Annotated in this window: 57 protein-coding genes, 3 tRNA genes and 1 riboswitch (2 of these 61 cut by a window edge); of the genes, 48 read left to right on the top strand and 12 right to left on the bottom strand. The window is 37.0% G+C overall.

Going from position 1 to position 57,671, the window contains the following annotated elements:
• A protein-coding gene (locus FGL89_RS04590; protein WP_147000486.1) for a mucin-binding protein crosses the window boundary here: on the bottom strand, positions 1–2,140 show its 5' portion. Its footprint begins 1,595 nt before the window's first position; the window shows 2,140 of its 3,735 coding nt (coding positions 1–2,140); it begins with the start codon at positions 2,138–2,140; its stop codon lies off the left edge, out of view.
• A gap of 143 nt (positions 2,141–2,283) precedes the next feature.
• Here FGL89_RS04590 and FGL89_RS04585 point away from each other — a divergent pair, with 143 nt between their 5' ends.
• Entirely contained in the window at positions 2,284–3,363 is a 1,080-nt protein-coding gene (locus FGL89_RS04585; protein WP_014973594.1) for a helix-turn-helix domain-containing protein, read from the top strand.
• A gap of 189 nt (positions 3,364–3,552) precedes the next feature.
• Here FGL89_RS04585 and uhpT read toward each other — a convergent pair whose 3' ends face one another.
• Positions 3,553–4,959, bottom strand: a complete 1,407-nt coding sequence (gene uhpT, locus FGL89_RS04580) for a hexose-6-phosphate:phosphate antiporter UhpT (protein ID WP_014973595.1) — start codon at positions 4,957–4,959, stop codon at positions 3,553–3,555.
• Between the two features lie 344 nt (positions 4,960–5,303).
• Between uhpT and FGL89_RS04575 the strand changes: the two genes are divergently transcribed.
• Positions 5,304–6,122 (top strand): VanW family protein, encoded by an 819-nt coding sequence (locus FGL89_RS04575; RefSeq protein ID WP_014973596.1) that lies wholly within the window; start codon positions 5,304–5,306, stop codon positions 6,120–6,122.
• Between the two features lie 290 nt (positions 6,123–6,412).
• On the opposite strand, the gene FGL89_RS04570 is transcribed toward FGL89_RS04575, so the two are convergent.
• Together FGL89_RS04570 and FGL89_RS04565 are read right to left on the bottom strand one after the other, a co-directional pair.
• Positions 6,413–7,234 carry a Cof-type HAD-IIB family hydrolase gene (locus FGL89_RS04570; RefSeq protein WP_014973597.1) on the bottom strand — a complete coding sequence of 274 codons (822 nt, stop codon included), beginning with the start codon at positions 7,232–7,234 and terminating at the stop codon, positions 6,413–6,415.
• Positions 7,224–8,735, bottom strand: a complete 1,512-nt coding sequence (locus FGL89_RS04565) for a BglG family transcription antiterminator (RefSeq protein ID WP_014973598.1) — start codon at positions 8,733–8,735, stop codon at positions 7,224–7,226. Before FGL89_RS04565 ends, FGL89_RS04570 begins: the two co-directional genes overlap by 11 nt.
• Positions 8,736–8,950: 215 nt before the next feature.
• Between FGL89_RS04565 and ulaG the strand changes: the two genes are divergently transcribed.
• From ulaG to FGL89_RS04530, 7 genes are read left to right on the top strand one after another with little or no spacing between them, the layout of a single operon-like run.
• The gene (ulaG, locus tag FGL89_RS04560) at positions 8,951–10,024 is read left to right on the top strand and encodes an L-ascorbate 6-phosphate lactonase (RefSeq protein ID WP_014973599.1); all 1,074 of its coding nucleotides are present in this window, start codon (positions 8,951–8,953) and stop codon (positions 10,022–10,024) included.
• Positions 10,025–10,035: 11 nt separating this feature from the next.
• Positions 10,036–10,512: a PTS sugar transporter subunit IIA gene (locus tag FGL89_RS04555; RefSeq protein ID WP_014973600.1), complete on the top strand. Its 477-nt coding sequence runs from the start codon at positions 10,036–10,038 to the stop codon at positions 10,510–10,512.
• A gap of 13 nt (positions 10,513–10,525) precedes the next feature.
• Positions 10,526–12,037 (top strand): PTS ascorbate transporter subunit IIC, encoded by a 1,512-nt coding sequence (locus FGL89_RS04550; protein WP_014973601.1) that lies wholly within the window; start codon positions 10,526–10,528, stop codon positions 12,035–12,037.
• A gap of 45 nt (positions 12,038–12,082) precedes the next feature.
• Positions 12,083–12,388, top strand: a complete 306-nt coding sequence (locus tag FGL89_RS04545) for a PTS sugar transporter subunit IIB (RefSeq protein ID WP_014973602.1) — start codon at positions 12,083–12,085, stop codon at positions 12,386–12,388.
• Positions 12,389–12,398: 10 nt separating this feature from the next.
• Positions 12,399–13,037: a 3-keto-L-gulonate-6-phosphate decarboxylase UlaD gene (locus FGL89_RS04540; protein WP_014973603.1), complete on the top strand. Its 639-nt coding sequence runs from the start codon at positions 12,399–12,401 to the stop codon at positions 13,035–13,037.
• 2 nt (positions 13,038–13,039) lie between these two features.
• Complete coding sequence (locus tag FGL89_RS04535) at positions 13,040–13,903, top strand: L-ribulose-5-phosphate 3-epimerase (protein WP_041773112.1); 864 nt, start codon at positions 13,040–13,042, stop codon at positions 13,901–13,903.
• A 2-nt stretch (positions 13,904–13,905) separates the two neighbouring features.
• A complete protein-coding gene (locus tag FGL89_RS04530; RefSeq protein ID WP_014973605.1) occupies positions 13,906–14,634 on the top strand; it encodes an L-ribulose-5-phosphate 4-epimerase in 729 nt (242 codons plus the stop codon).
• A 189-nt stretch (positions 14,635–14,823) separates the two neighbouring features.
• On the opposite strand, the gene FGL89_RS04525 is transcribed toward FGL89_RS04530, so the two are convergent.
• The gene (locus FGL89_RS04525) at positions 14,824–15,009 is read right to left on the bottom strand and encodes a hypothetical protein (protein ID WP_014973606.1); all 186 of its coding nucleotides are present in this window, start codon (positions 15,007–15,009) and stop codon (positions 14,824–14,826) included.
• A gap of 728 nt (positions 15,010–15,737) precedes the next feature.
• Between FGL89_RS04525 and FGL89_RS04520 the strand changes: the two genes are divergently transcribed.
• From FGL89_RS04520 to FGL89_RS04390, 26 genes are all read left to right on the top strand, one after another.
• Positions 15,738–16,178, top strand: coding sequence for a DUF536 domain-containing protein (locus FGL89_RS04520; protein WP_014973607.1), 441 nt, complete (start codon positions 15,738–15,740; stop codon positions 16,176–16,178).
• 162 nt (positions 16,179–16,340) lie between these two features.
• Entirely contained in the window at positions 16,341–16,739 is a 399-nt protein-coding gene (locus FGL89_RS04515) for a helix-turn-helix domain-containing protein (RefSeq protein WP_014973608.1), read from the top strand.
• A gap of 171 nt (positions 16,740–16,910) precedes the next feature.
• A complete protein-coding gene (locus tag FGL89_RS04510) occupies positions 16,911–17,666 on the top strand; it encodes a helix-turn-helix domain-containing protein (protein WP_014973609.1) in 756 nt (251 codons plus the stop codon).
• Positions 17,667–17,798: 132 nt separating this feature from the next.
• Complete coding sequence (locus tag FGL89_RS04505) at positions 17,799–18,341, top strand: biotin transporter BioY (RefSeq protein WP_014973610.1); 543 nt, start codon at positions 17,799–17,801, stop codon at positions 18,339–18,341.
• Positions 18,342–18,653: 312 nt separating this feature from the next.
• Positions 18,654–19,634 carry a biotin--[acetyl-CoA-carboxylase] ligase gene (locus FGL89_RS04495; protein WP_014973612.1) on the top strand — a complete coding sequence of 327 codons (981 nt, stop codon included), beginning with the start codon at positions 18,654–18,656 and terminating at the stop codon, positions 19,632–19,634.
• Between the two features lie 35 nt (positions 19,635–19,669).
• Positions 19,670–20,206 carry a biotin transporter BioY gene (locus FGL89_RS04490; RefSeq protein WP_014973613.1) on the top strand — a complete coding sequence of 179 codons (537 nt, stop codon included), beginning with the start codon at positions 19,670–19,672 and terminating at the stop codon, positions 20,204–20,206.
• 93 nt (positions 20,207–20,299) lie between these two features.
• Complete coding sequence (locus FGL89_RS04485; RefSeq protein WP_243129486.1) at positions 20,300–20,791, top strand: 2'-5' RNA ligase family protein; 492 nt, start codon at positions 20,300–20,302, stop codon at positions 20,789–20,791.
• Entirely contained in the window at positions 20,781–21,263 is a 483-nt protein-coding gene (locus FGL89_RS04480; protein ID WP_014973615.1) for a P-loop NTPase family protein, read from the top strand. The genes FGL89_RS04485 and FGL89_RS04480 overlap by 11 nt, the downstream gene beginning before the upstream one ends.
• 19 nt (positions 21,264–21,282) lie before the next feature.
• A riboswitch (Lysine riboswitch) is annotated at positions 21,283–21,450 on the top strand.
• Positions 21,451–21,528: 78 nt separating this feature from the next.
• Positions 21,529–22,641, top strand: a complete 1,113-nt coding sequence (gene alr / locus FGL89_RS04475; RefSeq protein WP_147000436.1) for an alanine racemase — start codon at positions 21,529–21,531, stop codon at positions 22,639–22,641.
• 29 nt (positions 22,642–22,670) lie between these two features.
• On the top strand, positions 22,671–23,768 hold the full coding sequence (locus FGL89_RS04470) for an aspartate-semialdehyde dehydrogenase (protein WP_014973617.1): 1,098 nt from the start codon (positions 22,671–22,673) through the stop codon (positions 23,766–23,768).
• 13 nt (positions 23,769–23,781) lie between these two features.
• A complete protein-coding gene (locus tag FGL89_RS04465) occupies positions 23,782–24,735 on the top strand; it encodes a YdcF family protein (RefSeq protein WP_014973618.1) in 954 nt (317 codons plus the stop codon).
• Positions 24,736–24,791: 56 nt separating this feature from the next.
• Positions 24,792–26,561 (top strand): ABC transporter ATP-binding protein, encoded by a 1,770-nt coding sequence (locus tag FGL89_RS04460; protein ID WP_014973619.1) that lies wholly within the window; start codon positions 24,792–24,794, stop codon positions 26,559–26,561.
• Positions 26,562–26,563: 2 nt separating this feature from the next.
• Positions 26,564–28,366, top strand: a complete 1,803-nt coding sequence (locus FGL89_RS04455; RefSeq protein ID WP_014973620.1) for an ABC transporter ATP-binding protein — start codon at positions 26,564–26,566, stop codon at positions 28,364–28,366.
• A gap of 180 nt (positions 28,367–28,546) precedes the next feature.
• Entirely contained in the window at positions 28,547–29,284 is a 738-nt protein-coding gene (locus FGL89_RS04450) for an amino acid ABC transporter ATP-binding protein (RefSeq protein WP_041773116.1), read from the top strand.
• Positions 29,285–29,403: 119 nt separating this feature from the next.
• The gene (locus FGL89_RS04445) at positions 29,404–30,270 is read left to right on the top strand and encodes a transporter substrate-binding domain-containing protein (protein WP_014973622.1); all 867 of its coding nucleotides are present in this window, start codon (positions 29,404–29,406) and stop codon (positions 30,268–30,270) included.
• Positions 30,270–30,911: an amino acid ABC transporter permease gene (locus FGL89_RS04440; protein WP_014973623.1), complete on the top strand. Its 642-nt coding sequence runs from the start codon at positions 30,270–30,272 to the stop codon at positions 30,909–30,911. Before FGL89_RS04445 ends, FGL89_RS04440 begins: the two co-directional genes overlap by 1 nt.
• Positions 30,912–30,920: 9 nt before the next feature.
• Positions 30,921–31,580: an amino acid ABC transporter permease gene (locus FGL89_RS04435; RefSeq protein WP_014973624.1), complete on the top strand. Its 660-nt coding sequence runs from the start codon at positions 30,921–30,923 to the stop codon at positions 31,578–31,580.
• Between the two features lie 180 nt (positions 31,581–31,760).
• On the top strand, positions 31,761–33,398 hold the full coding sequence (locus tag FGL89_RS04430; protein WP_014973625.1) for a peptide ABC transporter substrate-binding protein: 1,638 nt from the start codon (positions 31,761–31,763) through the stop codon (positions 33,396–33,398).
• Positions 33,399–33,482: 84 nt separating this feature from the next.
• Positions 33,483–34,400, top strand: a complete 918-nt coding sequence (locus FGL89_RS04425; RefSeq protein WP_014973626.1) for an ABC transporter permease — start codon at positions 33,483–33,485, stop codon at positions 34,398–34,400.
• A gap of 11 nt (positions 34,401–34,411) precedes the next feature.
• Positions 34,412–35,443: an ABC transporter permease gene (locus FGL89_RS04420; protein WP_014973627.1), complete on the top strand. Its 1,032-nt coding sequence runs from the start codon at positions 34,412–34,414 to the stop codon at positions 35,441–35,443.
• A 14-nt stretch (positions 35,444–35,457) separates the two neighbouring features.
• On the top strand, positions 35,458–36,513 hold the full coding sequence (locus FGL89_RS04415) for an ABC transporter ATP-binding protein (RefSeq protein ID WP_014973628.1): 1,056 nt from the start codon (positions 35,458–35,460) through the stop codon (positions 36,511–36,513).
• Positions 36,513–37,445: an ABC transporter ATP-binding protein gene (locus tag FGL89_RS04410; RefSeq protein ID WP_014973629.1), complete on the top strand. Its 933-nt coding sequence runs from the start codon at positions 36,513–36,515 to the stop codon at positions 37,443–37,445. The genes FGL89_RS04415 and FGL89_RS04410 overlap by 1 nt, the downstream gene beginning before the upstream one ends.
• Before the next feature lie 97 nt (positions 37,446–37,542).
• Positions 37,543–39,438 carry a M13-type metalloendopeptidase gene (locus FGL89_RS04405; protein ID WP_014973630.1) on the top strand — a complete coding sequence of 632 codons (1,896 nt, stop codon included), beginning with the start codon at positions 37,543–37,545 and terminating at the stop codon, positions 39,436–39,438.
• A gap of 178 nt (positions 39,439–39,616) precedes the next feature.
• Positions 39,617–40,510, top strand: a complete 894-nt coding sequence (locus tag FGL89_RS04400; RefSeq protein WP_014973631.1) for a sodium:solute symporter — start codon at positions 39,617–39,619, stop codon at positions 40,508–40,510.
• Positions 40,511–40,564: 54 nt separating this feature from the next.
• Positions 40,565–40,647: transfer RNA gene (locus FGL89_RS04395), tRNA-Tyr, on the top strand.
• Between the two features lie 39 nt (positions 40,648–40,686).
• Positions 40,687–40,758, top strand: a tRNA-Gln gene (locus FGL89_RS04390).
• Between the two features lie 109 nt (positions 40,759–40,867).
• Here the strand turns inward: FGL89_RS04390 and FGL89_RS04385 are convergent.
• From FGL89_RS04385 to FGL89_RS04375, 3 genes are all read right to left on the bottom strand, one after another.
• Entirely contained in the window at positions 40,868–42,292 is a 1,425-nt protein-coding gene (locus tag FGL89_RS04385; protein ID WP_014973632.1) for an aspartate ammonia-lyase, read from the bottom strand.
• 209 nt (positions 42,293–42,501) lie between these two features.
• Entirely contained in the window at positions 42,502–43,185 is a 684-nt protein-coding gene (gene rpiA / locus FGL89_RS04380) for a ribose-5-phosphate isomerase RpiA (RefSeq protein ID WP_135197997.1), read from the bottom strand.
• Positions 43,182–43,466 (bottom strand): GNAT family N-acetyltransferase, encoded by a 285-nt coding sequence (locus FGL89_RS04375; protein WP_135197998.1) that lies wholly within the window; start codon positions 43,464–43,466, stop codon positions 43,182–43,184. The genes rpiA and FGL89_RS04375 overlap by 4 nt, the downstream gene beginning before the upstream one ends.
• Before the next feature lie 240 nt (positions 43,467–43,706).
• On the opposite strand from FGL89_RS04375, the gene FGL89_RS04370 reads away from it, so the two are divergent.
• The 7 genes from FGL89_RS04370 (at position 43,707) to FGL89_RS04340 (ending at position 49,008) form a co-directional block, all read left to right on the top strand.
• Positions 43,707–44,255 carry a dCTP deaminase/dUTPase family protein gene (locus FGL89_RS04370; RefSeq protein ID WP_014973635.1) on the top strand — a complete coding sequence of 183 codons (549 nt, stop codon included), beginning with the start codon at positions 43,707–43,709 and terminating at the stop codon, positions 44,253–44,255.
• The gene (locus tag FGL89_RS04365; protein WP_014973636.1) at positions 44,255–44,716 is read left to right on the top strand and encodes an NUDIX hydrolase; all 462 of its coding nucleotides are present in this window, start codon (positions 44,255–44,257) and stop codon (positions 44,714–44,716) included. Before FGL89_RS04370 ends, FGL89_RS04365 begins: the two co-directional genes overlap by 1 nt.
• Before the next feature lie 17 nt (positions 44,717–44,733).
• Positions 44,734–46,101 carry a DNA repair protein RadA gene (gene radA / locus FGL89_RS04360; RefSeq protein ID WP_081579526.1) on the top strand — a complete coding sequence of 456 codons (1,368 nt, stop codon included), beginning with the start codon at positions 44,734–44,736 and terminating at the stop codon, positions 46,099–46,101.
• A 17-nt stretch (positions 46,102–46,118) separates the two neighbouring features.
• Positions 46,119–46,535: a hypothetical protein gene (locus FGL89_RS04355; RefSeq protein ID WP_014973638.1), complete on the top strand. Its 417-nt coding sequence runs from the start codon at positions 46,119–46,121 to the stop codon at positions 46,533–46,535.
• Between the two features lie 173 nt (positions 46,536–46,708).
• Positions 46,709–47,305 (top strand): helix-turn-helix domain-containing protein, encoded by a 597-nt coding sequence (locus FGL89_RS04350; protein ID WP_014973639.1) that lies wholly within the window; start codon positions 46,709–46,711, stop codon positions 47,303–47,305.
• Positions 47,306–47,357: 52 nt separating this feature from the next.
• Positions 47,358–48,077, top strand: a complete 720-nt coding sequence (locus FGL89_RS04345; RefSeq protein ID WP_014973640.1) for an SDR family NAD(P)-dependent oxidoreductase — start codon at positions 47,358–47,360, stop codon at positions 48,075–48,077.
• A gap of 109 nt (positions 48,078–48,186) precedes the next feature.
• Positions 48,187–49,008, top strand: a complete 822-nt coding sequence (locus FGL89_RS04340) for an oxidoreductase (protein ID WP_135198000.1) — start codon at positions 48,187–48,189, stop codon at positions 49,006–49,008.
• Positions 49,009–49,141: 133 nt separating this feature from the next.
• Here the strand turns inward: FGL89_RS04340 and FGL89_RS04335 are convergent, their stop codons facing one another.
• The gene (locus FGL89_RS04335; protein WP_014973642.1) at positions 49,142–49,753 is read right to left on the bottom strand and encodes a helix-turn-helix domain-containing protein; all 612 of its coding nucleotides are present in this window, start codon (positions 49,751–49,753) and stop codon (positions 49,142–49,144) included.
• A gap of 172 nt (positions 49,754–49,925) precedes the next feature.
• Positions 49,926–50,174, bottom strand: a complete 249-nt coding sequence (locus FGL89_RS04330; protein WP_014973643.1) for a hypothetical protein — start codon at positions 50,172–50,174, stop codon at positions 49,926–49,928.
• Between the two features lie 238 nt (positions 50,175–50,412).
• Between FGL89_RS04330 and FGL89_RS04325 the strand changes: the two genes are divergently transcribed.
• Both FGL89_RS04325 and trhA read left to right on the top strand, forming a co-directional pair.
• Complete coding sequence (locus FGL89_RS04325; protein ID WP_014973644.1) at positions 50,413–51,294, top strand: DegV family protein; 882 nt, start codon at positions 50,413–50,415, stop codon at positions 51,292–51,294.
• A 144-nt stretch (positions 51,295–51,438) separates the two neighbouring features.
• Positions 51,439–52,077, top strand: a complete 639-nt coding sequence (gene trhA, locus FGL89_RS04320) for a PAQR family membrane homeostasis protein TrhA (protein WP_014973645.1) — start codon at positions 51,439–51,441, stop codon at positions 52,075–52,077.
• Positions 52,078–52,155: 78 nt separating this feature from the next.
• On the opposite strand, the gene FGL89_RS04315 is transcribed toward trhA, so the two are convergent.
• Positions 52,156–52,228 (bottom strand) — tRNA-Lys (locus FGL89_RS04315).
• 183 nt (positions 52,229–52,411) lie between these two features.
• On the opposite strand from FGL89_RS04315, the gene FGL89_RS04310 reads away from it, so the two are divergent.
• The 3 genes from FGL89_RS04310 to nrdG all read left to right on the top strand — a co-directional run bounded on the left by FGL89_RS04310 (position 52,412) and on the right by nrdG (position 56,263).
• Positions 52,412–53,263: an undecaprenyl-diphosphate phosphatase gene (locus tag FGL89_RS04310; RefSeq protein ID WP_014973646.1), complete on the top strand. Its 852-nt coding sequence runs from the start codon at positions 52,412–52,414 to the stop codon at positions 53,261–53,263.
• Positions 53,264–53,538: 275 nt separating this feature from the next.
• Entirely contained in the window at positions 53,539–55,746 is a 2,208-nt protein-coding gene (nrdD, locus tag FGL89_RS04305) for an anaerobic ribonucleoside-triphosphate reductase (protein ID WP_014973647.1), read from the top strand.
• Positions 55,682–56,263: an anaerobic ribonucleoside-triphosphate reductase activating protein gene (gene nrdG / locus FGL89_RS04300; RefSeq protein ID WP_014973648.1), complete on the top strand. Its 582-nt coding sequence runs from the start codon at positions 55,682–55,684 to the stop codon at positions 56,261–56,263. The genes nrdD and nrdG overlap by 65 nt, the downstream gene beginning before the upstream one ends.
• Positions 56,264–56,320: 57 nt before the next feature.
• Here nrdG and FGL89_RS04295 read toward each other — a convergent pair whose 3' ends face one another.
• Positions 56,321–56,992, bottom strand: a complete 672-nt coding sequence (locus FGL89_RS04295; protein ID WP_014973649.1) for an NAD(P)H-hydrate epimerase — start codon at positions 56,990–56,992, stop codon at positions 56,321–56,323.
• A gap of 135 nt (positions 56,993–57,127) precedes the next feature.
• Here FGL89_RS04295 and FGL89_RS04290 point away from each other — a divergent pair, with 135 nt between their 5' ends.
• Positions 57,128–57,671 carry the 5' portion of a carbonic anhydrase family protein gene (locus FGL89_RS04290; protein WP_014973650.1) on the top strand. It continues 77 nt past the right edge of the window, so only the first 544 of its 621 coding nucleotides appear in the window; it begins with the start codon at positions 57,128–57,130; its stop codon lies beyond the right edge, outside the window.

The raw sequence follows: 57,671 nt of genomic DNA, 5'->3' as shown, positions 1-57,671 counted from the left end.
CACCAGTGGGAACACCGTTGTTGTCTAATGTTGGCTTTGTCGCTGTTGTTGAATAATAAGTGGTGGTTGACCCATCAACAGGATTGGTCACTGTCACAAAGTTAACTGGTGTCGCCTTTGCGTCGTTTGCGACAGTCTTACCAGTTTGGTCAACATAATGAACCGTCTCATTAACGGTCTTAGTATCAGAAATAGTGTAAGCAGGGGCATAAACGACTGTGTAGGTTATGTCACCAGAATTTGGGTCAACTGTCTTAGCAGTGGTTTGAGTCAAATCATTAGCTGGATCATCCGTTGAGATAACACTATAGTTAGGTACATCAGGATTGGCAATAGTCGCAAAAGTAGAGCTGTCACCCTTAGTCCAATCGCCGTCAGTAATTTCCTGAGTAGTAGTCTCTTTACCTGTTTCAGGATCTATTTTCGTTATAGCAACTATTGTGGGCGTTGTAGAAACGTCACCCTTCGAAGTCCAAGTAATTGGCGTTCCATCTTTATCTGTTGCAATAATAAATTTTATATTATCGGTATCAGTAGTTGAGTAATCAATACTCTTACCATCTTTATCTCTTATAATACTACCATCTTGATGAACGTAGTGAATTGTTTCGTTTACTATTTTGATTGGTACTTGCGTGTAAGAAATACTATTTTTATGATATGATGCTTTTGGTTTTTGCACAAAAGCTAATTCATCAGAATTCATATTTTTATTACTATGCCACCACCGTGCAGTCTTATTAATTGGTACAGCACCTAAATAAAGTGTTGGCTTATCAGTAGTGAAGTCGGTAAATGATACACCCTCTTTCAGAGCATATACATCTGGGTCATCATCATTGGCGTCATGGTAAACACCACTAATATTAGTATATGCTTGACCTTCTGGGGCATTATTTGCGACATCAGATCCAGAAATGTTTCCTAAACCGATAGTTGATCCAGCTGCAATTACAGCTGTTTTGGCATCATTTGTTTGAACATACTCGCGTCTATTTATGTCCCAATTATCCCATTGCGTAGGACTATCAGGCCCAGTGTATGGAGATGAACTTAAAGAACCGCTTAAGAAGTAGACCTTCGGATCGTCATTAGTCCCTGTCATTTTAGAAATTGGTACTATCTGTCCTGAATCACTATAGGTAAACCAAAAAGTAGTTTGCCAATTGACATTAAACATTTCGACGTTGTCGATAGCATTACTGCTGATTCTTACCTTAGGTGTACCCTGTTCTTTATAATTTGACGTATCAGTCCAATTCCCGTTTTGACGTTGAAAATCATGGAATGTTTCAGTCAAATCAACAGTTCTCTCTACAAGTTTGCCATCATTATTTCTAACGGTAATGGTACCTGCTTTGGTCCACTTTTTTGTAATTGTCGCCCCAATGACTTGATCTCCTGAGTATTCCCAGATTTTTGTACTGGTTTTTGTGTTATTATCACCTTTTTTGGGATCATTTCCAGAATAAGTATCTGTTGGTTTGATAGTGCCTGTAGGTGCAGTTTCATCAGCTGGTTTACTCTGATCTAAGGCCAATGCCTGTGCATTTCCAGATGTTGCAATTTGGGTTTTGCCATCTGCATTTTGATGCTTACCAGCATTTAACGCTTTTTCATAATCTGCTTGTTGTTTTTTAGCATCAGTTAAATCGGCGATTTGTTTATCATAATCAATACTATCTGACTTTTGTGCATCTTTAACTTGAGTATTGGTATCAGCATTTCCCATGCCTTGAATATCTGTTTTTTGAGCAGATTTGGTATCTTCTGTAACTGTAACACCGGCATCTTTAGTTTCTTGTACAGCTTTATCCAAATTTTGATTAGGCACAGATTTATCAATAGTTGTAGAACTAGTTTGATTATCAATTTTACCCCCCTGAGACGAGACGCTTAGATCAGATGGTTTATCAGAAGGACTCACTGCCTTAGTTTCTGATGGTTTATCAGACTTCGCGCTGTCAACCTTTGTACTTGACGATGGTATGCTACTAGTGGTCGATACCTTCTCATCAGCATTAACTTTATCTATAGTAAAAAAGTTACTACCAATAAATACAGTAGCTAAAGTGAGACCGGCAACAACCCACTGTTTACCATCTTTATACATTTTAAAATGTGATCTTCGTTCTTGCATTGACACTATTCCCCGTTTTCATGTTAGTTACATTTCGTTTACATTTTAAGGATAGCATTGTATAATTTCTTTGTCATTCCAAAAAAGGTATATTTATATCAAAAAAGGCATAATTTAATAAAATAGAACGGTGGGGGATAGTAATGGATGTGAATAGTACATTGGTAGATATTGTGAATATGCTTGGGGTGGAGTGTTATATAGCGACGCTGGATACACGCCGAGTAATCAAAATTTCTGATTCGGGTTGTCGTGGTACGACAGAAATTAACAAACTAGTAGATTTTTCTTTAAAACATCAATACTCATTAATTAACGTCAAAAATCATTATGCTGTTTTAGTTCAACTTAATATCAACGAAATGTGCGTCTTAATACCAGATTGTGACAGTAATCGTAATCTTGAAATGGATATGAATGTTACATCTATCATTTTTAATATTAAACGTATTTGCCGTATTATCTTTGAAGTTTATAATCAAACGCCTGCACCCAGTGCAGAACTTCACATTGAAACCCCGGCTATTACCAAAAACTTTTTGACGCATGATCAAGCTGTTCAAGAAATTAATGAAATCAAACAACTAAATGACCAACTTCTTAAAACATTTTTAAATCATGATGAGGTAGCGTATAAGATAGTATGTGCAGAAATTATCAGTAACTCATACATTGTATCCGAACTTCAAAACGTGGATAAAGCTCGAATGTTGATGCATGAATATGTATTTTTACTTATCCGTGGTGCTGTGTGTCAGGGGTATCCAGCTACAGAATTAGGAGTTATTAAAAAAAGATTATATTCGTTGATTACTAAATTGGATGATACCATTAATTTACGATACATGTTGAATCAATTATTTTTAAATATATATACTATTATATTTGGCATCAGAAAAACAGTTAATAAGACCACAATGATTAAAAAGTATATCGATTATAATATTAGTGGGAGTGTTAAGTTGGCTGATATCAGTTTAGCTACAGGTATACATATTAAAAAGCTTAATATTATTTTTAAAAAAGCTTTTGCAACAACGATACATCAGTATGTGAGAGATAAAAAATTAAGTATTGCAAAGAATTTATTGATAGAAACTGAGTTATCAATACAAGACATTGTTGATATAGTAGGATTTAGTGATAAAAGTCATTTTATCACTAGTTTTAAGAAAAGTGCTGGTATGACACCACAAAAGTTTCGTCAAGAAATTCATTTTTAATTGAGTGCATCGCTATAGTGTAGTGGGTGATTTAGGTGAAGTAGAGTACAAGATTCTTTATTTTATTGATGTTAAATCAACAGTAAAAACCCCAAGTTGTATGTTAATTAAACTTGGGGCTTTTACTGTTATGATTAAATATACAATAAATCTCATGTGAGTAACTGAATAAGAAGTAACGATTATTTTTTATTTATTGCTTGCTAATTGAACCTCTTTAGCAGCGTGCCTAATTCTATGTTCTTCGGCAATGGCCACAAAGATTAACAAAATAGCAGCTACAACAAGTGCGGCATACATGACGATAAATGTTGATTGCCAGCCATGCAAAACAGTGCCAAATACGTGTAATCCTTTTGCTGTTGGATCAGCAATATAACCCAAACCAACTTTAGCCAACGAGTCACCGAACAAATAAGCGAATGTGCCTGTTAGTCCATTAGAAACTGACAGTGCTTGCTTTGGTACAAACCCAACAACGGATACACCAATTAATAATTGTGGACCAAATACTAACCAACCCATAATAAACAATGCTATAAACAGTGCTGTTTCAGTATGCGCGACTGTGTACATATGGAGAACAAAGAATTGTAAAAAGATTGAAATCAGAGCCACCATGATACGACGTCCCTTTAACAAATCAGAAATCCAGCCCCAAGACAATGATCCCACCAGTGCACCCATTTCAAAATAGAAGATGGTTGCCACGGCAGCGCCATTATTCATATGTAATGCTTGGACGGAATAAAGAGGTGCCCAGTTATCAATACCAATACGCACAATATACACGAACACATTAGCAACAGCTAACAGCCAAACCCATGGGTTTTTAAGCACAAATTGTTTTAAAATCTCGCCTTTTGACATAGTGGCTGCTTGTCGATCTTCAACAGATTGCGGCTCATTGAATATAATTGGAGCCGGATCCCATCCCAATTCTTCTGGTTCATCATGTCCGATAAACAAACCAGCAATACCAATTATAAATACAATAACAGCTGGGAAAATAAACATACCAGCAACATTACCACCAAAAAGATGATTAGCACCCCAAAGTGCTAGTATACCAGCAATTCCACCACCAATATTGTGGGAAGTATTCCAAAAACCTAGCCAGCGACCACGTTTTGTTTGTGGTGTCCAACGGGATATCGTTGAGTATGAAGCTGGACCACCTGGTGACTGGAACAAACCGTTTAGTCCCCACAAAGCTAACAAAATACCTGTGGTTGCGTTGTTTGTTAATAAGGCAATACCGAACAGTAATGATAGAAATGCGGAAACCATTAGAAAAGCAGAAATCATACGTTTTGCATTTTGACCATCAACGAAAGCGGACATTAATGTTTTACCAATACCATATGTAATTGAGAATGCTAATCCAATAACACCCATTTGTGTGGTTGTAATCACACCATTTTCTACCAATAGTGGTGTAGCTGCTTTGATATTGTTGCGGACAAGATACATACCCAAATAAATGAAAAAAACGACACCAAATGTTTTAATGAACTGACCAAACCAAGCTTTTCGTTCGTCTGTGACTGAAATGTTGATTCGATTTGGATGATGTAGTGCAAAAAAATTCTTCATTTTAATCAATCTCCTTATTGGTAATTAATAAATTCTCTCTATGAAGATATGAGTGCCTTAATATATTATTATCAAATGCACCTAATAGGCTATTTGTTTTTAAACAGTAAGCGCTTACAAGGACATTCTATCATTATTTTATATTCTGTCAATAATCATTAAATATATTTAAAATTTGCTAACTAAGATATAGTCATATTGCAATAATTTGGATTTAGTATTTTTACCAAAAAACTATAATTTACAGCTTAATAAGAGAAAAAATTGTTAGATTGACCAACATAACTGTGTTTACATTATTTTAAAGATATGATAACATTCGTTTTAGAACGGGAGAGGTTCTGATGACGAGAAAACTATTTTGTGAAATATCACCGTTAACATATAAAATATCATACGAAGCGCACATTTTGAAACGTAAGATGGCTGATTCATGGAAAACTAATTTAGCAAGTAAAAAATCAGAAGATAAATTACCCTACTTAGTTTTTAGTCATCAGTCCTTGATGAGACGTGGATTAAGGAAAGTCCCAGTACCTGTTGAAGAGGCGAAAGTTGCTAATTTGCATATTGCGGTGCCTAAGGTTGACCGTATTTTGATTAGGCCTGGTGAAACTTTTTCATTTTGGAATTTAGTTGGCAGATGTACGGAGAAAAATGGTTATCAAATGGGGTTAATGGTAGCCAATGATGGACAATTAAAAAAAGGTACAGGCGGCGGATTGTGCCAATTTAGTAATTTGATTCATTGGATGGTCTTACATACATCATTGGATGTTGTAGAAAAATATCATCATGAGCAGATTGATATGTTTCCAGATTCGAATCGTGAAGTACCATTTGGAAGTGGTACTTCAATTGTGTACAATTATCTTGATTATCGGTTTAAAAACAACACCACTACGACTTATCAGTTAGTAACATATGTCGGAGACACTTATCTACATGGACAGATATATGCATCTGAACCTCAAAAGGACACGTATGAGGTGGAAAATGTTGGTGAACGATTTATAAAAGAAAATGGTCAGATTTATCGATGTGGTAAAATTTATCAGTATCACTATGATGAAAATGGGGATATTGTAGAAGAGAAGTTAATAAAAACCAATCATGCACGAGTTTCTTATGACACCAGTAATTTAGAAGTTATTCAAAAGTAACAAGAACACCTAGTTAATTAAGACGTAAGCACTGTAGCTAGTATTAGACACCAAAATAATGGCGTTACACTTTTGGTATTCAGAAAGTGTAACGCCATTATTTGTATTTTTTGGTAAAATATTTTAGTTGCTACGAAGAGACCTTTCAATGGTTATTAAGTATATTTAAAGTTAGTCAACTAAAACATCAGTGTTTCTTGCATATGAATTATTAATACCGTTTCATTATCAAGTATACAAAATATTGAATACTAATAAAAGTTAAATATAAAATCAAAATGATTAACAAATTATATTTTGAAATAATTTTCTAGAAAAACAGCAACGCCATCCTGCTTATTGCTTTTCGTAACGTTGTTGGCCACATTTTTAATAGTGGGAATGGCGTTGTCCATAGCCACTGCTACTCTTGCCAAGGAAAGCATAGAATAATCATTGGCTTCATCACCAAAAGCCATTAAATTATCAGCCGATAGAGACAGATTTTTCAGAAGTTTTGATAAAGCGATTCCTTTGCTAACACCATATGGGACAAACTCTAATAGTGTTCTTCTTGATCGGACAAAAGTTATGTTTTTAGTCAGTATGGGTGTATGTTGGAGGATGTTTTCTAAATAGTTGAGGTTCATTTCTTCAGCACAAACCACAAACTTATTAAACGTTAGATCTTTAGGTAATTCTGACAACTTTTTTTCGGAATAAGGGAGAAGAGAACCTATAAGGTTAACATAGCCAGATTGTCCAAAATTTTTAATAGAATAGACCTGATCTGAGGTAACAATATCAACAGATAAATGAATATTGTGTATTAGATTGAATACTTCGTTAACATCTGAGAGATTAAAGTGGTTATCTAAAATGTTTTTACTACTATGAATATTTTTAACTACTGCGCCATTAAAGAGAATGACATAATCATCAGGTTTATCAAGACCGAGTTGGCTAATAAAAGGGGTAACATTTGGTAATGGCCGACCGGTAGTGAGGACTATAATTTTACCACTAGAATGTAATTTTCTGAGGATATTAGTATTTCTTGCAGATAATGTTCTATCAGGCATCAGTAACGTGTTATCCATATCTAAAGCAATCATTTTTATGTCATTTTTCATCTTGTACTCCCTCCAGAGGAGTAATTTCTTCTATCACGGTTCTCAGACGATCAAATTCACTTTCTTTTAACTCACTATCAATTAAAAAAGTGGGTTGTTTAGTACTAATTTCAGTAGATTCAGTAATGATTAAATCAAAATTATTAATATCATTTAGTAATGTTTCGGAATTATTAAGTGCGCGAATGGAGAGTTCGCAAGGGACATTGCTATATTTTTGAATAATCGTTTTAAATAAGTTTTGACTATATATTGGTAATGATGTAATCATCAGGATTTTTAATTTTACAATTTTTTGATGAGATAAACTGAAATTATAGAATATCATTGCAAGAATGCTTATTTGGTCTGGTAGTAACCCAAAAGGAAATAAATGATTATACAGAGGATAATCATTCATTTTTTTTAGAGATTCAGTGACATAGTTTTCAAAAATGGGTTCGTGATATAAATATTCATAGACAGTAATATTTTGGTATCGGACAGAGTACCAAAATGGTTTCAATTGAGTCTGTATTTCTCGGGTCAGAATGCCTCGTTCTGAACTATTACCCTTAATGTGAGAAATAGCCATAAATGAATCAACAATGTGCTCACTTAATATTAATAAATCTTGAAATGAATGCGAACTAAAGTGATCATCTTGTTCTTTTGTAATGCTAAGAAGCTGAAGAGTTAAAAAGAGTTGCACAGGTTTTACTATGTGAATGGAGAAGTTAGTTTCGGCAACCAAGGAAAAGTCACAGATAATATTGTGCTCCTTACGTTTTGTAAATGATTCAATGTCAGAAGGATTAAATAGTTTCGCTTCGGAAATCGGACAACGGGCAGCGTACAGTGAGGCGATAACAGAAAAAATAGTCAATGTTAATGCATTTGAAATTGATATTCGTTTCTCGAGAAGATCTTTGTACATATTTTTTAATTTTTCACTTACTAATAAAAATTTTGAATAACTAATGCCATTGTCTAGGCTGTTGAGAAAACAATTTAGAGGGATATTATGACTTTGTAGAAGGACTAGGCTATTATAGGCGTGTACTAATGAATCGTATAAGGTCTCCTTAAATTCAAATCCTGTTTTTTTAGAAAAGTCAGGTTTGAATTTTTTTCTTTTTTTTAAATCTGCTATGTCACGTAATACGGTGTTTCTAGAAACACCAAATAATGATTGAAATGATGATAAAGTCCACTTTTTAAGTGGTAAAGCGATGCAAATATCTATAATGAGTTGCCGTTCGTAGGAGTTAATATATTCACCAGAGGGATCATGTAATAATTTACTGTTTAAGACTGAAATTTGACTTTCAGTAATTCTTGTATTTGGTACAAGAAAAGGCTGATTAGATGATCGCAAATCAGAGTTGGCTATTTGAAGTAGATAATAAATTTTTCGGCTAGATAAATTGAGCCGACTGGATACAGTTTGAACGTTAGGTAGTATTCTTTGGGTAGAGATGTAACTGATAAACTTTGCATAGTTGATGTTGGATAATTGCATCTTTAATTGATCCTTTCCTACTATATTATCTTAGGGAATTCTTGTCTATATTTATTGTACAACGTAGGCGAGAGGGTATACAGTCTCATTAAAACGATATTTTTGTGGAGTAATGGGACTGTTATTTTTTTTAATCGTGTTTGATAATGTACTTGTAACAGAAAATGTAAGCGCATACATTTCAATAAACAAGGTTTTTAGAAAGGGTTAGAATAATGGCAAAAGCAAAAAATATTCAGGAAGCAACACGTGATAACTGGATTCAAAACACATTTCCAGAGTGGGGTACATGGTTAAATGAAGAGATTGAGCAGTCAACAGTCCCAGAGAATAATTTTCGGATGTGGTGGTTAGCCAACAATGGTGTTTGGTTGAAGACGCATGAAGATACTAATATTTTAGTTGATTTATGGAATGGCACAGGAAAACAGTCACATGGATCTGGTCTAATGAAAAAAGGGCATCAAATGATGCGTATGAGTGGTGTACAAAAAATGCAACCCAATTTACGCTTACAACCATTTGTTATTGATCCTTATGCAGTAAAAAATGTGGATGCATTATTGGTGACACATATTCATTCTGATCATTTAGATATTAATACGGCAGCAGCCGTATTGCAAAATAGTGGTCCAGAAACAAAGTTCATTGGTCCACAAGCTGTGGTTGATATTTGGGAAAGTTGGGGAGTTCCATCTGATCGTACAATTGTTGTTCATCCAGGTGATGAAGTCACAGTAAAGTCAGTGACAATTAAAGCACTGGAAGCATTTGATCGAACAGCTCTACTGACAGTAGAACCAGAAGTTGAAATTGAAGGCTCTTTACCACAGGATATGAACGAAATAGCGGTTAATTATCTATTTAAGACATCAGGTGGTAACTTGTACCATGCGGCTGATTCGCATATGTCAAACATGTTTGCTAAACATGGAAATGAAAATAAGGTAGATGTTGAAATTATTAACTATGGAGAGAATCCCCGTGGTATTACTGATAAGGTAACATCGATTGATGTATTGCGATCTGCCGAAGATTTAAAGGCAAAGGTTGTTATCCCAGTTCATTATGATATTTGGTCTAATTTTGATGCAGACCCACAAGAAATTGTAAAAATTTGGGAAATGAAGAAGGATACACTGAATTATACTTTCCACCCGTTTGTATGGAAAGTAGGTGGGAGTTATACATTTCCACAAGACAAAGATAAAATCCAGTATCATTATGATCGTGGATTTTCCGATGTTTTTTCAACGGACAATGATGTACCATTCCCATCATTCCTCTAAGGAGAAATAAAATGACAATGCTAAAATATTTTCATGATAATGATTTAGTAAGAATTTATGATGAAACGCCTCAAGATTGGCGTGAAGCACTACGAACGGCTAGTAGTAACTTAAAAGATAAAGGTATTATCACCGAGGACTATGTCAATGAGATTATTAAAAATGTTGAGACAAATGGGGCATATATTGTAATTGTTCCAGGTGTTGTGATGCCACATGCCTTAGCTACCGGACCGGGTGTTTTAGGTACAGGTATCGGTTTTGCTAAATTTAGCGAACCAGTATCATTCGAAAAAGGCAACCCTGAAAAGCAAGGGAAACTATTTTTTACGCTTGCTGCTAAAGATGAGGCACAACATTTGGAAAATATTCAAAATTTGATGGAATTATTAATGACTGATGGCATGATTGAGTCGTTGTCTGAAATCACAGCGTTAGAAGATTTTGTTCAAGTCATGAATCAATTTGAGAGTATCCCTGCAAAATAATGAGGAGAGAATGATGAATAGTATATTCGCAGGAATATTAAAGATTTGGGAATTTTTTGCAAATAATATTTTGACACAACCAGCTTATATGATTGGATTTATTGTGTTAATAGGTTATATGTTACAAAAAAAGCCATGGTATGACAGCTTAGCCGGTTTTTTGAAAGCAACAATTGGTTATATGATTCTTATAGTAGGATCAAATGGGTTGGTCACTAGTTTTCGTCCCATATTAGCCGGGTTAAAGGATCGCTTTCATCTTACAGCAACAGTAATTGATCCGTATTTTGGTCAAAACGCGGTTACAGATGGGTTAGAAAAAACATTTGGCCGTTCTTTCGGGGATGTGATGATTCTATTATTAATCGCGTTTGTTTTCAACATCTTGTTAGTGCGCTTTTCAAAGTATACAAAATTACGTGCAGTATTTACTACTGGAAACGTTCAAGTACAACAGGCAGCAACAGCATTTTGGATTTTGCTTTTTGCAATTCCTAGTTTGGGTCGTATTGAAGTTTTGTTAGTTATGGGTGTTTTGTTGGGATTGTATTGGGCAGTTGGATCAAATATGACGATTAAGCCTATACAGCAACTCACTGATGGGGGTGGTTTTGCAATTGCTCATCAGCAAATGTTTGGTATCGCATTAGTTGCTTGGATTTCGGACAAAATGAAGCAGTCTACTAATAAAAAAGGAAATAAGTCAGTAAAGCGTTTGGAAGACATTACTCTACCTGGTTTTTTGAGAATTTTTAACGAAAACATGGTAGCAACAGCTATTCTAATGTTTCTTTTCTTCGGTATTATTATGTTTGTTTTGGGAGAAAGTTATTTCCATCAATTATTTATTACAAGTAATGGTGTTTCTGGGTTAGCCAAAGGAGCAAGTTTCTTCTTCTACATTTTGACAACATCACTTGGATTTGCAGTCAATTTAGCTATTTTGCAACTAGGTGTTCGCACCTTCGTGGGTGAATTAACGGAGAGCTTCACGGGAATAAGTGATACAATTTTGCCTAATTCTGTTCCTGGAATTGATGTCGCGGCTACATTTGCATTTGGTGAGCAAAATGCAGTAACTATAGGATTCTTATTTGGTGCGTTAGGCCAGTTTTTGGCTATTGGTGCATTGATGATCTTCCACTCGCCAACAATTATTATTGCCGGATTTATTCCTCTTTTCTTTGATAATGCTGTCTTTGGGGTCATTGCTAATAATCGTGCAGGTGCTAAAGCAGCCATGATATTACCATTTTTATCCGGCATAATTCAAGTGATTGGTGCTGCTTTAATTTCCACTTGGATCGGTATGTCAAAGTTTGGTGGCTATTTGGGAATGTTCGATTGGGACACAGTTTGGCCGGTATTTACAGTTATTCTAAAATACTTAGGTTACTTTGGTGTCATTATTGTAGCTGGAATACTTCTCTTAATTCCTCAGTTAGAGTATCGTAAAGACCCTAAGAACTATTTTTTAATGGTGGATGACTATGATGCTTATAAAAAAAATAAGGGAATTGAATAAAGTTAATTTTAATTGAAAAAGAAGAAAACAAAAAGGAGATAGGTTATGAATATTTTAGTATCTTGCGCAAATGGATCGGGCACTAGTTTGATGATGATGAAAAGTGTTGAAAAATCAATGAAAAAGCTTGGAATTCCCGTAACTAAGATTAATCATACAAGTATTGCAGAAGGTAAATCAACGGCTACTCAGTACGATGCTGTTTTCACACCTCTGAACTTTGTTAATATGTTCGAAGATGCAGCAAAAAAAGGGGTTACAGTAGTCGGTGTCAGAAATGTTATGAGTGATAAAGAGATTACACAACGAATTATTGATGAAACAGATTTCGAAACTAAATATAAAAAGTGAGGATATGAAAATGACAAAACCTAATTTGCAAATTGCTTTAGATCAAAATACACTAGCAGATGCTGCACGAATTGCTCATTTGGCAGGATCAATTGTTGATATTGTAGAAGTTGGTACAATCTTAGAATTACAAGCAGGACAGCAAGCTATCAAAGTTCTGAGAGAGATGTTTCCAGATAAAATTATTGCTTCAGATACCAAGTGTGCTGATGCAGGATCAACAGTGGCGCAAAATTCTAAAGATGCTGGCGCTGACTTAATGACTGTGATTGATTCAGCGACCATTGCAACAATGAAATCAGCTAAGTCAGTGTTAGATGGTATCCAAGTTGAGTTATATTCAGCATGGACTTGGGATTTAGCCGAACAATGGCAAGCAATTGGAATTGAACAGGTAATTTACCATCAAAGTCGTGATGCATTACTTGCTGGAGAAGTCTGGGGGAAAAAAGATTTAGATATTGTGAAACGCTTTATTGACATGGGATTCAAGGTTTCAGTTACAGGTGGATTAAATCTAGATACAATTAAATTATTCAAAGATGTTCCAGTATACACATTTATTGCTGGCCGCGCGATTACAGGGCAAAAAGATCCTGCAACAGCAGCACAAGCCTTCCAAGATGAGATCAAAAAGTATTGGGCATAAATATGGCAAAGTTGGGAATTAACGAAAAATCTTTACCCTTCGAAATGTCATGGATGAACAAATTAAAACTTGCTAAAGAGCAAGGATTCTCATTCGTAGAAATGTCAATTGACGAAACAGATACACGTATTAGTCGGTTAGATTGGGATAGGGATCAGAGATTTAATTTAGTCAAAGATATCTATGAAACAGGTATACCAATTGACACAATGATGTTATCAGCGCTTAGAAAATTTCCTCTTGGTTCGGAGAATAAAGATATATACACTCAAGCATACAATATTTGCAAGAAAGCGATTATTTTAGCCAAAGATTTAGGAATTAGAAATATTCAAATTGCTGGATATGATGAGTACTATGGTACCAAGACAGTGCTTACTGCTGAAAATTTTATTGAAAACTTACAACGAGTGGTGGACTTTGCGGCAGCAAATCAAGTCATGATTTCGATTGAAACAATGGATGATTACTTTATTAATTCTATTGCCAAAGTAAAAAAAATTAAACAATCTATTGTATCTCCTTGGTTACAAGCATATCCTGACTTAGGCAATATTTCAGCCTGGCCTGATAATATTCCGGGACAAGACTTAATGGATGGGCTAGATAGTATTATTTCAATTCATGTCAAGGATACCTTGTCTGTTACAGAAAATACACCAGGAAAATTTAAAAATGTTCCCTTTGGTACGGGTGATGTTGAGTTTTTGGGACTGTTTAAAACATTAAAGCGTTTAGCTTATCAAGGAACATTCACAATCGAAATGTGGTCAGAGAATGAAAATGACTGTCTCGACAGAATTATATATGCTCACGATTTTGTGGTTGGTTTACTAATGCAATCTGGAATTTCAATAGAGGAATAATTATGTTAGAAGAATTAAAAAAAGAAGTTTATAGTGCTAATATGTCATTACCTAAATTAGGGTTAGTTACATTTACATGGGGAAATGTATCAGGTATTGATCGCGAAAAAGGTTTGTTTGTAATAAAGCCTTCTGGTGTGGAATATGATCAACTAAAGCCCTCTGATATGGTAGTTGTTAATCTAGATGGTGATGTTGTAGAAGGGGAATTGAATCCATCCAGCGATACACCTACACATGCCTATCTTTATCGCCATTTTAAAAATATCGGTGGTATTACGCATACGCACTCTCCTTGGGGAGTATCCTTTGCAGCGGCAAAAATGGATATTCCAGCTGTGAGCACGACTCACGCTGATACTTTCTATGGTGATATACCATGTGTACCAGCTTTAAATGAAGAACAAATCCGTTCAGCGTATGAATTGAATACAGGGAAGGTCATCGTATCAGAATTCAAGCGGCGAGGGATTGATCCGGATTCAGTACCAGCTGCGTTGGTCAGTCAACATGGTCCTTTTACATGGGGGAAGACACCAGGAAATTCAGTATATAATGCTAAGGTATTGGAAGTTTCAGCAGAGATTAGCTACCATGCATTACAGTCGACACGATCTGAAATACATGTTCCGCAATATTTGTTAGATAAACACTATTATCGTAAACATGGTGACAATGCTTATTATGGTCAAAAATCACCGAACGAAATGAAACAAACTATAGATGTTTAGAAATAATTTATAGTAGCTATTAGATATAAATTGAAAAAGAAAAAGCAGAGGTTATTAAAAAATAAACATCCTGGCTAGTTACATACTAGCCAGGATGTTTATTTTCCAGACATTCGGGTGTAATGGTCATTTTTTTAAACCCTAGCCTAGTTAAGTGTTGTTAATCGATTTAGTTATTCTTTCTTAGTATCAGTGAGTAAAGAGTGGTAGTTGTTTCTTATTTTGTTTGTATACGTTGTATAGTATCACGGCATTTAGTATCATACCGAAAGATGCCAATGCCTTGTTTACTAGCGGCATAGTTGGATCTAACAAAACATGCATCCCCACAATTATAAATAATAGCGCTACCATTTTTTTAACTTTAAATGTCATATGGGTCCCCCAAGTGTCTTATTGATTTTTTTATATGGATAAAGGTATCAAATCTAACTCGTAAACTATATTTATTGTAGCATAGCGGTTATGAAATACAAAATTATCTTGGTATCCGTAAGATGGATAACTATTGACTATGTAAGCGCTTGCATTATTAGAATATTAATGTTATACTTTAGACATAGGTTAGGAGAAGTCCTAATAACAATTATAATTGTTGAAGTTATCGTCAAAGATAACGTGAATGGATCTCTTACGATCTAGGAACAACCTGCTCGGTGTTTAAATTAACAAAACGATAGGTAGCTTAAGATACTTAGGCGGTTTGTAGTTTGAACGAGATGACAATAGTATGCTTGGTGAGAGCCCAAGGTGTTGTTGTTTGAGAGAGGGTTGTTTTTTAGTGTTTGTGTAGGATGAGCATGTCGCAATAAGTCTTTGGTCACAAGCGATAATATGTTATAGAACTGATTAATCTTTTTTGTCAATATAGCATTTAAGCAATTTTTTTGAAAGTTGATTGCTAGCTACTGTGTTATTGTTCTTAACAGCGCTAGACTTCCTGTACAGTATGGGTTTCTTCCTTTGATCAACCAAAGATTTGGAACTGATACCGTTGGCTATTAAAATAACAGATGCGTTATAATGAGTATTTACGAGTAGCTTTATACCTGACAATCACGGTATACTATTAGTATCAATAAGAATCAGAAAGGTATCAGACGATGAGTGAACAAACAACAACGACGTTTGAGACATTGTCAGACATTCTTAAACATCTTGATATTAGTAAGGCGACCTATTATAGACGTGCAAAGGCTTGGAATATTAATCCCAGCCAGCGTAAATTTACCAAAGAAGATCTTAACAATCTTGAATCTATGCCTGATAATTTTGATAATGCCCAGTCTGATAATGAATCAGAAAGTATTAAGGCTTTATCAGAACAACTTAAGACTAAGGATGATCAAATTGAACGTCTTCATAAATTATTAGATCAGCAACAATCATTGTCATTAGATTTACAACGTAAATTAGATGTCAAAGATCAGCAATATCTGGAAGTCTCAGACACGTCTCAATATGTATCAGAAATTGATGAACTACAGGAGCAGCTGCAAGAAGAAAAAAATAAAGGGCTTTTTGCTAAACTATTTGGTAAGTAGTCGCAACTGGCATAGTTACTGCCATTATAGGCTTATTGACATATTATGCTACTAATAAGTGCGCACTTTATCATTGCTGGTTGCTCATTTTCGTACGCTAATTGCTACCAATTTGTAAGATACTGTTTAATAATGATTTCAAATACATTTAGGAGAAAAATTATGGAGATACAGTTTCCGTCACAATTGAAGAAGTTTCGTATTGCATTAGGTATGTCGCAGGAGGATTTAGCTGAAAAGCTTTTTATTTCTCGTCAAGCAGTTTCCCGTTGGGAGTCTGGTGATGCAACACCGGATATGACTAATCTGATTAAGTTAGCTGAGATACTTGATTGTTCATTGGATACACTTGTGTTAGGTATTGAACCTCAAAAAGATAACATAGACGATAAAATTGATCATAGTGAATTTGTATTTGACCCACGTAATGGGGAATATACACGTAGGCGTCGTGGAAATATGAATTTTTGGGAATTTGCAGCCAGCTATTGGTGGCTTATTTTTCCAATCGGTGGCTTTCTTTTTGGTTTGATTATTGAGATTATAAAGGCGCTTAAATAATGTTTGGATTGAAAATGTAAATAGCTAAAATGAATTTAAGCAAATTATGTGTAGAATGACTTGCTAATCAAATGACACGAACCGTATCATACGTAATTTTTCTATGTGATACGATTCGTGGCTAGTTTTTTCAATAAACTATTCTCATAATATTTAATAGAGGTATTTCAATTGGACATTGGCGATAGAATTAAAGAGCAACGTTTAAATAGGTCTTGGACACAAGAAAAGTTAGCTAGTAGCCTTAATGTTTCACGTTCTGCTGTTTCAGGTTGGGAGGTTGGACGCAATTATCCTGATTTGGAGACCATTGTATTGATCAGTGATCTCTTTGAGATATCTCTTGATAAATTATTAAGAGAGGATACTTCAATGGTTAAAGAAACAAGCAAACGCACCAAACGTTTTAAATTTTATCAGATTACTTTGATTATTTTAAGTTTACTTGTAGTCTCATACATAGGATACAATCAAAAATTAAGGCATGATGAACACACTTATAGAGCGAATCTTAAGTCACATGGTTGGTTGATGGATAATAATGATGGGCATTCAGATGGTAATGCCTATACAATTGAACAGGAGGGTATCAATTATTGGACTTACATTATGCCAACTGGTTGGATTGGATTTCCCTTAACAGAAAACAAGGTTAATGTTATTGTTAGAGATAAACACCTGGTAGTTGACATTAAAGATGATAAAAATTTTGAAGCAATTATATCTAAAAGTAATGATAAGAATGTCACTTTTAGTGCATCAGTCACAATAGACAAAAATGCTAATTTTCTTCATTCAAATGAAACGTTATCTTCAAATAAGAAACATAAAATAAAGCGTTATCTATTGCAGTATAAAGATAATTACCAGCAAATGATCGATCGTGGCACAATTAAAAGAGCACAAATTATTTCTAAAACTAAATAATTTGTGCTTTTTTTTATGCGAGTAATATTAATTGAAAAATATATTAAACTCAAATTTTTGTTCAATCAAGGGTTGACAATTCCTTTTTAGTAAACCATAATTATAAAATAGTTTACTAAAAAGGAAAAGAACATGTCAACAAAAGCTACTTCATTATCCGCTATTACACTAGCAATCATTATTGTTTTGGGATTCATACCGGGAATACCAATTGGTATTCTTCCTGTACCAATCGTTATCCAAAACTTGGGCATCATGCTGGCAGGCGTCATATTAGGGCGTCGATATGGATTTTATACGGTGGTCATATTTTTGTTAATGATTGCCGTAGGGATACCGGTATTAACCGGTGGTCAGGGCGGTTTTGCACATTTAATTGGTCCAACTGCAGGATATCTATATAGTTACGCTATTGCTGCCTTTTTTATTGGGTGGGTAACAGAACACTTACGTGTGAAAGGTCAATTGAATTTTGTGACGTTACTATTTACAATAGTTATTTTTGGTATTTTACTCATTAATTTTGGTGGGGCTATTGGCTTGATTATCCAAACGCATATGTCAGTGAAGACGGCATTAGTGGGACAAATAGCCTTTATTCCTGGGGATATTATTAAAGCTATTCTGGCAACGATAATTGGATTGGTGCTAGCGCGTCAAAAGCTGTTATTATGATTAAAGGTATTGGTTTAGATGATGAAGGGCGGTGTCGTCATTGGCATAGTTTTCACGATGTTGTTGCCAATCGTTGTGCGCAATGTGATGAATTTTATGCATGTTATCAGTGTCACGATGCTATGGTAACGCATCATTTCTGTCCCATGCCTCTAACTGATGAGCGGGTAGCTGTGTTGTGTGGTGCATGTCATTTTGGCATGACAGGACAAATGTATCTGAAGGCAAATTACTATTGCCCGAAATGTCATCATCCTTTCAACAATCAGTGTGCGCGCCACATTGAAATTTATTTTTCGTAGGATAAAAAACATGAAAACAGATGAACGATTATTACAATTTTTTGCCAAACATGAAGGTGAATATTTAAGTGGTGAAACTTTAGCACAAACCTTAAATATTAGTCGTGCTGCTGTATGGAAAGTCATCCAAAAATTAATTGACCAAGGGCATCGTATCGATAGTCAACACCGTGTTGGTTATCGATACCAAGCTGGGCAAATATTAAGTGCACCAATTATTGCGGAATTAGCAAAATCTAATTGGAAAATTAGGGTTTTAGATAGTGTTAACTCGACTAACACCTATGCGAAAGAAACTTTAGCACATGATGATATAACAGAACCAACCATGATTATTGCTGATTATCAAACTGATGGTCGCGGGCGTTTGGGTCGTACGTTTATTGCACCACCGGAAACGGGGTTATATATTTCCTTTGCTTTACCATTACCAATCGGGGCGGCAGTTATACCAGGACTATTGACGACAGGCACGGCTGTTGCAGTTTCTAGAGCGATCCAAAAAACACTAGGCATTCAACTAGATTTTAAATGGGTTAATGATTTATTATTTAAAGGACGTAAAGTTGGCGGAATTTTGACTGAAGCAGTGATGGATTTTGAAAGTCAGCAGGTTTCAGCTTTGGTTGTAGGTATTGGCTTGAATTTATTACGTCCTGAAAACTTAACGGGCGCTTTGGTGAACAAAATTGGCGGCATGGTGGAGACTTTAACGGTATCACGGAATATTATTGCTGCCAACGTGCTTGATGAATTTGTCACATTCTACGATGCCTACACTACCGGATCATTTTTACCCGAGTATCGTGAGCGTAATATTGTTATTGGGCAAGAAGTTACTATTAAATATGGGCGAGAGTTATTAACTGGCATAGCTAAAGATATTGGTACAGAAGGTCAATTGCTTTTGGATGTTGGGGATAAAGTGATTACCGTGAATTCTGGGGAAGTCACGAAAGTGAATCTACCACCGAATATTTACTGTGGTTAATTTTGTTGTTCAACTAGTATAAATTGGAGAGAGAAATGAATTCAAAAACACAACGTATAGCTGTTACGGCAGTTTTAACGGCATTATTACTTGCTGTTGCACCTTTGGCAGTTAACATTGGTCCGGTTCCGCTGACGCTGCAGACATTAATTATTGCCTTGGTAGCTTCAATTGCATCGACACGGGTTAGTTTAACTGCTATTAGCTTATATTTATTATTGGGCGCTTTGGGATTACCAGTATTCGCTGGCTTTAAAGGTGGATTTGTCTTGTTATTGGGTCCAACAGCGGGATATTTGTGGTCGTTTCTTTTATTTGCGCCTATCATTGGGTTGTCATTTAAAAAATGGTCGACTGTGACTGGTTTAGTCATAACAAATATTATTGCCTCGATATTGAACTTAACATTTGGGACAATTTGGTTGGCTATTAGTATGAATATGCCTGCGCAAGCAGCGATCACAGCCGGATTCACACCCTTTGTTGCCACGGGTGCATTGAAAATCACTGTCGTTGTGATTGTAGCAATTGCCGTGCGTAAATTACAAAAACGAACAGTATTAGCATTTTGAACTAAGTCAATCTTCGGATTGGCTTTTTTGATATACTAATTTAAAAAAGGTTGAAGTATGCTAAGATCTGTCTTAATGTTTCCAAAATTTAGTATGAATAATGAAATTGATATTATTCGCAGCCAATATGATAATTTATACTATCATATTGCACCACACATATCACTTGTCTTTCCTTTTGATAGTCAGTTATCGGACGAACAAATTATTGAAGTAGTTACTGAGGTAGCGAAGCAATATCCACCGTTTGAAATACAGTTACAAGAAGTTTCTGGTGATTCAAAACATGGATATGTCTGGCTGGTAATTGATCAAGGGTCTAGTATGTTAGAAAAAATCCATGACGCGCTTTATGATAAAGTAGTTTTTCGAAGATACCTACGAAAAGATCTGCCCTATCAACCACATATCACTATTGCACAAGGCTTAATGCCAGATCAAACGACACAATTATTAGTTAAGTTGCAAAATAACAGATATGATTTGTTGACAACCATTACAGAGGTGTCAATCGAACATATTTTAGATAATGATGATTCAGAAAATTTTGCTACTATTGCATTGGATAATGAATATGAAAATTAGAATTATTGGACCAGTTGGTAGTGGCAAGACGACGTTAGCTCATTATTTGGGGCGTACCATGAATTTACCGGTAACATCTTTAGATGATATAAATTGGGAACGACAAGATAGTGGAGACAGACATAGGACAATAGCAGAGAGGCATGTTCTGCTAGATCGGCTGTTGCAACAGGATGACTGGGTCGTTGAAGGCGTACAATTTCGCGATGGTCAAAGTTTGTTTGAAGCAGCAGATAAAATTTATGTTATAGATATACCATATTGGCAAAATGTATATTACATAGTTAAACGTTACATTAAGAGCCTGATATCAGATGGACCTAAGCAATATAAGCAGTTGTGTATATTTCTAGAATGGCAAAAAAAGTGGCGTAAACATGATTGTGATGAAATTAATAAGTTATTAAAATTCTATCATACTAAAGTGACGGTAATTAAGAATTTAAGGTGTTTGACAAAGAATAAAAATTAGAATAAAATAAAAACAATTAGAAAATCATAGAGGTTGCCGCAGACATAAGTCGCTCGCGGAGTGCTGGCAGGTACTTTGAAACGGGTAAAAGGGGATACGGCCGAAGCACTAACACTGTCATGTTGGTTAGCTGGGTCATTAGTTAATATCTAATGGACTGTCGCGAAAGCGGAGTGCTATGACAGGAACGATTGTTTAAATGCGATCCGTGACTGCCACACTTGGCAATCACGGATTTTTATTTTATGTGAAAAGAGTGTGAATAATGGTAGAAGCAATTACGCGGCCTACACGAATTGAAATTTCAAAAAGTGCTTTAAAAAACAATGTTGATGTCGTGAAAAAAACTTCTGGTGCTGACAAAATATATTTAGCAGTGAAGTCTAATGCCTACGGCCTTGGTCTCATACCAACAGCCAAAGCAGCAGTTGCAGGTGGTGTGTATGGTTTGGCTGTGGCAATCATTGATGAAGCATTGGCCTTACGCCATGAACGTATTACGGCACCCATTTTGATTTTGGGTATTTCTTCAGCTGAATATTCTGAGTTAATGGCCGTTCAGCATATTATGGCAACGGTTGTATCTTTAGATTGGTTAAAGGAAGCTGCAACACATTTAAGTGGTGAGCAACGATTACATGTTACCCTTGGGGTAGATACGGGGATGGGACGCATTGGATTCCGTGATCGTCAATCATTAGCTGAAGCGATTGCATATGTGCAAGTACATTCTGATATTTTTGATTACGTTGGGGTATGTACACATTTTGCCGAGTCTGATTCGTCAAATACAGATTATTTCTATAAACAATTAAAACGGTGGCATGATATAACAGATGGGCTACCGGAGCCAGAATTTTATCATGTTGCAAATTCTGGTGCGGCGATGTACCATGCTGATGAAGTACCACATGAAGTGATTCGCGTTGGTACAGTCTTGTACGGTATTGAACCATCACGTGGTGAATTAGCAGATGGGAAAGATTTAAAAGCTGTCATGTCTTTGCGTAGCGAAATGAATTTTGTGAAATTATTGCCAGCAGGCGAGGGCATTAGTTATTCGCATAAATATACAACGACTGGCAACGAATGGATTGGTACGGTACCAATTGGTTATGGTGATGGCTGGTTACGCAAATTAACTGGTTTCAATGTTATTGTTGACGGACATTATGCGCCGATTGTTGGTCAAGTGGCTATGGATCAATTGATGATCAAACTACCACATGAATATCCGGTGGGCACCACAGTGACCTTTATTGGTCGAGATGGTGATCTAGAGAACACAATTGAAGATGTCGCGCAGCATGCCGGCTTAGCGCCTTGGGAAATTACCACTGGGTTGCAAGAGCGATTACATCGTGTCTTAGTTGATTAATAGTTTATTATGAGGAGAAGTATAATAAAATGACAGAACGTAAGTATAACGTAGCTATTCTTGGTGCTACAGGGGCTGTTGGTACACGCCTAATTGAACAACTAGAACAGTCAACGGTGCCAGTGAACACGATTAAGCTTTTGGCATCATCACGGTCAGCTGGTAAAACGCTACAATTCAAAGGTCAAGATGTGACGGTTGAAGAGGCAACAGCAGAGAGCTTTGAAGGAATTGATATTGTACTAGCTTCAGGGGGGGGTTCAGTATCTCAACGTTTTGCCCCTGAAGCTGTGAAACGTGGTGCGGTTGTCGTCGATAACTCAAGTTATTGGCGTATGAACGATAACGTGCCTTTAATTGTACCTGAAGTTAACGAAGCAGCTTTGCGCGGGCACAATGGCATTATTGCCAATCCCAATTGTTCGACAATACAGATGGTTGTTGCGTTAGAACCAGTACGACGTGCTTATGGGTTGAAGCGCGTGATCGTTTCAACATATCAAGCAGCATCAGGTGCTGGTCAGTCAGCTTGGCAAGAACTTGTCGATGAGACGGAAGCCTATAATCATGGTGAAACACCTCACCCAGCAATTTTACCCGTTAAAGGTGCAGAAAAGCACTATCCATTGGCTTATAATTTATTACCACAAATTGATGTTTTTGAAGATGATGGCTACACGCATGAAGAGTGGAAAATGATTCATGAAACAAAGAAAATTATGTTTGGTGACAAAAATTCTAAGGATGTTAAGGTCACAGGCACTGCGGTACGTGTACCCGTGCCAATTGGTCACGGTGAAGCAGTTTATTTTGAGACAGCAGCTAATACTGGTGCAACAGTAGCTGGTATTCAAAAAGTTTTGAGTGCTGGTGCTGGTGTTGTTTTGGAAGATGATCCGCAACAGCAACTTTATCCACAACCTGTCAATGCAGCGGGCAAGCGTGAAACATTTGTCGGTCGTGTGCGCGCCGATGTTGAAAACGATGATTCATTTCACATGTGGGTTGTTTCAGACAATTTGTTGAAAGGTGCAGCTTGGAATACTGTCCAAATTGCAGAAAGACTGGTTTCATTAGACCTAGTAGCTGTCCCTGCCAATGCGGCTGAAAAATTCAACTCACTTTAAGTAGTTAATGATAATGGTAATAGTCTTATTCATAGCTTTGGCGATATGCTTTTCGGCACTATTGTATTATCAAGTCAAACGAAATCCTGGCACACTCACAATTGGTACGTATGCCTTTTTTGTGACCATTTCACTGATTTGTGCGATTACTGTACTATTTGGTATATCATACGACACGATAGTACGTATTTTAGAATATCTTTATTATATCGTGGTGCTTTTAGGTCTCACATTAATGTGGCGTTTGGTTTGGTATAGTTGGAAACGTTTTCGTAGTTTTTTATTACCTATAATGTTTATCGGATATATAGCTGCGATTGTATTGTTATCGCCATTCGTCTTATTACGTTGGGGAATTACAGGTTTAGCGTTGTATTTTGTTTGGCAATTCCTACGTTTTTTAATAAGCAGCTTGATTTATGGACAGGTTATTTCAGCTCCTAAGCAAGGACCACTTGTTGTACTTGGTGGGGGTTTAGCAGACGGCTACAAGATCGGCAATATTGTGAATGCGCGTATTCGCGCTGCAGTAGCAGATGCTAAACTCATGACGATATTTCCAATGATTGTATTTTCTGGTGGACAAGGCGAAGACCAATATCTTAGTGAAGCACAGGCAATGAGAGACTGGGCTGTTGATAAGTATGGTATTCCGCCAGCAAAAACAATGTTAGAGGAACAATCACACAATACTTTGCAAAATTTGACATATAGTGCTGAAATTTTAGGGTCGCAGCCTTTTACATTTTATACAAGTGAATATCATGTGTTTCGTGGTGTCCTTTTAGCTGAAAAGTTAGGGATTACTGTACAGGGGCGCGGCGGTTATACACCAAAATTGTATCGTACGTCTGCTTTTTTCAGAGAATTTGCAGGTACCATGAATATTAATAAACGACGTCATGTTGCATGGGGGATGGCATGGCTAGTTGTTGGAACTATCCTGAATGTTATTTTACAATGGTAAATAATTGTGTAACATCATGATTAATAACGGGGGAAACAACTCAAAGGGAGAACATCATGAGTATTTTTACACAACTAATGTGGTTCTTTCGGGCGAATAAAAGGCTCTATATTTATGGGTTGTCTTTCTTATTCTTAACGGAAATATCACAAATGGTATCGCCAGCATTGCTCGGCAGCTTTACAGATAGAGTGATAGCACGTGAAGTCACGCCTGAAATTTTACTTCTCTATGCAGGTGGTATCCTGTTTTTTGCCATACTGATGTATGGTTTTCGATATGCTTGGATTACTAATATTTTCCAAGGTTCTGCTTTGTTAGAAAAGACGTTGCGACAACAGCTTTTTGACCACTATATGCAAATGGATACTACTTTTTATCAACGGCATCGGACAGGCGATTTAATGGCACATGCCTCGAATGATCTTTCTGCAATTCAACGTGTCGCCTCTGGTGGTATCTTAATGCTGGTTGATTCAATTGTGATCATTGTGTTCACAGTAATTTCAATGATCTTTGTCGTTGACTGGCGGTTAACTTTAATTGGCGTATTGCCATTACCTCTGCTGGTTATTGGTGTTCGTTATCTTTCACCAAAAATTCGTGAAGCTTTTACTGCATCACAAGAAGCATTTTCAGAATTATCTAATAAATCACAAGAGTCTATTGCAGGTATCAAAGCGATTAAGACACTAGGACAAGAATCACAAGATGTGCAAGCGTTTGAAAAAGAGGTTACAAAAACGATTAAGATCAACAAGAAAGTCGCCTTGATTGATTCGTTATTTGGTCCGATGGCCACTGTTATAATGACAATTAGTTATGTCATTATGATGACTTATGGTGGCTCGCTTGTCGTGTCAAATGAGATTACTATTGGTCAATTGGTGTCATTTGCAACTTATTTAGGCTTGCTAGTATGGCCGATGTTTGGCTTGGGTCAATTATTTAATGTGCTAGAGCGTGGCAATGCGTCTTACATGCGAGTGCAAGATATTCTGATGGAAAAATCTGCTATTGTTGAGGATACAGCAGGCATCGATACATTAGCTCAGGGTAATATAAAAATTGATATTGAATCGTTTGTCTACCCAGATGACAGTGATACAAAAAACGCCCTTAAAAATGTGCATATAGATATTAAATCTGGTGAAACACTGGGTATTGTTGGACGTGTCGGTTCAGGGAAAACGACCTTACTGAAATTGTTGCTACGTCAGTTCGATCACTACGAAGGTAGTATTAAGATTGGCAATATTGATATTAAGTCATACCGTTTTGAATCTTATTTGCGAACGATTGGTTATGTTGCGCAAGAAAATTTCTTGTTTTCAGATACTGTTGCAAATAATATTCGTTTTGCAGATGTCAATAAAACACAAGAAAATGTTGAATTAGCAGCTAAGAAGGCAGCTTTTCATGAAGATGTATTGAAGTTCCCTGAACGTTATGAAACAGAAGTAGGCGAACACGGCGTGAGTTTATCAGGTGGTCAAAAACAACGCCTAGCAATCGCACGTGCCTTAATTATTAATCCTGAGATATTAATTCTAGACGATGCCTTGTCAGCGGTTGATGCACGAACAGAAAAACAAATTTTAAGCGCATTAAAAGCTGAACGTCAGGAAAAAACGACTATTATTGCGGCTCATCGAATGAGTTCAGTGATGAATGCTGATAAGATTATTGTTTTTGAACAGGGTGAAATTATCGAATCTGGCACACATGCAGAATTGATGCTTAAGCAGGGTTGGTATGCCCAGATGTATAAACAACAACAACTGGTGACAACACTTGTCAGTAAATTAGACGGGCAAGGAGGGTGACCATGGTAGAAAAAAATAGTTCAGTTTGGGCAAAAAGTATTCCTATTAAAGAACAGCTACGTGTCATTGTGACCCTTATCAAAATGGCAAAACCTTTCCGTAAAATGTTCTTCACAGCGTTAGCAATTGGTGGCATCTTTGCTTTACTACAAGCTGCTGCACCTCGTATTATTACTTATTACATGAACACATACTTGCATGGAAATGATCACGTTACATGGATCATTATGATTAGTTTTGCTGTGATTGTAGCAATTATTCGTCTCGGACAAGCAGTCGCTGATGCCTTTAATGCTTATTATTTTACTGTAGCAGCTGAATACGCATTGGAAGACATCCGTGTTAAAGTGTTTCGTAAACTACACACTTTGGGTATGCGCTTTTTCGATCAAGTACCAGCGGGATCACTGGTCACACGTGTTAATAATGATACGGCATCGTTGGCAGATTTCTGGCGCTTTTTTATGCAATTAACCTTTGCCGTGATGAGTATGATAGGTGCTTACATTGGTATGCTAACGGTCAGCGTGAGTGCAACATTACTTATGCTAGTTGTGGTGCCTTTTATCATCGCTTCTGTCATTATCTATCAGCGCTTTTCATCCAGTTTATTTCGTCATATGCGTGAACGACTATCTAGTCTCAACGCTAAAATTGCCGAAAGTATTACTGGTATTGATGTGATTCAAGAATTTTATCAAGAAGAACGTTTTAAAAAAGAATTCGACAGGGTAAACGGCGAGTATTTTAATGCACGTTTTAAGATGGTAAAGGCAGATGCTTTACTATTGGAGCCAATGATTGATTTGCTTTTGGGTGGCGCTACAGTTTTAGTTCTTTGGTATTTTGGTGTTTTGTCCATGTCAACAGCAGTCGCGGCTGGTGCAATATATGCGTTTACCACTTATCTTAGTAATATTTTTGGACCTTTAGAAAGTATTATGTCATTATTTAGTCCTTTTCAAGAAGGGCTAGTGTCCGGTTATCGCGTATTAGATATTCTTGATAATGATACGTACGCACCAGCTCAGAATCCTGATGCAGATCAAGTAATTAGTAATGGTAAGGTAGAATTTAAGCATGTTAATTTTAGTTATGACGATGAACATCCGATTCTGAAAGATTTGAGTTTTGTTGCTAATCCTGGCGAGACAGTCGCGTTAGTCGGACATACCGGTTCAGGTAAGTCATCAACAATCAACACGCTGATGCGGTTTTATGATTTTCAATCTGGTGAGATTTTGATTGATGATCATGATATACGTGACATTAAATTAGACAATCTACGGAAACAAATGGGGTTAGTTTTGCAAGAGCCATTTATGTTTTTTGGGGATGTAACATCAAATATTGCCATGTATGATGACACAATAACTGATGAGCAGGTCAAACATGCAGCTGAATTTGTTGGTGCAAGTCACTTTATTAATCGCCTGGATGATCAATATCATGCTGAGATTCAAGAGGGTGGTTCTGGCTTTTCCGCTGGTGAAAAACAGTTGATTAGCTTTGCTAGGACAATCATTCAAGATCCTAAAATTCTGATTTTAGATGAAGCGACCGCCAATATTGATACTGAAACAGAAGCAACCATTCAGCAATCGCTCAAAAAGATGCGCCAAAATCGTACGACGCTTATAATAGCGCATCGTTTGTCAACTATTCAAGATGCCAATCTCATTTTGGTATTAGATAACGGTGAAGTTGTTGAACGAGGTACGCATGAAGAATTATTGGCACAGCGTGGCCAGTATTACGATTTGTATCGGTTACAGGGTGTTGATAATAACACTTCAGATAATTAATCTGAGTAATGTAATGTTTTCTACCATAGCTTTGACCTGCTGTATGGAAAACAGGTACAATGAATTATAGAACAAAATGGGTGGGTACCACATAATATTGGGCTTACTGATTTTAGTCCCTTTTGTATTGAAGAAATATGTGTTGTTACTACACATATATAAATAAGGAGAGATTTACTCATGTCAATGATTGAATTCAACAATGTCGAGAAGTACTATGGTAACTTCCACGCACTAAAAAATATTAATTTGCAAATTGATGAAGGTGAAACCGTTGTTTTGATCGGTCCTTCAGGTTCTGGAAAGTCAACTTTAATTCGCACAGTCAATGGTCTTGAAGAAATTCAAGAAGGAAATTTGCTAGTCAATGGTTTTGACTTGCATGATCCTAAAACTGATATGAACCGCATTCGTAAGAATGTTGGTATGGTATTCCAACATTTCAATTTGTATAGTAACAAAACAACTTTAGAAAATGTCATGCTGGCACCACGCTTGGTTTTGAAACGTGATGAAGCTGAAAATAAAAAAATTGCGATGGAACTACTTGAAAAAGTTGGTTTGGCTGATAAAGCGGCTAATATGCCATCTGAATTATCTGGTGGTCAAAAGCAGCGTGCTGCGATTGCGCGTTCTTTGGCAATGCAGCCTAAGGCTTTATTGTTTGATGAACCAACTTCAGCGTTGGATCCAGAAATGATTGGTGATGTGCTAGATGTTATGCGTGATATTGCCAAGGATTCATCTATGACAATGCTGGTCGTGACACATGAAATGAGCTTCGCTAAGGCTGTTGCAGATCGTGTTATTTTCATGGCTGATGGACATATTTTGGAAGATAGTTCGACAAAGGAATTCTTTGAAAAGCCAAAAGAACCACGTGCACAAAAGTTTTTGAGTCAAGTTGAACAACATTAATATAATGGAGGAAATGCGTGTGTAGATGTTCTGGGAAGTCAGATGGTGTGTATCAATTTTTACTACAAACCATTATTATAAAGTGACTATACCAGTGTATTTATAAGCGCTTCAATACTATGGAAAAAGCTAAAAAAAAGCAGTTTGGTATTATTGCTACAATCGTCTTAGCTGCCGTGATTGTCCTCGGACTAATGTGGGCTACAGCAACTGCTAGGCGTAATGAAGAACACCAAGACACGTTAGCACGTGTGCAAAAATTAGGGCGCATTGTTTGGGGTGTCAAGGCTGATACCAAATTATTTGGATTAATGGATACTAAAAGTGGTGTCCCACAAGGATTTGATATTGATATCGCTAAAGCTGTGACAGTACAAATAGCTAAACAAACCGATACCCCACTATCGGCTGAGTTTGTACCTGTTTCAGCTTCGTCAAAGATGCAGCTGATCAAAAATACAAACATTGATGGGTCAGTATCAACCATGACAATTACACCGGAACGTGAAAAAATCATTGACTTTACAGATGAATATTTCGATGCGGGTCAATCAATTTTGGTTAAAAAGGACTCAGAAATTCATTCTATTAAAGATATGAATGATCCAAAGTATACAGTCATTGTCATTGTTGGAACGACTGCAGCAACAGAAACGAAAAAATTTGCACCAAAAGCAAAAATACTTGCAGTTCAAGACTATGCTACAGGTATGCAAGCTTTGAAAAGTGGTCAAGGTGAAGCAATGTCAACAGATAATGCCATTCTGTATGGTTTTGCTACCGAAAATCCAGACTATCAAATTGTAGGTGGCACGTTTACTCATGGACCATATGGTATTGCATTTGATAATAATCAAGGGCCTATGATTAGAGAGACCAATAAAGCATTAGCTACAATTAAGAAAAATGGCGTTTATAACAAACTCATTAAAAAATGGTTTAGTGATGTTCCCGGCCTTGACTGGCACAGTTTGGAGGCGAAATAATGAATTTATTACAAGATAATTTCCCAACATTCATGCAAGGATTTGGTTATACATTATTGTCAAGTATTATCGCGCTTGTTGGTTCTATGATTTTGGGAACAGTATTTGCTATCATGCAAATTTTACCCCAGAATTGGGTGAGAACTATTGGTAATGTTTATGTACAGGTATTCCGTAATATTCCATTATTGATTATTACTTTCTTTTTTTTCCTGGTCGTTGCAAATTACGTTAAAATTAGTGGTTTTACATCAGGAACGATTGCTTTGACATTGTATACGTCGGCTTTTATTGCTGAGACAGTACGTGCAGGTATTTTATCAATTGATGGCGGACAAATGGAAGGTGCGCGCGCTAATGGGTTGTCTTTCTGGCAAGCTATGCGTCACATTATATTACCGCAAGCTTTCCGTGTTGCGCTACCATCTTTGGGAAATCAATTTATTAACTTGGTCAAAAATTCATCTGTTTTAGCATTCGTTGGTGGATTAGATTTGATGTATCAAGGAAATATGATTGCCGCTAATACTTTTGATACGTTTTTGACGTATATCATTGTCGCAGTATTCTACTTGGTAATTACATTACCACTTAGTTATTACGTGAAGCACCTTGAGATAAAACTCAAGCACGCAGCATAAGGAGGAAGTATGGTTACATTAGGAATTTTTAGCGCCTTTACACCAGAAAATGTTCTTTACTTACTGGGTGGTTTAGGTGTGACAGTCGGCGTATCAATCATATCCGTTATTTTAAGTTTGATATTTGGCTCTATCGTGGGCATCATTCAATTTGAACGTATCCCGTATTTCTCAAAATTTGTGGGTATGATCAACAATATTATTCGTAACTTACCATTATTGTTGATTATATTCTTCGTCTATTTCGCGCTACCTAAATTAGGCATTCATTTACCTATTTTTTGGGCAACGGTGTTGGCAATGACTACATTTGAGTCATCGATGCTTGCTGAAATCGTACGTGGTGGTCTTGAGTCAATTGATATTGGCCAATTTGAAGGTGCACGGGCTAATGGTTTGAGTAATACTCAGACAATGGTTTACATTGTTTTGCCACAAGCTTACAAGAAAATGATTCCACCAATTATTTCTCAGTTAATATCATTAGTTAAGGATACTAGTTTGGCATTGGGAATTGTGTTGTCAGAAATGACTTATCGTGGACAAATCGTCTATGCACAAAACTCAAATTATATCATACCGGTCTTGATTGTGATTACATTAGTGTACTTCTTACTAAACTATGGTCTATCATTAATTGCTAAGTGGGCAGATCACAAGTTAGCTTAAAGTCATTGTAAAATATTTTATTAAGAGTATATTATTAATGTGTGATAACTTTTATAAAAATAAGTGGATCCTTAATTTTTTATAAAAATAAGCACATAATGAGTTGTATATGGCAATAAAAAATAGTATACTTATTTTTACATAGTAAGGATTTACTCATATCTCGGGAGGATATAAAACATGGATACATGGAAAAAAGTTGCTATCGGCGCAGCAGCAGTTGTTGTTGTCGTTGGTGGCACACGTGCAGCAGGACTTTGGGGTGGCTCAGGGTCTTCTAATAATAAGAACTTGTCGTTCCAGTTACCAACACCTATTCAAACATTGGATATTTCTAAGAATACTGATACTTATTCTGGAACAATCATTGGTAACTCAGGCGCTAACTTGATGCGCGTGGACAAAAAGGGCGATGCACAGCCTGAATTAGCTAAATCTGTGAAGCATTCAAAAGATGGTTTAACTTATACAGTTGTTTTAAAAGACAATTTGAAATGGTCTGATGGATCAAAGTTGACAGCTAAAGACTTCGTGTATTCATGGCAACGTATCGTTGATCCAAAGACTGCATCACAATATGCTTATCTAGCTTCAGGTGTCAAGAATGCTGATAAGATTGCGGGTGGTAAGGGTGATGTTGACACTCTTGGTGTTACTGCCAAGGGTAATACAATTACATTTAATTTAGAACGTCCCCTGCCTCAGTTTGAATATTTATTGACTTTTTCTAATTTTATGCCACAAAAAGAGAGTTTTGTAAATAAAGAAGGCAAAAAATATGCTACAACAGCAGCAACTTCACTGTATTCAGGGCCATATAAGGTTGAAGGCTGGAATGGTACTAATAACAAATTTAAACTAGTTAAGAATGATAACTATTGGGATGCCAAGAATGTCAAGACAAAGCAAGTTGATGTTCAAGTTGTTCAAAAGCCAGACACGGCAGTTCAGCTTTACAAGCAAGGTAAGATTGATCGCGTGTCAATTGCTAATACACCAGAATTGTATAATGCTAACAAGAACAATAAAGATGTTGTTAAGGCACCCGAAGCTACAGCAGCGTACTTACAATATAATCAAACTGGAAAAAATAAATTCTTATCTAATGCTAAAATTCGTGAAGCTCTAAACCTTGCAACTAATCGTAAAGAGTTAACGAATCAAGTGACATCAGGTATTTCAACGGCAGCTACTGGTTTAGCACCAGAAGGGCTAGCTAAGACAACATCTGGAGAAGATCTAGCGAAGTATGTAGCGCCTGGATATAAATTCGACGCAACTGCAGCTAAAAAGGCTTTCGAAGAAGGCCTGAAAGAATTAGGCGAAACAAAAGCAACCTTTACCATTACCTCTGATGCCGATTCACCGGCTGCCAAATCAACATTGGATTACTTGCAGGGTTCATGGGAAAAGGCGTTACCAGGTTTGAAAATTAACCAAAAGTTTGTACCATTTTCACAACGTATCAAGGATTCACAATCTCAGAATTTTGACATTGTAGTTTCATTATGGGGTGGTGACTATCCTGAAGGATCAACGTATTATGACATCTTTAAGTCAGGTGCATCAAACAATAATGGTCAGTTCAAAAATGTAGCATATGATGCGGCCGTTAAAGAAGCAGAATCAACAAATGCATTAAATCCATCTGCTCGCGATAAGAATTATAAGGATGCTGAAGCTGCCTTATTGAAAGACAATAACTTTAATCCATTGTACTTCCGTTCAGGCTATTCACTACAAAATCCTGATGTATCAGGTATTATTTTGAATACGACAGGATTGAATCAGGACTGGAAGTCAGCTGTTAAAAAGTAAAATTTGCTACTATTAGTTTACATTGAATTCAGTAATAAGAATTGACGCAAGTTAATTCTTATTTTGTTATAGGAAGTCATACACATGTGGAAATATATTTTAAAAAGACTAGCACTTCTGCTTTTTACACTTTTCTTAGTGATTACAGTAACGTTTTTCTTGATGCAGATCATGCCAGGTACGCCGTTTAATAATCCTAAACTAACACCTGAAGCATTGGCACAATTAAAAACAACATATGGATTAGATTTGCCACTTTGGCAGCAATATTGGAATTATTTAGTTGGTGCATTACACGGTGATTTTGGTACCTCATTTCAATACCAAAACCAGTCGGTTAGCATGCTGATCGGACAACGCTTGCCAGTGTCTGCTCAATTAGGCGCACAGGCTTTAGTTGTTGGTGTCATTGCTGGACTTATTATGGGTGCAGCGTCAGCGCGTAATAAAAACAACAAAATAGATGGTACTCTGGGTATTGTTTCAACACTTGGTATTTCGGTGCCTAGTTTTATTTTAGGAATTGTCTTGGTTTATTTGTTTGGATTTAAATGGCCTTTGTTCCCAGTATCTGGGTGGGGAGACTCATTTTCACAATCTATTTTGCCAACTATTGCCTTAGCCGTGAGCCCGGCTGCAGTAACCACACGATTTGTTCGTTCAGAAATGATTGAGGCATTGAGTTCTGATTATGTGCAATTGGCTAAAGCGAAAGGTTTGAGCCCTAAAGAAATTGTAAATAAACACGCATATCGTAATTCAATGATTCCGGTATTGACATTAATTGGTCCAATGGCAGCCGGGTTATTAACCGGTTCAACATTGATTGAGCAAATTTTCTCAATTCCTGGTATTGGACAACAATTTGTTTTGTCAATTCCTTCAAAAGATTTTCCAGTTATCATGGGAACAACGGTTGTGTATGCAGCTATGCTAATGGTAATGATTTTGATTACGGATATTTTGACAGCGATTATTGATCCGCGTGTCCGTTTGCAATAAGGAGGCCTATAATGGCAGCAAATACTCAAGATTTTGTTATTGTTGGCGCACAGGATTCTGAAGCCAACGAACATATTGCTAAGCCTGCCTTGTCATTTTGGCAAGATGCTTGGCGTCGACTTAAGCTCAATAAGCTGGCAGTCATTTCATTGTGGTTCCTAGCATTCATTTTGGCATTCGCTTTTGTGTCAAACTTTGTTATGCCACAGCAGCAAGCGAATTCATTTAATTCCGATAAAGTAGGTGTTTATAAAAATTTGCCACCTAAATCCGGATTACCTATTCCTGGATGGAGTGGTCAAATCAAAGCACCTGGTGATACAACTTCAACTGATGTGTATGCTTCACAAAATGTACCTAAAAGCGAAAAATTTATTTTGGGAACAGATAATATCGGTCGTTCATTAGCTAAACGTGTCACTGTAGGATTGCGTATTTCATTGTTAGTTGCCTTAGTGGCGACATTCATTGACTTATTAGTTGGTGTGGCCTATGGTGTCCTTTCTGGTTGGAAAGGTGGCTGGGTTGATAATGTGATGCAGCGTATTATTGAAATTTTGTCATCTGTCCCTAATTTGATTATTGTAACGATGTTAGGGTTAGTACTTGGTGGTGGTGTACTATCTATTATTTTAGCGATTGCCATGACAGGCTGGCTGGGTATGGCACGACAAGTTCGTAACATGACGTTAACATTAAAAGAACGTGACTACGTCTTGGCAGCCAAATCACTTGGTGAAAGTTCATTTAAAATTGCTATTAAACATTTGATTCCAAATATGGCTGGTACAATTATTGTTCAAATTATGATGACAGTACCGACTGCTATTATGTTTGAAGCGGTTTTGTCAGCGATTAACTTGGGCGTTAAGCCACCAACTGCATCATTGGGTTCATTGATTTCGGATGCCTCGTCAATGCTGCAATTCTATCCTTATCAAGTATTAATTCCGTCTGCTATGTTGGTCTTAGTATCATTGGCCTTTATCCTGTTGGGTGACGGCTTACGTGATGCTTTTGACCCCCGTGCGAGTGAAGATTAAGAGGTGTGCAGATTATGAGTAACCCAATTTTAAAAGTTGAAAATTTGCATGTGAATTTTAATACGTATGCAGGGACTGTACAAGCAATTCGTGATGTATCATTTGATCTTAATCAGGGTGAGACATTGGCAATTGTTGGTGAGTCAGGATCAGGTAAGTCGGTGACGACAAAAACATTAATGGGACTAAATGCTAAAAATGCTTTGATTCCAGACAATTCAAGATTGATATTTAAAGATCGTAATTTATTGGATTTGACGGAGTCAGATTGGCAATCAGTTCGTGGTAATGAAATTGCCATGATTTTTCAAGATCCTATGACGAGTTTAGATCCAACGATGAAAATCGGTATGCAAATTGCCGAGCCTTTGATAAAACATCGGAATATGAAAAAAGAAGATGCGCTAAAACGTGCTTTGGAATTGATGAAAGGTGTTGGTATTCCTGACTCGGAAGAGCATATCAATGATTATCCGCATCAATGGTCTGGTGGTATGCGTCAGCGTGCGGTAGTCGCTATTGCTCTGGCTGCTGATCCAGAAATACTGATTGCTGATGAACCTACCACCGCTCTAGACGTTACAATTCAAGCGCAAATTCTGAATTTAATGAAGACATTGCAGAAAGATACTGGTAGTTCAATTATTTTTATTACCCATGATTTGGGTGTTGTTGCTGGTATGGCCAATCGTGTTGCTGTTATGTATGCTGGTAAAATTGTTGAGTATGGTACTGTGGATGAAATTTTCTTCAATCCACAACATCCGTATACTTGGGGATTGTTAAATTCAATGCCAACAACTGATACACAGCAAGGTGGGCTTCAAGCTATTCCCGGAACGCCTCCTGACTTATTGGAACCGCCAAAAGGTGATGCTTTTGCGTCACGTAATGCCTACGCATTGGCAATTGATTCTAAAGAAGAACCACCATTTTTCCGTGTGAGTGATACACATTATGCTGCTACTTGGCTACTTGATGAACGGGCACCAAAGGTGACACCGCCTGTAAAAATTCAAAAGCGTTGGGCACATTGGCGAGAAATGCAAGAACAGGAGTCTCAAGCATGATGGATGAAACACCAAAGAAGTTAGTTGAACTGAAAGATTTGCAGCTATACTTTAACCAAGGTAAATCAAATGAAGTTCGTGCCATTGATCATGTTAGTTTTGATATTTATGAAGGTGAAGTTTTTGGATTAGTTGGTGAGTCAGGCTCTGGAAAAACAACAATTGGTCGTGCTATTTTGAAGTTATACGAACCAACTGCTGGTCAAATTCTATTTGATGGTCAAGACGTTACACATCTAAAGCATAAACATCTATCTGAATTTCGTAAAGATGCACAGATGATTTTCCAAGATCCACAAGCCAGCTTAAATGGTCGTATGAAGGTACGTGACATTATTGCTGAAGGTATTGATATCAATAAACTAGCAAAAAATAAGGCAGAACGTGATGCCAAAGTGCAACATTTGTTAGATTTGGTTGGTTTAAACAAAGATCATGCAACGCGGTATCCACATGAATTTTCAGGTGGTCAGCGGCAACGTATCGGTATTGCGCGTGCTTTAGCAGTAGATCCAAAATTCATTATTGCAGATGAACCGATTTCAGCTTTGGATGTATCGATTCAAGCTCAAGTTGTTAATTTGATGAAAGAGTTGCAAACAGAGCACTCTTTAACGTATCTCTTCATTGCGCATGATTTGTCAATGGTGAAATATATTTCTGATCGTATTGGTGTCATGCATTGGGGTAAATTACTTGAGATCGGGACGGCTGATGCTGTCTATAATCACCCATTGCATCCCTACACGAAAAGCTTGTTATCAGCTATTCCTGTGCCAGATCCAGAAGTTGAAAGCATGCGTCAACATATTGAATATGATGCTAGCATCGAAACAGATGGCAAGGAACGCCAGATGGTTGAAATAAATCCTGGGCATTTTGTTTTGGCAACACCAGAAGAAGTTTCAGTTTATAAAAATCAACAAAAGTAAACGTGCGTATATTAATCGAACATCTATTAGATGTTCGATTTTTTTATAAAAATTGTGTATAATCTATATTAGTAAAAAATGAGAAAGAAGCCAATTAATGACAAGATTACAAGATGATTTTTATGAAAGCGTCAACGGCGAATGGCAAAGCACGGCTGTCATTCCTAATGATAAAACCAGTACAGGTGGATTTAATGATTTAGCTGATGACATTGAGAAATGGTTATTGTCTACTACTAGTGATTGGTTACAAGGCAAGAATCTACCTAAAAATAATCCGATTTTAGATAATTTCATTAAATATCATCAATTAGCATCGGACATCGAGACGCGTAACAAGATTGGTACGCAACCAGTGAAGGAATTAATCAAACAGTATAAGCAGTATACCTCTCTAGCTGATTTTGCCAGTCATATCGTCACTTTAGAAAAAGCGGGATTACCTAATGCATTGCCATTTGAAATTGCACCAGATTTCAAAGACGCGCGTCGGAACGTATTGTGGGCTGGTGGATTGTCTTTGATTTTACCAGATACAACATATTACGCGTCAGATAATGAACAAGGACCACAACTCTTAGCTGCTTTCCGTGCAGAGCAAGAGGCTTTGCTACCTAAGTTTGGCTTTACGGCAGATGAAGTCGCGGATTTATTGGATAAATACCTTGAATTAGATGCACGTGTGTCTCAAGTTGTCTTGAGTAATGAAGAAAGCTCAAAATATGCAGATCTTTACCATCCATATCAATGGGATGATTTTGCACAATTAACACCAGAATTACCATTAACTGAGATGCTCGAGGTACTGGTGGGTGAAAAGCCTGACTTTGTGATTGTACCAGAAGAACGTTTTTGGCAGGCGTCTGCACAATTTTATACGGAGGCGGCTTGGCCATTATTGCGAGCACGCTTATTAGTAAACTTGGTTAATCAGTTTACAGAATATCTTTCAGAAGAGGTACGCGTATTAGGTGGTGCGTATGCACGAGTACTAACTGGCTTACCTGAAGCACGCAGTAACCGAAAAGCAGCTTTTTACTTAGCAAATGGTGAATTTAATCAGGCTGTTGGTCTATATTATGCGAGCCAAAAATTCTCATCTGAGGCAAAAGCTGATGTTGAAACTAAGGTTGCAACGATGATTGATGTTTACAAATCACGCTTGAAAGCTGCTACATGGTTGGCACCAGAGACACGCGACAAAGCAGTAGTTAAATTAGATACTATTGTGCCTCACATTGGTTATCCTGAAAAAGTACCAACCCGTTTAGCAGAGAAAAAGGTTCTGTCTGGAGAAACGTTATTTGAAACGGCAACTAAATTTAGAAAAATAGAAGTGGCTTACCAATGGTCAAAATGGCATCAACCTGTTGACCGTAGCGAGTGGCACATGGGCGCTCATTTGGTAAATGCCTATTATGATCCACAACAAAATCAAATTGTTTTTCCGGCAGCTATTTTGCAAGCACCATTCTATAGTTTAGAGCAATCATCATCAGCAAATTATGGTGGTATTGGCAGTGTGATCGCTCACGAAATTTCACATGCGTTTGATACTAACGGTGCCTCTTTTGATGAATTTGGGAGCTTAAAGAATTGGTGGACCGACGCAGATTATGCTGCCTTTACAGAGCGTACTCAAAAAGTTGTTGACCAATTTGATGGCCTAGACTCATATGGTGCTAAAGTTAATGGTGAACTGACAGTGTCTGAAAATGTTGCTGATCTTGGTGGCCTCGCAGCAGCTCTAGCAGCAGCAAAATTGGAGAAAGATTTTTCATCGGAATCATTTTTCTTAAGTTGGGCAACAATTTGGCGTATGAAAGCAAGACCAGAGTATATGAAATTACTGGCCTCAGCTGATGTTCATGGTCCTGCAAAATTACGTGTTAATGTTCAGGTAAAAAACTTTGATGACTTTTTCGAAACCTTCAAGGTTACGCCCAAGGATGGCATGTGGCGCGACCCTGAGAATCGTGTGACTATTTGGTGATATTGCTTCCAAAATAAATTTGTTCATATGTCATTAAAAATGTCATGTTTTTCACAACATGGCATTTTTAATGTGCCTGTTTTTGGTACTTTTAAAAAAGAATATGACTCAAGAGGCAAACAGAGGTATAAATTTGATATAATATGACGTATTGATTTGTTGAAAAGAGTGAAGTAGAATGAATGAAAAAATAGTTTTACTAATAATTCAAGTGTTATTAGTAATCGTCTTATTCTTTATGGTTATCTTAGTTTCTCGAGCATACTTAGTGCAAAAAAAGCCGATTTTTCAACGCTTTGGTCTGGGTATGGTAATCGGATTTTTTACGGACTTTGGGGATACCTTAGGTATTGGTTCTTTTGCAACCACAACGGCTGCATTCCGTGTAACAAATTATGTACCGGATGAAAGGCAACTGCCTGGTACACTTAATGCCATGCACGCCATACCAGTTATGGTGGAGGCACTGTTCTTTATAACTGCCGTTCAAGTTGAACTGTTAACACTGATACCGATGACCACAGCAGCTGTAGTTGGCGCCTATGTGGGGACACACATTACTAAGAACTGGCATGCACCCACGGTGCAAAGGGTCATGGCGAGTGCGTTATTAATAGCTGTCATTATTATGATTGTTCGTATGTTTACTAATCCAGGGTCGGGTAATTCGATGACCGTACATGGTTTACATGGTTGGTTATTATTTATTGGGATCGCTTTTAATTTTGGAATTGGTATTTTAATGACGATGGGGTTAGGAAACTATGCGCCAGAGTTAATTTTCTTCTCACTTGTTGGTGTCAATCCAGCGATTGCTTTTCCTGTTATGATGCTTGATGCTGCTTTAATTATGCCTACCACGGCGTGGAACGTCATTAAAATGGATCGGGTGTCATGGCGTGGATTTGCTGGTGTCGCAATTGGGGGCGTACTAGGTGTAGTTGCTGCAGCGCGGTTTTTCACCAGCCTAGATACAGAATTATTGAAAAAGTTAATTGTTGTTGTTTCTTTGTGGACTGTATTTGGTTTATTTCGTGACTCATATAAAAAGAATTGGAAGAAAGTTCATTAAACCCCTTGCCAAGTCTCGAAAAATTTGGTATTATTATATAGTTGTTTGAGATATGGGAGTGTAGCGAAGTCTGGCTAAACGCGACGGACTGTAACTCCGTTCCTTCGGGTTCGTAGGTTCGAATCCTACCGCTCCCATAGCCGATATAATAGTTAACGGCTAAATAAATTAACTATTGCCCCTTCGCCAAGTGGTAAGGCAGTGGTTTTTGGTACCGCTATGCGCTGGTTCGAATCCAGCAGGGGCAATAATAAAAAGCAGGAAGCCTAGTAGGCTTCCTGCTTTTTGCTCGTTTTAGAATAACTGTCATACTTATTCTAAAGCACAATTGTCAATTATAAAAGTGAGATTATTTACTTACTTTTTCGGTGCACGTAACACTAAACCATGTTCAGGGGTTCGTGCATTAATGACGATATCTTCGATTCTGAAGATATGTTCGAGTTGATCAGGTGTGAAACAGTTTCTTGTTTGAGCAATTTGACGCAAAGATTTACCGGTTTTAATCGATTCCTTTGCCATTTTTGCTGCTTCTTGATACCCGATGATTGGGGTCATAGCAGTTGCGAAACTAACTGATAAATCAATATCTTGAGCTAGTCGAGACTTATTACTATTAATGCCATCAATGGCATTGAGACGCAAAGTATCCATAGCTGAAGTTAGGTGTTCAATACCTGCAAAGAGTGAACGGAAGACAATGGGTTCGAAAGCGTTTAATTCTAGTTGACCAGCTTCGGCAGCAGTGGTAATTGTGGCATCAAAGCCAAACATTTCAAAGGCTACTTGGTTAACAACTTCAGGAATGACGGGATTAACTTTACCTGGCATAATAGATGATCCAGCTTGCTTAGCTGGTAGATTAATTTCAAGGAGTCCAGAACGTGGTCCTGAGCTTAATAGTCGGAGATCATTAGCAATTTTAGATAGATTCATTGCTAGTGTTTTCAAGGCCCCTGATAAGGCGACAAAACCATCAAGGTTCTGTGTCGCATCAAATAAATCGTGTGCCTGTGTTAGTGGTAATTTAGTAATGCCCGCGAGGTTTGGAACAATATGTACTTGGTAATGGTAGCTCACGTTAATACCTGACCCAACCGCTGAGCCACCCATATTTAGCATATATAATGGTTCACGTGCAGCATTTAGTCGTTCAACATCTCGACGTAGCGGCTTAAGCCAAGCGTGAAAACTATTACCTAATGTTGTGGGTACGGCATCTTGTAGTTGCGTGCGCCCCATTTTGTAGGTTGATGAAAATTCGTCGGCTTTATTCCCCAGCGAATCGATGAGTGCTGTTAATGATTCAAAAAGTGGATCTAATAATCGTAAAAGGGCAATTTTTCCAGAACTAGGATAGGTGTCATTGGTACTTTGTCCCATGTTGACGTGATCATTTGGGTTAATATACTTGTAATCACCACGTTCACGACCAGTTTGTTCAAGTGCCACATTGGCAATCACTTCATTGACATTCATATTTGTTGATGTACCAGCACCACCTTGAATATCACTAATTGGAAACATAGACATGTCAAGAGGTGAACTGAGTAGTGTTTTAGTTGCACTCACAATATGTTTAGCCACTGAGCGATCCAGACTACCAGCTGTTGCGTTTGTTTGTGCGGCAGCTTGTTTGATTTCTAGAAAGGCACGAATCAATTCAGGATGTGTTGCTTGTGAAGAAATAGGGAAATTATGTAAGGCACGTTGTGTGTGGATACCATAGTAGGCCACTTTTGGGATGTTTAATGATCCTAGTGAATCTGATTCTGTACGCATGATTAATCTCCTTGATTACTGATTATAAGACTATTTTAACTGTTGATTTTGATATACCAATTAAACATGTTATCTATTGTGACATCTTAAATGGCATGTTTTTAATATAAAAAAGAGATAGACCAATTTTAAAGGAAAATGAAGTAATTATCCATAATATTTTTACTCGCAAAAAAACATGTCCTAAAAAAGGCCATGCTTAGTAGGGATTATTTTACTTCTAAAATATCAACCACATTATTTTCATTACCAATAATCACACGATCTACAACGTCAGTGAATAAACCATGCTCGACGACACCAACCATTTTAATTAATTCATCACCAAGTAACCGTGGGTTTTCTATGATCGGTAGATGTAAATCAATTAAAAAATTAGCAGAGTCTGTGCGTACAGGGTTACCATTTTGATCTAAACGCCAAGTAGGATGGAAGCCTCCAGATTTAAAACGCTTAAACAGTTGGTCTGAACCGTAAGGAATGACTTCAACGGGTAGATATTGGTTAAGTTTTGGGACGCGTTTTGACGCATCAACGACCCAAATATTTTCACGAGAGTTGAATGCAACAATCTTTTCCCAAAGTAACGCAGCTCCGCCACCTTTAATGGCTGAAAAATCGTCGGCAATTTGATCAGCACCGTCAATCGTGAGATCAATTTTGTCAACATCATCGACATTATGCATTGGAATACCAAGTTGTGCAGCGTTACGGCGTGTCTTTTCAGAAGTGGCAACACCCACAATGTTTAAATTTTCATTGGCAACACGTTCACCTAAAGCGTCGATAACATGAGCAATTGTTGAACCAGAACCTATGCCAACAACCATGTCATTCTGTACAAATTCAGCTGCGCGGCGTCCTGCGATAATTTTCTGTAGATCTTGGCTCATGATTTGTACTGAATCTCCTGATATTGGTCTGGGTTCCTAGCAAAAAGTTCACGTACATAAGGACAAACTGGTTTAATCGTCATCTGTTCTTCGTGTGCTTCATGGACAACTGCATCAACTAATTGCCGCGCAATCCCTTGGCCACGCAGACTAGAATCAACGACTGTTGAATTAATGGCATAAGTTTTACCATCATTTACGGTTGTGTATAGAATTTCTGCAATTGTTTTGTCACCATCTAACAAAAAATAGCGACCTGGTTCGTGTTGGAATGTTGTCATGTGATGCCTCCTTATTGTCATAATTGCTCATCGGAATAACTATGTCTGTTCTGTATTATTATAACAAAAATAAAGCGATGCTTGATGATAGTCATCTTATATTTAATATCGCACGGAAATATATTAATATTGCCAAAAATACCGTACAATAAAATAAGAATTAAATATTGGAGGAAAGTGTTGGTTCTGTTGTGGCTAATTGTTTAGCTCTGCGGGTACTATTAACACTAAAAATTAAAAATGACGCAAAAACGTGGATTTGAAATTGTATCAAAAAAGATGACAGATGGTATTCATACACCAAAACGTAGTACGCAAGCTGCGGCAGGTTATGATTTCGAGGCCTCAGAAGATGTGACGATACCTAGTGCGCTAAGTAATCATTTTTTTAAGGGCCTAAGCATATTATCATTAGGAAAACTAAAAAATGTGCGTAATAATGAAGATTTGCAAAACTTATTGAAGCCAGTATTGATACCTACGGGCATTAAGGCTTATATGGCAGAAGGTGAGTATTTACAACTAGTTTCACGCTCAAGTGGGCCAATTAAAAAGCGTATTATGATGCCGAATTCAGTTGGTATTGTGGATGCAGACTATTATAATAATGACGCAAATGAAGGTGAGATATTTTTTCAGTTTATTAATTTTGGTATCAAAGATGTACATATCAAGAAGGGTGAACGCATTGGACAAGGCATCTTCTTACCCTACTTATTAGCTGATGGGGATGAACAAGATACTAAATCACAGCGTCAAGGTGGATTTGGTTCAACCGGGCAAAATTAATGGCAGATGAAGCCAAAGATATTGTGTTACGTGGTAATCAATTTAGTTTTAAATATCGAACAACTGGTATTTTTATCAATGCCAAAGGTAATATTGCCATTAATGTGGACCCTGTTACCCAACAAGCTGGTTTACCTGGCGGTAAAGTGAAATACGGGGAAACAAGTCGAGAAGCCATTGAGCGTGAATTTATTGAAGAGATGGGTATCCATGTCCGCGCAATACGTCTTATTGCTGTTATTGAGAATTTGTTTAATATTGATGACCAACAATACAATGAAATCATGTTCACATGGTTGATTGAACGTGTGGATCAAGAACAAGTATTTGCTAAAGATAGTTGGGAACAATGTGTAACGTGGCGTAAAATAAGTGAACTACCTGACATTAAACCAAAGATATTACAAACAGTTTTATGTGATTTACCAACAATACCAGTACATTTGATCAATCGTGATTAACGAAAAGGAGAAAAATCATCGCCAAAGTAAAAACACAATTTATTTGTTCAAACTGCGGTTCTGTTTCAGCACGATATCTTGGTCGTTGCTCAAATTGTGGTCAATGGGGCACGTTAGTTGAGGAAAAACTACAACCAGAAACAAATGATCGCAAGAGCCGCGTCAGTTTAGATGGTCGCACAGCTAAAGTTCAAAAAATTAACGCAATCACATCTGAAGAAACGCCCCGTGTTGCAACTAAATTACAAGAACTTAATCGCGTGTTAGGTGGTGGTGTAGTACCGGGGTCGATGGTGTTAATCGGTGGGGATCCAGGTATTGGTAAATCAACGCTATTGCTACAAGTTTCTGGGCAATTAGCACAAGAAGGTCGTGTGCTATATGTCACCGGAGAAGAATCAGCAACACAAGTTAAATTACGAGCTGATCGTTTAGGAGTAGGTCATGATGAATTTTATCTTTACCCCGAAACAGATATGGTAGCTATAAAAAAGCAGATTGATGAATTACAGCCAGATTTTGTAGTGATCGATTCAGTACAAACGATGCAGGAGCCAGATGTTACCTCAGCAATCGGGTCGGTTTCACAAATTAGAGAAGTGACAGCTGATTTGTTACAAATTGCAAAGACAAATAATATTTCAGTCTTTATTGTTGGTCATGTCACCAAAGATGGTGCAATTGCAGGACCTAAAATTTTAGAGCATATGGTTGATACCGTGCTTTATTTTGAGGGCGATATGCATCACAATTATCGTATTTTACGAGCAGTCAAAAATCGTTTTGGTGCAACGAACGAATTAGGTATTTTTGAAATGCGGGATGGTGGTTTGCGCGAAGTAGCTAATCCATCTGAGATTTTTTTAGAAGAACGACTAGACGGTGCCACTGGCTCGGCTGTGGTTATTGCTTTAGAAGGATCACGTCCGATACTTGTTGAATTACAAGCATTAGTGACACCAACTGTTTTTGGTAATGCACAACGCACAGCCACTGGATTAGATCGTAATCGTGTCAGTTTAATCATGGCGGTTTTGGAAAAGCGAGCTAACTTATTATTGCAAAACCAAGATGCTTATTTAAAAGCTGCTGGTGGCGTTAAGCTAGATGAGCCAGCTATTGATTTAGCTGTTGCCGTGGCGCTGGCGAGCTCATACCATGATAAAGAAACACGCCCAACAGATGCGTTTATCGGTGAGTTGGGTCTGACTGGTGAAGTACGCAGCGTGCCACAAATTGAAGAACGGCTGAAAGAAGCAAGCAAATTGGGATTCAAACGGGTTATTGCACCACAAAATAATTTGAATGGTATAGAAATACCTGATGGGCTACGAGTGCTCGGAGTTGCCACGCTGACGCAAGCATTGAAAGTTGCTTTTGACTAAATTAAAAGGAGAAGCGATTGGATTTTATAGGTAATATTCTTGTTGAAGTTATTAAGGTGATATATCGTACACATTATCAGTATGTTAGCGACGGCAAAGCTTATAGTTTGAGATGGTGGACTGGGGGGGTGCTAGTCGCTGCCATTGAATTGTTTTCTAGCTTAGCTCTCCTATATTTGACGGTCTTTGTGATAATCAGCCGACGTTTTGGCGGCTCTGATTGGCTGTCAATCGCAGCGTTAGCGTTGGTTCTTTTATTATTAGCTGCTGGTTCTTTTTATTTAGTAGCTTTGTGGTGGCCCGTACTATATGGCCTAACGAAACAACGTGATGATAGTGGTAATATAATTGCAGCTGAATCATATCATGCTGGCAAACATTTTGTGAAATCTGATCAGTATGATGGTATTCTAAAGAAAAATAAAAAACCTTAAAAATATAATATATTGCAATCAAAGCCCTAAGGGGCTTTTTTGCTTCTAAAGAAAGACAAATATATGATTCAACAGTTGTAAAAATATTTTCTTATAGGAAAATTGAAATAGTCATGATTATTTCTGTGTATAATATAAGCTATTCATACAATAAACTATAAAAGGAACACCGAATGAGCATAGTAGCGAATACTTTTTCAGAAGTCCAAAATGTAGGTCAGTTAATTCGTGACATTCGTAAAACACGAGGAGTATCTGTAAACGAGCTGGCACAAGTTACAGGATTAGCGTGTAGTGTTATTTCTAAGTTTGAAAGAGGCAAAACAGATATTCAATTTAGTAGTATGATTAAAATTTTGAGTGCAATGTCTTTGACACTAGAAGATTTATGTCATTCGGCAGTTTTTGATGAATTTTTGATTAATGAACTTGTTGAGAAAGCTTATCAGTTTAAAAATGACCCGGTCATGTTGAAAAATATTTTAGATGAAATACAGCAGCGAGATATGCTATTACGACAAGAACGGGTTTTTAAACTAATTTTGATAATGCGTATTAACACTAGCCAGTTATGCCCGATCGAAGTCAATGACTATTTCGATAATCTAGAAGAGCTTTTGACTTTTGATGCCTATCTAGCACTTTTAGCAGAACCATTTTTATCACGACGTATTGGTTTGAGAATTGCTAAAGCGGTATCTCGTTATCAAGGTCAACATCCACAAATTATGGCTGCCGTTTTTGATGCTTTTGTAGATAGAATAGTGTAAGAGTAAGTAAATATTTGATTCACTAAACGGTTTAATTGGGGGAAGAATACTCATGAAAAATATTGTCATAACAGGCGGTTCATCAGGTGTTGGATTAGCCATCGCTAAGGATCTGGTTCAAGAAAATAACATCATCATTATTGGGCGGAATCAACAAAAGGCGCAGCTTGTTCAAGTTAAATTGGGTGCTAATGTCAAAGTTGTCATTGGTGATTTATCCAAAGCATCTGAGCGTATGCAGGTGGTTTCCAAAATTAAGGAGATTTTTTCTCATATTGATGTTTTGATTCATAGTGCAGGCGTCATGCCACATACGGCTGGTGAAAATATTAATAATAATCTATTATCTCATTATTATTTAACATTGAATTTGCAGGAGGCATTGGTAAACAGTCGCGTGTTAATTGTGACAGGTAATCCTAGAGCAATCAATTTGATGCCAATTTGTGATATACAAAATAGTGTGTTGGCTAGAGCGGGTTGGTTAGTGACACATAAGACACTTTTGATGTTTTTATTAGCAAATCAATTGGAAAATCAAAATACAACAGTGAATAGTTTCTTTCCGGGTGATGTGCGTAGTGATTTGATGGATTACACAAAGACATTAACTAACACAGACGTTCCCGTTGGTAAATATTTGGCAATTAGTCCTGATGTTAAACATTTATCTGGTATTTTCTTTGATGAAGATGGCACAGTTGTTCCGCTCAATACTAAAAAGTTTAGTTTTGAAAATGCAGAGAAAAACTTACGTCAGTATTTAAGCTAACTTAAATGATGTCATCAATCAAACTATGCCCAATTAAGTCAATCAGTAGTCTTTTCATTATGATATGATAAAATGGTTTTATTCATACTTGAAGGGCAATTAAGAAAAAATGACAACTAAAAAAGTAGTTTTACTCACTGGTGCTAGTAGCGGTATCGGTTATCAAACAGCGGTGCTTTTGGCCTCATTAGATTATAAAGTTTATGGTGCAGCGCGTCGCGTTGAAAAAATGGCGCCTTTGGCAGCCTTAGGTATTACACCCATTAAGCTTGATGTGACTGATGAGGAATCAAGCAAACAAGCTATTCAAGAAATTATTAATCAAGAGGGGCGCATTGATGTTTTGATTAATAATGCTGGGTATGGCTCATATGGCGCTATCGAAAATGTGGCACTTGATGAAGCTAAACATCAATTTGATACGAATTTATTTGGTGTGGCAAGGTTAGTTCAATTAGTCATGCCTTATATGCGGGAACAACATGCAGGTAAAATCATTAATATCTCATCCATGGCAGGACGGGTGACAACGTATATGGGTGCTTGGTACCATGCCACAAAGTATGCCCTAGAGGCATTTAGTGATGCACTACGCATGGAAGTTAAACCTTTTGGTGTGGATGTTGTATTGGTTGAACCAGGTGGTATTAAAACTGAATGGGGTATCATTGCGGCCGATCATCTGAAACAATCTTCACAAGGCACAGTTTATAGTGAACATGCCTTAGCAGCCGCAGATCGCATGCATAAACTTTACAATTCAGATAAATTAACTGATCCAAGCGTTATTGCTGGCACTATTGTTAAAGCAGTTGAAAGTAGTCGGCCACGTGCACGTTATCTGGTCGGTTATGGTGCCAAATTCTCAGTGTTTTTGCATACCATTTTGCCAGCAAAGTTTTTCGATAAGCTCGTTCAAAAATTAATTTAACCAGTCAATACAAAATAATGACCTTTCACGTGCTTTTACTTTTCGCCTAGAAATTAAGCAAGTCGATTGTGGAAAATAACCTCATCATTAATTTTATTAACTTTTTCAATGTTATGAATAGACATGGTAATCATTATTTCTTTTTTAGTCTAATTATTAGCAAAACAAAAATAAATACTCCGATACCTATGGGGTAAATACCGGTAAGACTATTCTGAGCCCAGATGATCATGATACCCAGTAAAATGAAGATTGCAGGGAGAATACTTGCATATAATAAACCGTAATCACCAGATAAATATTTTTGCCAAGTCTGCTGAAGATTGAGGTGATATGTTTCATCGAATTTTGTAATCTCATTGAGTGCTACTATTGTCAATACAGTTATGATACAAATTAATGACATTACGATACTGTTAATTTGAATCCAATTTAGTAAACTTGATAACAAGATTAATGATAGAATAACATCAATACCTAGTAAACTAATTCTTACTGGACTGAGACTTTGTGATACATCTTTTTTCTCAAGATATTTACGAAGGCCATCGTCTTCTTTTAATAGTGTATCCAATGAAATATGGTAATACTCACTTAGCTTGATTAAGTTAGTAATATCAGGATAAGTTTTTTCATTCTCCCAACTTGATATTGTTTGCCGAGTAATAAAAAAATCTTTAGCTACTTGATCTTGAGTTAAGTGTTTCTCCAATCGTACGCTTTTTAAATGGTCACCGAATGTCATAAAAATGCCTCCTAAGTCTTGACTATTATTTTAGACGGAGACGATGTAAATCGTAAGCAATAATTCATTGCGCCGCATACTTAATAGGCTTCTAGCTATTTACATCAATTAAAAATGCATCAATTTAGCTCTCGATGAGCTGTAATTGGTGCATTTTTTAAATAATAGTTGCTTATTTTTGTTGTCGCACTCGTGCTATAACACGACCCATCGAAAATAGTAATGTGATATTAAACCATAAACCGTAAAAGCGGGTTAAACCACTATTTGTAATGGTCACAGCTAAAAATGCCAGTAATAATGATTTCATCATTACGCTTTGGAATTCATTGACAGTAATTGCGAAACGATCAGGTTTTAATGATGAAAAGATGAAGAGTAATATGACATAAATTGTTGGTAAAATGTAGTACGCAAACATGTGTCTCCCTAGAATTATCGTGAGTTTTTGTTCAAAATGGATAAAATCAGTACTTCAATTGTCACATGCTCACTATAAAAAAGCAACGTGAAAGCGTCTTTTTTGCTCATTAGATATAAAATTGATAGAATAATAGTTATGCAAAGTAGCGTAGATAGTGTTACGTATGCTTTACGTCATGATTTAAAGAGATAATCAAGCACAGAACTCATGATGTGTTCATTCTGGAGAAAAAATAATGTCTAAAATAGCAATAATTAGCGATTCAGCATCAGCGATACCACTTACAGTGCGTAATCGCTACCATATTTTTCAAGTGAATGATCCTATTATTTTTGGGAATGAAGTTTACAAGGAAACAGTCGATATTCATAATCTTGGTGAGTTAGTCAAGCTGATGAAAGATAAAAAGATGATTGCCTCGACGTCACAACCAGCACCGGGTGATTGGGAGGAAGTACTGAATTTAGCCAAAGCATCAGGCTATGATTCAGCACTAATTATCCCAATCTCATCAGGTATATCCGGTGCTTACCAAACAGCTCATGCTGTTGCCTCTGCATACGAAAGCATGTCAGATGTACGTGCGTGGGATTCAAAATTTGCAGTGATGGGTTCTGGTATGCAAGCTGTCATGGCAGCTGCACTGGCTGAAAAAGGGAAGACCTTAGATGAAATTTTGGCAACGCTTGATATATTAAGAGAAACGCTAGATGTACGCTTTGTTGTCAATGACATCTCCCATTTACAACGAACTGGACGTTTATCACGAGGTGCAGCGTTAGTTGGTGGCTTACTTAATATTAAGCCAATTTTATCAATAGATATTCAAGGTGAAGGTAAGATAGGCGCTGTAGGTAAGGCACGCAAAATGAGTGGATCACTGAAAGAAATTAAAGAAGCACTTAATCAATATTTGACAAGGGCAGATTTTCCAGTGCGTGCTTTTGTGATTGATGGCAATAATGCTAAATTGGGAGATAAGTGGCTCAAAGATTTGCAACACGATTATCCAACAGTTAAATTTGAACGTGGTGAAATCGGTGCTTATATTGGCGTTCATACGGGAGATGGTACGATGGGTGTCTTGTGGGGACGTGATTGGGAGACTTTAATTTAAAATTTTTAAAGTGATTTGGTCACTAGTTTTTCTATTGATTAACTCGATAGCTGAAAAGTTGTTATTTCAGTTATCGTTTTTTATTAACATAGTGTGTAATAATGTTATAATATTAACAATAAATTGATTTACGGGGACAACTAAATGCAACGATCAAAACGTTATCAAATTACATACGAGGTTTTGAATGCTGTCACACACGGTTTCGGATTTTTATTAGCTGTTTTAGCTGGTATCATGCTGCTAATTCATGTTTTCCGACACCCAGTTTCCGCCTTTGAAATTACCGCAATTATTATATATGCTGTCACAGTAGGATTCTTTTTGTTAGCTTCAACATTATTTCACTCATTAGTTTTTACACGCGCGGCTAAAATTTTCCAATTTTTTGATCATGCCGGTATTTATCTGGTTATTTTGGGCAGTTATACGCCGTATACATGGTTATTAATCAGAGGTTGGGTTGGTTGGTCGATTTGGGGCGCTATCTTGACCATGACGATTGCTGGCTTTGTCTATGATTTGTTTTTTGTTGGTCGTTGGCCGTGGGTATCTGTGACAATTTATCTGGTTATGGGATGGCTTATTGTCCTTGCTATGCCTGTTTTATGGGGCGTCTTGTCACATACCGCCTTTTGGCTCCTAGTAGCTGGCGGGTTGACTTATTCAGCTGGGACTATCTTTTATCTCGTACCAAAGATCCCAATGGGTCACGTTTATTGGCATATATTTGTTTTAGGTGGTGCAGGATTGATGTTTGCTAGTATTTATTTAAGTTTATAAAAAAGCTGAACCATGAGGATTCAGCTTTTTTTGTATAATAAAAGACCAGCAAATAAATTATTTACTGGTCTTAGTTAGTGGACAGCCAGGGGCTCGAACCCTGGACCCACGGATTAAGAGTCCGTTGCTCTACCAACTGAGCTAGCTGTCCATATGTTATTTGTTTTAAACAACATATAATATAATACCATGGGTAATTTTAAAAAGCAATAGGTTAATACCATTTATGGACGAACAGGCGTTTTATGGTTTATCAGTGCTATTTAGTATAAAATAGAGAAAGTTAAAGCGAAAGGAAATGTTTTGGAAACAGATTCTAAAACATCAGAGTAATATGCTAGATCTTATTAAATCAATTATTATTGGAATCGTTGAAGGTATAACAGAATTCTTACCAGTTTCATCAACGGGACATATTATCTTGGTATCGTCTCTCATGAATATTCCAGGTGGTGCGGTTTGGACAAAAAGTTTTACTGCAGTTTTTGATTACACCATTCAATTAGGTGCAATTTTCGCGGTTATTCAGCTTTATTTCCACAAACTTAACCCGTTTTCATCAACCAAAACACCGCGTGAACGTTTTCAAACGTGGCGGTTGTGGATTAAGGTTGCTGTTGGTTTCTTGCCAGCTTTGATTTTTGGCTTCTTACTCAACGATTTTATGGATGCCCATTTATTAAATGTTTGGGTTGTTTCAGCTATGCTGATTCTTTACGGTATTTTGTTTATCGTAATTGAAAATCGACAAAAAGGTATTGCACCAAAGGTAACTGATCTTAATAAGATGACATACCAGTTAGCATTGTTTATTGGGTTATTTCAAGTTTTGTCATTAGTTCCTGGAACCTCTCGGTCGGGGGCAACGATTTTAGGGGCGATTCTTCTAGGCGCATCACGTTTTGTGGCAGCTGAATTTTCATTCTTCTTATCTATTCCAGTGATGTTCGGGGTAACTGTATTAAAAGTTGGGTCGTTCTTAGCCCACGGTGGTCGCTTTACAATCATGCAAAGTCTCGTGATGTTAATTGGATTTGTGGTATCTTGGATTGTGGCTTGGTTCGCTATTAAAGTGATGATGAGATATATTCAAAATAATGATTTCAAGATATTCGGTTGGTATCGTATTGTCGTTGGTGTGCTATTCCTATTATTAGCTGTCTTCGGTGTGATAACAATCGCTTAATTTTAAAAAAGATGCAAACATTCGTTTGCATCTTTTTTGTGGATAAAATGCTTTAACTAGTAGGTAAATAGCCCAATAAATTATAAAAAAATCGCTAATTCGTTAAAAATGACACAAAAACTTTTTTAAGTCTAAATAGAGTTGATGTGTCATTATTTGTTGTCCTAAAAACACATGCTACTTATTTATAGTCAGTATTATTCTCTAAAAAATAGTTGTAATATTGAATGTACGACATCAAATATTTTAAAAGAAAAGGGGGTAGTTATTTGTTTATGAACAGTAAAATAAAACAATACACACTCACGGATTTAAATGTTATAAAACGGAGTGGTGAGGTGATGCCATTCTACACCTATAAAATCAATTACATCCTAGAGCAGCTTGAGTTATCACTAGAAGAGCAACAGCAGGTACAAAATGGTTTGTACGAGATATTAAGCCATCACACAAGCGTCACAACTGTAGAAATACACGATTTTTTGGTTAAATTGCTCAATGATGAACAAGAGGGTGCTGCGCAGGCTTATGAAGCTAGTTTTGCGGATAAACAACAGCAATTTGCTGACGCCACTAATATTGAGAAAAATATTTCAAAATTATTCAACCAAGACGAGGCGATAGTACACGAAAATGCGAACAAAGATAGTCGTGTGTTTAACACACAACGTGATTTAGAAGCAGGCGTTGTTAGTCGCGCGTTAGGTCTAAAAATGTTGCCACCACGCGTTGCCAGAGGGCATCTCCGCGGTGAAATTCATTGGCACGACTTAGACTATTCACCAGTAACGCCAGCAACTAATTGTTGCCTAATTGATTTTGAAAATCTATTAACCAATGGTTATAAAATTGGTAATGCATGGGTTGATTCACCAAAATCTATTCAAACAGCTACTGCGCAAATGGCGCAAATTATTGCCAACGTTGCATCGTCTCAATATGGTGGTTGTTCTGCTAATCGTATTGATCAGCTGTTAGCACCCTATGCCCAATTAAATTATGACAAGCATCTAGTTGACGCTAAAAAATGGGTCAGTGATGATCAGCAAGCAGCCTATGCCAAAGAAAAGACGTGCAAAGATATTTATGACGCGATGCAGGCACTAGAATATGAAATTAATACTTTATATTCTTCTCAAGGTCAAACACCGTTTACGACGATTAATTTTGGGTTAGGGACAAACTGGATTGAACGTGAAATTCAGAAAGCGATTTTAAAAATACGAATCCTAGGTTTGGGGAAGGAACATCGTACAGCAATTTTTCCCAAGTTAACTTTTACGTTGAAAAAAGGGCTTAATTTTGCGCCTGATGATGCCAACTATGATATCAAACAATTAGCAATTGAATGTTCTACAAAACGGATGTACCCTGATTTATTAATGTACGATAAAATCGTTGAAATTACAGGGAGTTTCAAAACACCGATGGGCTGCCGTTCATTTTTACAGGGTTGGCAAGATGAAAATGGACAAGAAGTTAACGACGGTCGCATGAATTTGGGTGTTGTATCGGTTAATTTACCACGAATAGCCTTGTATGCAGCGGGAGATTTTGATACTTTTTGGCGTATTTTCGATGAAAAGATGATGCTTTGTCATGAGGCGTTAGCTTACCGCATTGAGCGGACTAAAGAAGCGATACCAGAAAATGCACCGTTGTTGTACATGTATGGTGCTTTTGGCAAGCGTCTGAAAGCTACAGACAGTGTTGATGAAGTCTTTAAAAATGGACGTGCAACGGTTTCGCTGGGATATTTGGGGTTATATGAAGTTTGCACGGCATTTTTTGGCCCTGAGTGGGAAAAAAATAAAGCGGCGCATGACTTTGCTTTGCAGATTGTGGCCAAGATGCATGATTATTGTTTAGCCTGGGAAAAGGAAAGCGGCTATCATTATAGTCTTTACTCCACACCGGCAGAATCTTTGACGGATACATTCTGTCGGTTAGATATGAAAAAATTTGGTCATATACCAGATATTACGGATAAAGATTACTATACCAATAGTTATCATTATGATGTTCGAAAACATCCAACACCATTTGAAAAAATCACTTTTGAAGAAGCTTTTCCTAAATATGCTGCCGGTGGTTTTATTCACTATTGTGAGTATCCAAATTTGAAACAAAATCCGAGTGCATTGGAGGCAGTTTGGGATTGGGCGTACGATCATGTGGGTTATTTAGGGACGAACACATGTATCGATAAATGCTTTAAATGTGGCTTCATGGGTGAATTTAAAGCGACCGCACGGGGATTTGTTTGCCCAGAGTGTGGGAACCATGATCCAGCATTCTGTGATGTTGTTAAGCGAACTTGTGGTTACTTAGGAAACCCACAACAACGACCAATGGTGCATGGTCGTCATATTGAAATCAAATCACGACAAAAGAATTTAACTCAGGAGATGATTGCACATGCCGCAGCATATTCGAAAACCAAACAATCCGATTCCCAACGACTGGATCGCACCGAATTATAGTGAACATCGAATTGCCGATTATAAACCCTTTAATTTTGTTGATGGTGAAGGTGTACGCTGTAGTTTGTATGTGAGTGGTTGCCTATTTCTTTGTCCGGGTTGCTATAATGTTGCCGCTCAAAACTTTCATTTTGGACAGCCTTATACAAAAGATCTTGAAGATAAAATTATTGAAGATTTGAGCCATGATTATGTTCAAGGGTTAACATTACTAGGTGGTGAGCCTTTTTTGAACACTGAGGTTTGTTTACAATTATGCCGCCGTATTCGTAAAGAATTTGGAAATAGTAAAGATATTTGGTCTTGGACTGGCTATACATGGGATGAGTTAATTCATGATTCTTACGACAAGGTGCGTTTACTGTCATTAATTGATATTTTAGTAGATGGGCGTTTTTTAGAAGATGAAAAAGATTTGACGTTACAATTTCGAGGAAGTGCTAACCAACGTATTATTGATGTACAAAAATCGATTAATGCTCATGATGTAGTTATTTGGGATAAATTAGTACGATAATTACTTTTTCTTAATCATAGTAATCAAAAAAACTGCCAATTGGCAGTTTTTTTTGATTTAAACAGCGGCAACTGCACTGTCTTTTATTTGACATGAAAATATAAAATCAGGTGGGGTTAACAAGCCGATATTTTTGACAATGACATTACCTGATAAATAGCCACCAACATGTTGGTTGAGGCCAGACTTACCATAGCCAAAGGTAACTGTGGTATGCGCTTTTAATGCGGCACCACGGACTTCTCCAGTTGTTGCATCAATACCTGTAGGTACGTCAACTGCAATGACTGTTTTTTCAATATGATTGGCGGCCTTAATCATTTTTTGCAAACCTTCGGGCAAAATATTGTTTAATCCAATACCAAAGATAGCGTCAATAATTAATGTTGCTTCATTAAAATCACTTTTTTCAGCACGAACCAGGCCATAATTTTCTATAATGTTGAGTTGTCGTGTCACAGTTTCTTTGGCACGAGCAACGTTACCGACAAATTGTAATGAGACATTAATGCCTTGTGCGTACAACAGGCGCGCAATTGCGACGCCATCAGCACCATTATTACCTAAGCCAGATAGCACGAGTACATGATCTAAATTAAAATGGCCAGCGCCGATAACCTCAACAACTGCAAGAGCTGCACGTTCAATTAAAACATCTTGTGGCATACCAATAGTTTCAATTGTATAATTATCAATTTTTTGCATTTCAGCAGCAGTAACAAGTTGCATTGTAATCACTTTTCTTTCTCAATATTATTGTTAATTATACAGGATATTATCGATTAACGTGAAACAATTTGTGAATTTTTCAATGTTCGTATTTTTTTCTGCTACAATATAAAATAAAAGTTTTGAGGAATTCACATGCAACATTTAGATTATAGTCAACAAAAAGATTGGTATCAAGCGGATGACACACCTTTTCAATCCCCAATCGCGATCAATACTTCACAAACTTTGCCAGAAACAAAGTCAGATTTAACTGTGAAATTTCATGACCGTACGCAATATCAAGATAGAGTAGTGGGTGAGCAGTTTTTGGTCCAAGGAGAGTTGGTTGTGAATGGAGAAACATGGCAACTCGAACGGTTTCATTTTCATGATGGTGCGGAACATTTAATTGATAATGTTCGACATGATGCTGAAATCCATTTTGTCTATCATAAAAATGATGATACGTTGGTTTTGGCTATCTTTGGGGATGTTGCTACGGGCGCAAATACACACATTCCAGATATTTTTACTGGTGAAATAGATGCCAAGCTATTAGCTGACTTATTGCCGCCACATCATGACTATTTCCACTATGTTGGCTCACTAACAACGCCACCTTTAGGTGAGAATATCTCATGGCTTATCTTGGCAGAACCGATTGCATTGAGTACGGTTGATCTGGCAATTTTACATG

The organism is Leuconostoc carnosum (genome assembly GCF_007954525.1).
In the GTDB taxonomy this organism is placed as follows: Bacteria; Bacillota; Bacilli; order Lactobacillales; family Lactobacillaceae; genus Leuconostoc; species Leuconostoc carnosum.
This window is presented reverse-complemented; position numbering and strand designations above follow the sequence as displayed.

Excerpts from the sequence above, each read along its gene's own strand:
- FGL89_RS04530 (WP_014973605.1), top strand. The coding sequence starts at position 13,906 with ATGTTAGAAGAATTAAAAAAAGAAGTTTATAGTGCTAATATGTCATTA.
- FGL89_RS04340 (WP_135198000.1), top strand. The coding sequence starts at position 48,187 with ATGACAACTAAAAAAGTAGTTTTACTCACTGGTGCTAGTAGCGGTATC.
- FGL89_RS04325 (WP_014973644.1), top strand. The coding sequence starts at position 50,413 with ATGTCTAAAATAGCAATAATTAGCGATTCAGCATCAGCGATACCACTT.
- FGL89_RS04495 (WP_014973612.1), top strand. The coding sequence starts at position 18,654 with ATGAAAACAGATGAACGATTATTACAATTTTTTGCCAAACATGAAGGT.
- FGL89_RS04460 (WP_014973619.1), top strand. The coding sequence starts at position 24,792 with ATGAGTATTTTTACACAACTAATGTGGTTCTTTCGGGCGAATAAAAGG.
- nrdG (WP_014973648.1), top strand. The coding sequence starts at position 55,682 with ATGCCGCAGCATATTCGAAAACCAAACAATCCGATTCCCAACGACTGG.
- FGL89_RS04505 (WP_014973610.1), top strand. The coding sequence starts at position 17,799 with ATGTCAACAAAAGCTACTTCATTATCCGCTATTACACTAGCAATCATT.
- FGL89_RS04545 (WP_014973602.1), top strand. The coding sequence starts at position 12,083 with ATGAATATTTTAGTATCTTGCGCAAATGGATCGGGCACTAGTTTGATG.
- FGL89_RS04490 (WP_014973613.1), top strand. The coding sequence starts at position 19,670 with ATGAATTCAAAAACACAACGTATAGCTGTTACGGCAGTTTTAACGGCA.
- nrdD (WP_014973647.1), top strand. The coding sequence starts at position 53,539 with ATGAACAGTAAAATAAAACAATACACACTCACGGATTTAAATGTTATA.
- FGL89_RS04375 (WP_135197998.1), bottom strand. The coding sequence starts at position 43,466 with ATGACAACATTCCAACACGAACCAGGTCGCTATTTTTTGTTAGATGGT.
- FGL89_RS04520 (WP_014973607.1), top strand. The coding sequence starts at position 15,738 with ATGAGTGAACAAACAACAACGACGTTTGAGACATTGTCAGACATTCTT.
- FGL89_RS04415 (WP_014973628.1), top strand. The coding sequence starts at position 35,458 with ATGAGTAACCCAATTTTAAAAGTTGAAAATTTGCATGTGAATTTTAAT.
- FGL89_RS04440 (WP_014973623.1), top strand. The coding sequence starts at position 30,270 with ATGAATTTATTACAAGATAATTTCCCAACATTCATGCAAGGATTTGGT.
- FGL89_RS04535 (WP_041773112.1), top strand. The coding sequence starts at position 13,040 with ATGGCAAAGTTGGGAATTAACGAAAAATCTTTACCCTTCGAAATGTCA.
- alr (WP_147000436.1), top strand. The coding sequence starts at position 21,529 with ATGGTAGAAGCAATTACGCGGCCTACACGAATTGAAATTTCAAAAAGT.
- FGL89_RS04350 (WP_014973639.1), top strand. The coding sequence starts at position 46,709 with ATGAGCATAGTAGCGAATACTTTTTCAGAAGTCCAAAATGTAGGTCAG.
- FGL89_RS04485 (WP_243129486.1), top strand. The coding sequence starts at position 20,300 with ATGAATAATGAAATTGATATTATTCGCAGCCAATATGATAATTTATAC.
- FGL89_RS04330 (WP_014973643.1), bottom strand. The coding sequence starts at position 50,174 with ATGTTTGCGTACTACATTTTACCAACAATTTATGTCATATTACTCTTC.
- trhA (WP_014973645.1), top strand. The coding sequence starts at position 51,439 with ATGCAACGATCAAAACGTTATCAAATTACATACGAGGTTTTGAATGCT.
- FGL89_RS04400 (WP_014973631.1), top strand. The coding sequence starts at position 39,617 with ATGAATGAAAAAATAGTTTTACTAATAATTCAAGTGTTATTAGTAATC.
- ulaG (WP_014973599.1), top strand. The coding sequence starts at position 8,951 with ATGGCAAAAGCAAAAAATATTCAGGAAGCAACACGTGATAACTGGATT.
- FGL89_RS04575 (WP_014973596.1), top strand. The coding sequence starts at position 5,304 with ATGACGAGAAAACTATTTTGTGAAATATCACCGTTAACATATAAAATA.
- rpiA (WP_135197997.1), bottom strand. The coding sequence starts at position 43,185 with ATGAGCCAAGATCTACAGAAAATTATCGCAGGACGCCGCGCAGCTGAA.
- FGL89_RS04565 (WP_014973598.1), bottom strand. The coding sequence starts at position 8,735 with ATGCAATTATCCAACATCAACTATGCAAAGTTTATCAGTTACATCTCT.
- FGL89_RS04310 (WP_014973646.1), top strand. The coding sequence starts at position 52,412 with ATGCTAGATCTTATTAAATCAATTATTATTGGAATCGTTGAAGGTATA.
- uhpT (WP_014973595.1), bottom strand. The coding sequence starts at position 4,959 with ATGAAGAATTTTTTTGCACTACATCATCCAAATCGAATCAACATTTCA.
- FGL89_RS04465 (WP_014973618.1), top strand. The coding sequence starts at position 23,782 with ATGGTAATAGTCTTATTCATAGCTTTGGCGATATGCTTTTCGGCACTA.
- FGL89_RS04470 (WP_014973617.1), top strand. The coding sequence starts at position 22,671 with ATGACAGAACGTAAGTATAACGTAGCTATTCTTGGTGCTACAGGGGCT.
- FGL89_RS04455 (WP_014973620.1), top strand. The coding sequence starts at position 26,564 with ATGGTAGAAAAAAATAGTTCAGTTTGGGCAAAAAGTATTCCTATTAAA.
- FGL89_RS04585 (WP_014973594.1), top strand. The coding sequence starts at position 2,284 with ATGGATGTGAATAGTACATTGGTAGATATTGTGAATATGCTTGGGGTG.
- FGL89_RS04555 (WP_014973600.1), top strand. The coding sequence starts at position 10,036 with ATGACAATGCTAAAATATTTTCATGATAATGATTTAGTAAGAATTTAT.
- FGL89_RS04385 (WP_014973632.1), bottom strand. The coding sequence starts at position 42,292 with ATGCGTACAGAATCAGATTCACTAGGATCATTAAACATCCCAAAAGTG.
- FGL89_RS04425 (WP_014973626.1), top strand. The coding sequence starts at position 33,483 with ATGTGGAAATATATTTTAAAAAGACTAGCACTTCTGCTTTTTACACTT.
- FGL89_RS04345 (WP_014973640.1), top strand. The coding sequence starts at position 47,358 with ATGAAAAATATTGTCATAACAGGCGGTTCATCAGGTGTTGGATTAGCC.
- FGL89_RS04450 (WP_041773116.1), top strand. The coding sequence starts at position 28,547 with ATGTCAATGATTGAATTCAACAATGTCGAGAAGTACTATGGTAACTTC.
- FGL89_RS04445 (WP_014973622.1), top strand. The coding sequence starts at position 29,404 with ATGGAAAAAGCTAAAAAAAAGCAGTTTGGTATTATTGCTACAATCGTC.
- FGL89_RS04410 (WP_014973629.1), top strand. The coding sequence starts at position 36,513 with ATGGATGAAACACCAAAGAAGTTAGTTGAACTGAAAGATTTGCAGCTA.
- FGL89_RS04480 (WP_014973615.1), top strand. The coding sequence starts at position 20,781 with ATGAAAATTAGAATTATTGGACCAGTTGGTAGTGGCAAGACGACGTTA.
- FGL89_RS04370 (WP_014973635.1), top strand. The coding sequence starts at position 43,707 with ATGACGCAAAAACGTGGATTTGAAATTGTATCAAAAAAGATGACAGAT.
- FGL89_RS04405 (WP_014973630.1), top strand. The coding sequence starts at position 37,543 with ATGACAAGATTACAAGATGATTTTTATGAAAGCGTCAACGGCGAATGG.
- FGL89_RS04570 (WP_014973597.1), bottom strand. The coding sequence starts at position 7,234 with ATGAAAAATGACATAAAAATGATTGCTTTAGATATGGATAACACGTTA.
- FGL89_RS04515 (WP_014973608.1), top strand. The coding sequence starts at position 16,341 with ATGGAGATACAGTTTCCGTCACAATTGAAGAAGTTTCGTATTGCATTA.
- FGL89_RS04525 (WP_014973606.1), bottom strand. The coding sequence starts at position 15,009 with ATGACATTTAAAGTTAAAAAAATGGTAGCGCTATTATTTATAATTGTG.
- FGL89_RS04420 (WP_014973627.1), top strand. The coding sequence starts at position 34,412 with ATGGCAGCAAATACTCAAGATTTTGTTATTGTTGGCGCACAGGATTCT.
- FGL89_RS04335 (WP_014973642.1), bottom strand. The coding sequence starts at position 49,753 with ATGACATTCGGTGACCATTTAAAAAGCGTACGATTGGAGAAACACTTA.
- FGL89_RS04365 (WP_014973636.1), top strand. The coding sequence starts at position 44,255 with ATGGCAGATGAAGCCAAAGATATTGTGTTACGTGGTAATCAATTTAGT.
- FGL89_RS04430 (WP_014973625.1), top strand. The coding sequence starts at position 31,761 with ATGGATACATGGAAAAAAGTTGCTATCGGCGCAGCAGCAGTTGTTGTT.
- FGL89_RS04540 (WP_014973603.1), top strand. The coding sequence starts at position 12,399 with ATGACAAAACCTAATTTGCAAATTGCTTTAGATCAAAATACACTAGCA.
- FGL89_RS04435 (WP_014973624.1), top strand. The coding sequence starts at position 30,921 with ATGGTTACATTAGGAATTTTTAGCGCCTTTACACCAGAAAATGTTCTT.
- FGL89_RS04550 (WP_014973601.1), top strand. The coding sequence starts at position 10,526 with ATGAATAGTATATTCGCAGGAATATTAAAGATTTGGGAATTTTTTGCA.
- FGL89_RS04295 (WP_014973649.1), bottom strand. The coding sequence starts at position 56,992 with ATGCAACTTGTTACTGCTGCTGAAATGCAAAAAATTGATAATTATACA.